Annotated in this window: 58 protein-coding genes; 11 read left to right on the top strand and 47 right to left on the bottom strand. The window is 70.3% G+C overall.

Going from position 1 to position 56,114, the window contains the following annotated elements; genetic code table 11:
• Positions 1-3: 3 nt before the first annotated feature.
• The 15 genes from argF to infC form a co-directional block, all read right to left on the bottom strand.
• On the bottom strand, positions 4-924 hold the full coding sequence (gene argF, locus IFT36_RS04400) for an ornithine carbamoyltransferase (protein WP_056048029.1): 921 nt from the start codon (positions 922-924) through the stop codon (positions 4-6).
• Positions 921-2,117: an acetylornithine transaminase gene (locus IFT36_RS04395; RefSeq protein WP_123571770.1), complete on the bottom strand. Its 1,197-nt coding sequence runs from the start codon at positions 2,115-2,117 to the stop codon at positions 921-923. Before IFT36_RS04395 ends, argF begins: the two co-directional genes overlap by 4 nt.
• A gap of 2 nt (positions 2,118-2,119) precedes the next feature.
• Entirely contained in the window at positions 2,120-3,166 is a 1,047-nt protein-coding gene (gene argB, locus IFT36_RS04390; RefSeq protein WP_200412506.1) for an acetylglutamate kinase, read from the bottom strand.
• Positions 3,166-4,323, bottom strand: coding sequence for a bifunctional glutamate N-acetyltransferase/amino-acid acetyltransferase ArgJ (gene argJ, locus IFT36_RS04385; protein WP_056048035.1), 1,158 nt, complete (start codon positions 4,321-4,323; stop codon positions 3,166-3,168). Before argJ ends, argB begins: the two co-directional genes overlap by 1 nt.
• Positions 4,320-5,369: an N-acetyl-gamma-glutamyl-phosphate reductase gene (gene argC / locus IFT36_RS04380; RefSeq protein WP_200412505.1), complete on the bottom strand. Its 1,050-nt coding sequence runs from the start codon at positions 5,367-5,369 to the stop codon at positions 4,320-4,322. Before argC ends, argJ begins: the two co-directional genes overlap by 4 nt.
• A gap of 59 nt (positions 5,370-5,428) precedes the next feature.
• Complete coding sequence (gene pheT, locus IFT36_RS04375; protein ID WP_200412504.1) at positions 5,429-7,939, bottom strand: phenylalanine--tRNA ligase subunit beta; 2,511 nt, start codon at positions 7,937-7,939, stop codon at positions 5,429-5,431.
• A complete protein-coding gene (gene pheS / locus IFT36_RS04370; protein WP_056048045.1) occupies positions 7,939-8,979 on the bottom strand; it encodes a phenylalanine--tRNA ligase subunit alpha in 1,041 nt (346 codons plus the stop codon). The genes pheT and pheS overlap by 1 nt, the downstream gene beginning before the upstream one ends.
• A gap of 94 nt (positions 8,980-9,073) precedes the next feature.
• Positions 9,074-9,991, bottom strand: a complete 918-nt coding sequence (locus IFT36_RS04365) for an amino acid ABC transporter permease (protein WP_082452458.1) — start codon at positions 9,989-9,991, stop codon at positions 9,074-9,076.
• The gene (locus IFT36_RS04360) at positions 9,988-10,656 is read right to left on the bottom strand and encodes an amino acid ABC transporter permease (RefSeq protein WP_043596711.1); all 669 of its coding nucleotides are present in this window, start codon (positions 10,654-10,656) and stop codon (positions 9,988-9,990) included. Before IFT36_RS04360 ends, IFT36_RS04365 begins: the two co-directional genes overlap by 4 nt.
• 76 nt (positions 10,657-10,732) lie before the next feature.
• Complete coding sequence (locus IFT36_RS04355) at positions 10,733-11,596, bottom strand: glutamate ABC transporter substrate-binding protein (RefSeq protein WP_056048049.1); 864 nt, start codon at positions 11,594-11,596, stop codon at positions 10,733-10,735.
• A gap of 103 nt (positions 11,597-11,699) precedes the next feature.
• Complete coding sequence (locus tag IFT36_RS04350; RefSeq protein WP_043596708.1) at positions 11,700-12,437, bottom strand: amino acid ABC transporter ATP-binding protein; 738 nt, start codon at positions 12,435-12,437, stop codon at positions 11,700-11,702.
• 129 nt (positions 12,438-12,566) lie between these two features.
• Complete coding sequence (locus tag IFT36_RS04345; protein WP_173154702.1) at positions 12,567-13,367, bottom strand: TrmH family RNA methyltransferase; 801 nt, start codon at positions 13,365-13,367, stop codon at positions 12,567-12,569.
• A gap of 125 nt (positions 13,368-13,492) precedes the next feature.
• Positions 13,493-13,879 carry a 50S ribosomal protein L20 gene (gene rplT / locus IFT36_RS04340; RefSeq protein WP_043596706.1) on the bottom strand — a complete coding sequence of 129 codons (387 nt, stop codon included), beginning with the start codon at positions 13,877-13,879 and terminating at the stop codon, positions 13,493-13,495.
• A 30-nt stretch (positions 13,880-13,909) separates the two neighbouring features.
• Entirely contained in the window at positions 13,910-14,104 is a 195-nt protein-coding gene (gene rpmI / locus IFT36_RS04335) for a 50S ribosomal protein L35 (RefSeq protein ID WP_043596704.1), read from the bottom strand.
• A gap of 3 nt (positions 14,105-14,107) precedes the next feature.
• Positions 14,108-14,758 (bottom strand): translation initiation factor IF-3, encoded by a 651-nt coding sequence (infC, locus tag IFT36_RS04330; protein WP_082060163.1) that lies wholly within the window; start codon positions 14,756-14,758, stop codon positions 14,108-14,110.
• 378 nt (positions 14,759-15,136) lie between these two features.
• Between infC and IFT36_RS04325 the strand changes: the two genes are divergently transcribed.
• Positions 15,137-15,469 carry a DUF1844 domain-containing protein gene (locus IFT36_RS04325; protein ID WP_043596743.1) on the top strand — a complete coding sequence of 111 codons (333 nt, stop codon included), beginning with the start codon at positions 15,137-15,139 and terminating at the stop codon, positions 15,467-15,469.
• Between the two features lie 57 nt (positions 15,470-15,526).
• On the opposite strand, the gene IFT36_RS04320 is transcribed toward IFT36_RS04325, so the two are convergent.
• From IFT36_RS04320 to IFT36_RS04295, 6 genes are all read right to left on the bottom strand, one after another.
• Positions 15,527-16,330, bottom strand: a complete 804-nt coding sequence (locus IFT36_RS04320; RefSeq protein ID WP_200412503.1) for an SseB family protein — start codon at positions 16,328-16,330, stop codon at positions 15,527-15,529.
• On the bottom strand, positions 16,330-17,076 hold the full coding sequence (gene priA, locus IFT36_RS04315; protein ID WP_043596701.1) for a bifunctional 1-(5-phosphoribosyl)-5-((5-phosphoribosylamino)methylideneamino)imidazole-4-carboxamide isomerase/phosphoribosylanthranilate isomerase PriA: 747 nt from the start codon (positions 17,074-17,076) through the stop codon (positions 16,330-16,332). The genes IFT36_RS04320 and priA overlap by 1 nt, the downstream gene beginning before the upstream one ends.
• A gap of 66 nt (positions 17,077-17,142) precedes the next feature.
• Positions 17,143-17,781, bottom strand: a complete 639-nt coding sequence (gene hisH / locus IFT36_RS04310) for an imidazole glycerol phosphate synthase subunit HisH (RefSeq protein WP_056048061.1) — start codon at positions 17,779-17,781, stop codon at positions 17,143-17,145.
• Positions 17,778-18,395 carry an imidazoleglycerol-phosphate dehydratase HisB gene (hisB, locus tag IFT36_RS04305; protein WP_200412502.1) on the bottom strand — a complete coding sequence of 206 codons (618 nt, stop codon included), beginning with the start codon at positions 18,393-18,395 and terminating at the stop codon, positions 17,778-17,780. The genes hisH and hisB overlap by 4 nt, the downstream gene beginning before the upstream one ends.
• Positions 18,392-19,477 (bottom strand): histidinol-phosphate transaminase, encoded by a 1,086-nt coding sequence (locus tag IFT36_RS04300; RefSeq protein WP_056048069.1) that lies wholly within the window; start codon positions 19,475-19,477, stop codon positions 18,392-18,394. The genes hisB and IFT36_RS04300 overlap by 4 nt, the downstream gene beginning before the upstream one ends.
• Before the next feature lie 101 nt (positions 19,478-19,578).
• Positions 19,579-19,947 (bottom strand): hypothetical protein, encoded by a 369-nt coding sequence (locus IFT36_RS04295; protein WP_200412501.1) that lies wholly within the window; start codon positions 19,945-19,947, stop codon positions 19,579-19,581.
• A gap of 272 nt (positions 19,948-20,219) precedes the next feature.
• On the opposite strand from IFT36_RS04295, the gene lexA reads away from it, so the two are divergent.
• Complete coding sequence (gene lexA / locus IFT36_RS04290; protein WP_192122620.1) at positions 20,220-20,933, top strand: transcriptional repressor LexA; 714 nt, start codon at positions 20,220-20,222, stop codon at positions 20,931-20,933.
• A 96-nt stretch (positions 20,934-21,029) separates the two neighbouring features.
• On the opposite strand, the gene hflX is transcribed toward lexA, so the two are convergent.
• A complete protein-coding gene (gene hflX, locus IFT36_RS04285; RefSeq protein WP_123571780.1) occupies positions 21,030-22,577 on the bottom strand; it encodes a GTPase HflX in 1,548 nt (515 codons plus the stop codon).
• Between the two features lie 76 nt (positions 22,578-22,653).
• Between hflX and IFT36_RS04280 the strand changes: the two genes are divergently transcribed.
• Positions 22,654-23,274, top strand: a complete 621-nt coding sequence (locus IFT36_RS04280; RefSeq protein ID WP_200412500.1) for a class I SAM-dependent methyltransferase — start codon at positions 22,654-22,656, stop codon at positions 23,272-23,274.
• A gap of 42 nt (positions 23,275-23,316) precedes the next feature.
• On the opposite strand, the gene dapF is transcribed toward IFT36_RS04280, so the two are convergent.
• The 16 genes from dapF to thyX all read right to left on the bottom strand — a co-directional run bounded on the left by dapF (position 23,317) and on the right by thyX (position 40,471).
• Complete coding sequence (gene dapF, locus IFT36_RS04275; RefSeq protein ID WP_056048080.1) at positions 23,317-24,195, bottom strand: diaminopimelate epimerase; 879 nt, start codon at positions 24,193-24,195, stop codon at positions 23,317-23,319.
• Entirely contained in the window at positions 24,192-25,103 is a 912-nt protein-coding gene (miaA, locus tag IFT36_RS04270) for a tRNA (adenosine(37)-N6)-dimethylallyltransferase MiaA (protein ID WP_200412499.1), read from the bottom strand. Before miaA ends, dapF begins: the two co-directional genes overlap by 4 nt.
• Position 25,104: 1 nt before the next feature.
• The gene (miaB, locus tag IFT36_RS04265) at positions 25,105-26,682 is read right to left on the bottom strand and encodes a tRNA (N6-isopentenyl adenosine(37)-C2)-methylthiotransferase MiaB (protein ID WP_200412498.1); all 1,578 of its coding nucleotides are present in this window, start codon (positions 26,680-26,682) and stop codon (positions 25,105-25,107) included.
• A gap of 37 nt (positions 26,683-26,719) precedes the next feature.
• A complete protein-coding gene (locus IFT36_RS04260; RefSeq protein WP_173152325.1) occupies positions 26,720-27,541 on the bottom strand; it encodes a regulatory protein RecX in 822 nt (273 codons plus the stop codon).
• Complete coding sequence (gene recA / locus IFT36_RS04255) at positions 27,538-28,599, bottom strand: recombinase RecA (protein ID WP_056048091.1); 1,062 nt, start codon at positions 28,597-28,599, stop codon at positions 27,538-27,540. Before recA ends, IFT36_RS04260 begins: the two co-directional genes overlap by 4 nt.
• Before the next feature lie 294 nt (positions 28,600-28,893).
• On the bottom strand, positions 28,894-29,118 hold the full coding sequence (locus IFT36_RS04250; protein ID WP_200412497.1) for a DUF3046 domain-containing protein: 225 nt from the start codon (positions 29,116-29,118) through the stop codon (positions 28,894-28,896).
• A gap of 70 nt (positions 29,119-29,188) precedes the next feature.
• The gene (locus tag IFT36_RS04245; protein WP_043596680.1) at positions 29,189-29,497 is read right to left on the bottom strand and encodes a helix-turn-helix domain-containing protein; all 309 of its coding nucleotides are present in this window, start codon (positions 29,495-29,497) and stop codon (positions 29,189-29,191) included.
• Between the two features lie 149 nt (positions 29,498-29,646).
• The gene (locus IFT36_RS04240; protein WP_056048098.1) at positions 29,647-30,138 is read right to left on the bottom strand and encodes a CinA family protein; all 492 of its coding nucleotides are present in this window, start codon (positions 30,136-30,138) and stop codon (positions 29,647-29,649) included.
• Positions 30,135-30,782 carry a CDP-diacylglycerol--glycerol-3-phosphate 3-phosphatidyltransferase gene (gene pgsA / locus IFT36_RS04235; protein WP_200412496.1) on the bottom strand — a complete coding sequence of 216 codons (648 nt, stop codon included), beginning with the start codon at positions 30,780-30,782 and terminating at the stop codon, positions 30,135-30,137. The genes IFT36_RS04240 and pgsA overlap by 4 nt, the downstream gene beginning before the upstream one ends.
• 3 nt (positions 30,783-30,785) lie before the next feature.
• On the bottom strand, positions 30,786-33,626 hold the full coding sequence (locus IFT36_RS04230) for an FtsK/SpoIIIE family DNA translocase (RefSeq protein ID WP_200412495.1): 2,841 nt from the start codon (positions 33,624-33,626) through the stop codon (positions 30,786-30,788).
• 54 nt (positions 33,627-33,680) lie between these two features.
• Positions 33,681-34,898: an ABC transporter permease gene (locus IFT36_RS04225; RefSeq protein ID WP_307785025.1), complete on the bottom strand. Its 1,218-nt coding sequence runs from the start codon at positions 34,896-34,898 to the stop codon at positions 33,681-33,683.
• Entirely contained in the window at positions 34,895-35,656 is a 762-nt protein-coding gene (locus tag IFT36_RS04220) for an ABC transporter ATP-binding protein (RefSeq protein WP_200412494.1), read from the bottom strand. Before IFT36_RS04220 ends, IFT36_RS04225 begins: the two co-directional genes overlap by 4 nt.
• Positions 35,656-36,678 carry an efflux RND transporter periplasmic adaptor subunit gene (locus IFT36_RS04215; protein WP_200412493.1) on the bottom strand — a complete coding sequence of 341 codons (1,023 nt, stop codon included), beginning with the start codon at positions 36,676-36,678 and terminating at the stop codon, positions 35,656-35,658. The genes IFT36_RS04220 and IFT36_RS04215 overlap by 1 nt, the downstream gene beginning before the upstream one ends.
• Before the next feature lie 191 nt (positions 36,679-36,869).
• Positions 36,870-38,546: a ribonuclease J gene (locus IFT36_RS04210; RefSeq protein WP_043596674.1), complete on the bottom strand. Its 1,677-nt coding sequence runs from the start codon at positions 38,544-38,546 to the stop codon at positions 36,870-36,872.
• 83 nt (positions 38,547-38,629) lie between these two features.
• Entirely contained in the window at positions 38,630-39,607 is a 978-nt protein-coding gene (gene dapA, locus IFT36_RS04205; protein ID WP_173152341.1) for a 4-hydroxy-tetrahydrodipicolinate synthase, read from the bottom strand.
• 96 nt (positions 39,608-39,703) lie between these two features.
• On the bottom strand, positions 39,704-40,471 hold the full coding sequence (gene thyX, locus IFT36_RS04200; RefSeq protein ID WP_277960301.1) for an FAD-dependent thymidylate synthase: 768 nt from the start codon (positions 40,469-40,471) through the stop codon (positions 39,704-39,706).
• Positions 40,472-40,562: 91 nt separating this feature from the next.
• On the opposite strand from thyX, the gene IFT36_RS04195 reads away from it, so the two are divergent.
• Positions 40,563-41,468: a TIGR01777 family oxidoreductase gene (locus tag IFT36_RS04195; RefSeq protein ID WP_192122629.1), complete on the top strand. Its 906-nt coding sequence runs from the start codon at positions 40,563-40,565 to the stop codon at positions 41,466-41,468.
• Between the two features lie 27 nt (positions 41,469-41,495).
• On the opposite strand, the gene IFT36_RS04190 is transcribed toward IFT36_RS04195, so the two are convergent.
• Both IFT36_RS04190 and dapB read right to left on the bottom strand, forming a co-directional pair.
• Positions 41,496-41,915 carry a tetratricopeptide repeat protein gene (locus IFT36_RS04190; RefSeq protein ID WP_192123093.1) on the bottom strand — a complete coding sequence of 140 codons (420 nt, stop codon included), beginning with the start codon at positions 41,913-41,915 and terminating at the stop codon, positions 41,496-41,498.
• 23 nt (positions 41,916-41,938) lie between these two features.
• Positions 41,939-42,673 carry a 4-hydroxy-tetrahydrodipicolinate reductase gene (gene dapB / locus IFT36_RS04185; RefSeq protein WP_056048121.1) on the bottom strand — a complete coding sequence of 245 codons (735 nt, stop codon included), beginning with the start codon at positions 42,671-42,673 and terminating at the stop codon, positions 41,939-41,941.
• A gap of 63 nt (positions 42,674-42,736) precedes the next feature.
• On the opposite strand from dapB, the gene IFT36_RS04180 reads away from it, so the two are divergent.
• Positions 42,737-43,264: a GNAT family N-acetyltransferase gene (locus tag IFT36_RS04180; RefSeq protein WP_200412492.1), complete on the top strand. Its 528-nt coding sequence runs from the start codon at positions 42,737-42,739 to the stop codon at positions 43,262-43,264.
• A gap of 27 nt (positions 43,265-43,291) precedes the next feature.
• On the opposite strand, the gene IFT36_RS04175 is transcribed toward IFT36_RS04180, so the two are convergent.
• Positions 43,292-43,894 (bottom strand): histidine phosphatase family protein, encoded by a 603-nt coding sequence (locus IFT36_RS04175; RefSeq protein ID WP_056049062.1) that lies wholly within the window; start codon positions 43,892-43,894, stop codon positions 43,292-43,294.
• A 14-nt stretch (positions 43,895-43,908) separates the two neighbouring features.
• Positions 43,909-45,267 (bottom strand): M16 family metallopeptidase, encoded by a 1,359-nt coding sequence (locus tag IFT36_RS04170; protein ID WP_200412511.1) that lies wholly within the window; start codon positions 45,265-45,267, stop codon positions 43,909-43,911.
• Between the two features lie 252 nt (positions 45,268-45,519).
• Between IFT36_RS04170 and IFT36_RS04165 the strand changes: the two genes are divergently transcribed.
• Complete coding sequence (locus IFT36_RS04165) at positions 45,520-46,137, top strand: TetR/AcrR family transcriptional regulator (RefSeq protein ID WP_056048127.1); 618 nt, start codon at positions 45,520-45,522, stop codon at positions 46,135-46,137.
• 132 nt (positions 46,138-46,269) lie between these two features.
• On the opposite strand, the gene IFT36_RS04160 is transcribed toward IFT36_RS04165, so the two are convergent.
• Both IFT36_RS04160 and IFT36_RS04155 read right to left on the bottom strand, forming a co-directional pair.
• Positions 46,270-47,319 carry an aldo/keto reductase gene (locus tag IFT36_RS04160; protein WP_173152353.1) on the bottom strand — a complete coding sequence of 350 codons (1,050 nt, stop codon included), beginning with the start codon at positions 47,317-47,319 and terminating at the stop codon, positions 46,270-46,272.
• Between the two features lie 249 nt (positions 47,320-47,568).
• Entirely contained in the window at positions 47,569-49,842 is a 2,274-nt protein-coding gene (locus tag IFT36_RS04155; RefSeq protein ID WP_056048130.1) for a polyribonucleotide nucleotidyltransferase, read from the bottom strand.
• A 338-nt stretch (positions 49,843-50,180) separates the two neighbouring features.
• On the opposite strand from IFT36_RS04155, the gene IFT36_RS04150 reads away from it, so the two are divergent.
• Positions 50,181-51,452 (top strand): coiled-coil domain-containing protein, encoded by a 1,272-nt coding sequence (locus IFT36_RS04150; protein WP_200412491.1) that lies wholly within the window; start codon positions 50,181-50,183, stop codon positions 51,450-51,452.
• Positions 51,453-51,575: 123 nt separating this feature from the next.
• Here the strand turns inward: IFT36_RS04150 and rpsO are convergent, their stop codons facing one another.
• Positions 51,576-51,845 (bottom strand): 30S ribosomal protein S15, encoded by a 270-nt coding sequence (rpsO, locus tag IFT36_RS04145; protein WP_043596660.1) that lies wholly within the window; start codon positions 51,843-51,845, stop codon positions 51,576-51,578.
• 93 nt (positions 51,846-51,938) lie between these two features.
• Positions 51,939-52,400: a VanZ family protein gene (locus IFT36_RS04140; RefSeq protein WP_056048134.1), complete on the bottom strand. Its 462-nt coding sequence runs from the start codon at positions 52,398-52,400 to the stop codon at positions 51,939-51,941.
• A gap of 147 nt (positions 52,401-52,547) precedes the next feature.
• Here IFT36_RS04140 and IFT36_RS04135 point away from each other — a divergent pair, with 147 nt between their 5' ends.
• Complete coding sequence (locus tag IFT36_RS04135) at positions 52,548-53,282, top strand: M50 family metallopeptidase (protein ID WP_200412490.1); 735 nt, start codon at positions 52,548-52,550, stop codon at positions 53,280-53,282.
• Between the two features lie 40 nt (positions 53,283-53,322).
• Here IFT36_RS04135 and IFT36_RS04130 read toward each other — a convergent pair whose 3' ends face one another.
• Positions 53,323-53,862, bottom strand: coding sequence for an adenine phosphoribosyltransferase (locus IFT36_RS04130; protein WP_054147222.1), 540 nt, complete (start codon positions 53,860-53,862; stop codon positions 53,323-53,325).
• Between the two features lie 142 nt (positions 53,863-54,004).
• Between IFT36_RS04130 and IFT36_RS04125 the strand changes: the two genes are divergently transcribed.
• The 3 genes from IFT36_RS04125 to IFT36_RS04115 are packed head-to-tail and all read left to right on the top strand — an operon-like array spanning position 54,005 to position 56,024.
• Positions 54,005-55,042: a M4 family metallopeptidase gene (locus IFT36_RS04125; RefSeq protein ID WP_200412489.1), complete on the top strand. Its 1,038-nt coding sequence runs from the start codon at positions 54,005-54,007 to the stop codon at positions 55,040-55,042.
• A gap of 56 nt (positions 55,043-55,098) precedes the next feature.
• The gene (locus IFT36_RS04120) at positions 55,099-55,398 is read left to right on the top strand and encodes a protealysin inhibitor emfourin (RefSeq protein ID WP_056048144.1); all 300 of its coding nucleotides are present in this window, start codon (positions 55,099-55,101) and stop codon (positions 55,396-55,398) included.
• Complete coding sequence (locus IFT36_RS04115; RefSeq protein ID WP_123571799.1) at positions 55,395-56,024, top strand: hypothetical protein; 630 nt, start codon at positions 55,395-55,397, stop codon at positions 56,022-56,024. The genes IFT36_RS04120 and IFT36_RS04115 overlap by 4 nt, the downstream gene beginning before the upstream one ends.
• The last annotated feature ends 90 nt before the right edge of the window (positions 56,025-56,114 follow it).

Raw genomic sequence — 56,114 nt, 5'->3', positions numbered from 1 at the left:
TGCTCAGCGGGCCAACAGCCAGGTGAGCAGCGCCTTCTGGGCGTGCAGCCGGTTCTCGGCCTCGTCCCAGATGACGCTGGTCGGGCCGTCGATGACGTCGGCCGTGACCTCGTACCCGCGGTCGGCGGGGAGACAGTGCAGGAAGATCGCGTCGGCGTCGGCCTGGGCCATCAAGGCCTGGTCGACCTTGAACGATCCGAAGACGGCGACCCGTTCGTCTTTCTCGTCCTCCTTGCCCATCGAGACCCAGGTGTCGGTCACGACGACGTCGACCCCGGCGACGGCCTCGGCCGCGTCGGTCGTGACGAGCACGGAGCCGCCCGTCCGCGCGGCGATCGCCTCGGCGTCGGCCACGACGGTCGGGTCGGGCAGGAAGCCCTCGGGGGCACCGATGCGGACGTGCATGCCCGCGGTCGCGCAGGCCAGCAGGTACGACTGGCCCATGTTGCAGCGCCCGTCACCGACGAAGGCCACCGAGAGGCCGGCGAGCGTGCCCTTCTTCTCGCGGATGGTCTGCAGGTCGGCGAGCAGCTGACACGGGTGGAAGTCGTCGCTCAACGCGTTGACGACGGGCACGGTCGTCCCCGCCGCCATCTCTTCGAGGCCGGACTGCGCGTAGGTGCGCCAGACGATGGCGGACACCATGCGCTCGAGCACGCGCGCCGTGTCGGACGGGGTCTCCTTGCCGCCGAGCTGGCTGTTCGCGGTGGCGATGATCAGCGGGCTGCCGCCGAGGTCGGCGATGCCGACCGCGAAGGAGACCCGGGTACGGGTCGACGACTTGTCGAAGATCACGGCGACGGTCTGCGGACCGGCCAGCGGGCGCTGGGACCAACGGTCGCGCTTGAGTTCGTCGGCGAGATCGAGCACCTCGAGCTGCTCGGCGGTGGTCAGGTCGTCGTCCCGGAGGAAGTGGCGGGTCATTCGAGGCCTTTCAGGACGGTGGTCATGATCTGGGTGAACTCGGCGATCTCGTCGTCACCGACGATCAGGGGAGGCGCGAGACGGATGCTCGAGTCGTTGGGGGCGTTGACGATGAGGCCGGCCTCGAGGGCGTCGGCGGCGACCTGCGCCGCGACGGGCTGCGCCAGCCCCAGGCCGATCAGGAGGCCGTTGCCGCGGATCTCGCGGACGAGCGGCGAACCGATCGACTCGACGGCCGCGCGGAGCTGGTCGCCCCGGACGATCGCGTTGAGCACGAGCTGGCTCGACTCGATCTCGCCGAGCACGGCGTTGGCCGCGGCGGTGGCGAGCGGGTTGCCGCCGAAGGTGCTGCCGTGCTGACCGGCCTCGAACAGGTCGGACGTGTCGCCGAAGGTGATGAGCGCGCCGATGGGGACTCCCCCGGCGATGCCCTTGGCGACGGTGATGGCGTCGGGGACGATGTCGTGCTGCTGGAAGGCGAACCACGAGCCGGTCCGGCCGATGCCGGTCTGGATCTCGTCGAGGATCAGCAGGGCACCGTGCTTCGTGGTGAGTTCGCGGGCACGCTCGAGGTAGCCCTCGGGCAGGTCGACGACGCCGGCCTCGCCCTTGATCGGCTCGACGAACAGGGCTGCCACCGTACCGTCGAGGGCCGCCTCGAGTGCCTCGACGGTCGTGTCGATGTGCTCGACCCCGGGCATCATCGGCTCGAACGGTTCGCGCAGCGCCGGCTTGCCGGTCAGCGCGAGCGAGCCCATGGTGCGCCCGTGGAACGAGTTCTGCAGGGCGAGGATGCGCGTGCGCGAGCCGTCACCGCGGTTGAGGCGGGCCAGTTTGACCGCGGCCTCGTTGGCCTCGGCTCCGCTGTTGCCGAAGTAGACGCGCCCACGCTCGCCGGCACCGCTGATGCGGGTCAGCCGTTCGGCGAGCTCGACCTGCGGAGCCGTCGCGAAGTAGTTGGAGACGTGGATCAGCTTGCTCGCCTGCTCGGTGAGCGCCTCGACGAGCACCGGGTGGGCGTGTCCGAGGGCGTTCACGGCGATGCCCGCCAGGAAGTCGAGGTAACGCTTGCCGTCGACGTCCCAGACCTGGCAGCCCTCGCCGCGGTCGAGCATCACCTTCGGAGTGGACAGCGAACGCATCATCGAGTCGCCGAATCGGCGCTGCCAGGTACCGCCTTGGGTCTGGATCATGGTCACGACTGTCCTTTCGTGTCGGTGCCGCTGGCGGCAGGGCCACCCGGGGCGGTGCCCCTGGTGGTGACGATCTCGCCGGCGGGGGTGCCGAACGAGGTGACGACGGGGGCGCCGGTCGACGCCGCCCGGTCGTCGGGAACCACCTCGGTGCCCGACCCGCGTTGGGTGAACACCTCGAGGAGGATCGAGTGCGGGATGCGACCGTCGATGATGGTCGCTCCTCCGACGCCACCGACGACCGAGTCGAGGCAGGCGCGCATCTTGGGGATCATGCCCGACTCGAGGGTCGGGAGCATGTCGGTGAGGGCCGACACCGTGATGGCCTCGACGAGCGAGTCGCGGTTCGGCCAGTCGGCGTAGAGCCCGGCGACGTCGGTCAGGACGACGAGCTTGGCCGCACCGAGGGCGATGGCCAGGGCACCCGCCGCCGCATCGGCGTTGACGTTGAGGGCGTGCTCGGGATCGATCGTGTTCGTCGCGATCGACGACACCACGGGGATGCGCCCCGCCTCGATCTCGGCCAGCACCGACGACGGGTCGACGTGTGTCACGTCGCCCACGTGTCCCAGGTCGAAGGTCTCGCCGTCGACCACGACACCGCGCTTGCGACCCTCGAACAAGGTCGAGCCCTCGCCGGAGACACCGCGGGCCAGGTCGCCGTGCTCGTTGATCAGGTCGACGATCTCGCGGTTGACCTCGCCGGCCAGGACGTCGCGCACGACCGAGATCGCCTCGGTCGACGTGTAGCGGTAGCCGCCCCGGAACTCGCTCTCGATGCCGGCGGCGTCGAGGGCGGCCGAGATCTGTGGCCCCCCGCCGTGGACGACCACCGGGTGCAACCCGGCGTAGCGCAGGTAGACCATGTCCTCGGCGAACGCCTGCTTGAGGGCGTCGTCGACCATGGCGTTGCCGCCGAACTTCACGACGACGACCTTGCCAGAGAAGCGCTTCAGCCAGGGCAGGGACTCGATCAGGGTCGAGGCCTTGACCGCCGCGAGCTCCTGCTCGTCGGCCGCCGTCGCACCGGTGCTCGTGTGGACGCCCATCAGCTGGAGTACGCGCTGTTCTCGTGCACGTAGTCGTGCGTGAGATCGTTCGTCAGGATGGTCGCCTCGACCGGCCCCGTCTTCAGGTCGACGAGCACGTGGACCGCCCGGGGCGTCAGGTCGACGTCGTCGCTCGGCCGATCGGGTGCCCCGGCGTGGCAGACGCGGACGCCGTTGATGGTCACGTCGACGTCGTACGGGTCGAACTCGGCCGACGTGGTGCCGATGGCGGCGAGCACGCGGCCCCAGTTGGGGTCGTTGCCGAAGACGGCTGCCTTGAAGAGGTTGTTGCGAGCGATCGAACGGCCCACCTCGACGGCGTCGTCGTCGGATGCCGCCCCCACGATCTCGATGCGGATGTCGTGCGAGGCACCCTCGGCGTCGGCCTGCAACTGCTCGGCGAGGTCGGCACAGAGCGCCGTGACCGCCGCCGCGAAGTCGCCGGCAGGAGGCGCGACACCGGACTCGGCGCTGGCCAACAACACGACGGTGTCGTTCGTCGACATGCAGCCGTCCGAGTCGAGACGGTCGAAGGTGACCCGGGTCGCCTCGCGGAGTGCGGAATCGAGACCGGACGCGTCGACGTCGGCGTCCGTCGTGAGCACCACGAGCATCGTGGCGAGTCCGGGGGCGAGCATGCCCGCACCCTTGGCCATTCCGCCGACGACCCAGCCGTCACCCGAGACGACGGCCTGCTTGGGCTTGGTGTCGGTCGTCATGATCGCCGTGGCGGCATCGAGGCCGCCGTCGACCGACAGGGCGTCGGCCGCGGCCGTGGAGCCGCTCAGCACCTTGTCGCGGAAGGTCTGGTCGCCGACGCCGATGAGGCCCGTCGAGCAGACGAGGACGTCCGTCGCCGACAGGCCGAGGGCGCCGGCCACGGTCTCGGCCGTGGAGTGCGTCGTCTGGAAGCCGAAGGCTCCCGTGAAGCAGTTCGCGCCTCCGGAATTGAGGACGACGGCGTCGACGCGACCGTCGGCGACGACCTGCTGGGACCACAGGACGGGGTTCGCCTTGGCCCTGTTGCTGGTGAAGACGGCCGCTGCGGCCGTGCTGCGACCTCGGTTGACGACCAGGGCGACGTCCGGCGCGCCCGAACTCTTGAGGCCGGCGACGACGCCGGAGGCCTCGAAACCGGCTGCTGCGGTGACGCTCACGGGGCGACTCCGTTCTGGCCGAGGCCGGTGGTCTCGGCCAGGCCGAGCGCGATGTTGGCGGACTGGACGGCGGCACCGGCCGTGCCCTTCACGAGGTTGTCGAGGGCGGTGACCACGACCACGCGGTCGGCGGCCTCGTCGACGGCGAGTCCGATCAGGGCGGTGTTGGCACCGATCGTGTCGGCCGTGCGCGGGAACTCGCCGTCCGGCAGCAGGTGCACGAAGGGCTCGTTCGCGTAGGCCTGCTGCCAGGCGGATCGCACGTCGTGGGCGGTGACGCCCGGGGCGAGACGCGCCGTCGTCGTGGCGAGGATGCCCCGCGCCATCGGCACGAGCACCGGGGTGAACGAGACGTTCACCTCCGTCGCGCCGGCCACCCGGAGGTTCTGCTGGATCTCGGGGATGTGCCGGTGGCTGCCGCCCACCCCGTAGGCCGACGCCGACCCCATCAACTCGCTGGCCAACAGGTGGGTCTTGAGCGCCTTGCCCGCCCCGGACGGACCGACGGCCAGCACGGTCACGATGTCGGCGGTCTCGACGACGCCCGCCTGGACGCCGGGGGCCAACCCCAGGGTCACCGCGGTGACGTTGCAGCCGGGCACCGCGATGCGCTTGGCCCCGACCAGGACGTCGCGCTGGCGACCCGGGGCGTCACCGAGGACGAGTTCGGGTAGACCGTACGACCAGGCTCCGTAGAACTCGCCACCGTAGAACGCCTGCCAGGCGGACTCGTCGGTCAACCGGTGGTCGGCACCACAGTCGACGACGAGCGTGTCGTCGGGCAACTGGGCGGTGATCGCCCCCGACTTGCCGTGGGGCAGGGCGAGGAACACGACGTCGTGCCCCGAGAGGGCTTCGGGCGTCGTGTCGACCAGGGTCAGGTGCGCCAACGAGCGCAGGTGCGGCTGGACCGCGAGGAGTGGCTGACCGGCGTTCTGGAACGCGGTGACGGTCTGCACCTCGAAGTCGGGATGCTCGGCCAGCAAGCGCAGGAGCTCACCACCGGCGTAACCACTCGCGCCGGCCACGGCAACGGAGAAAGGCATGCGTCCACCCTAATGTTCGAATTCGGCCTGGGATCAGGGGCGGCGGCGCCGGGCGAGTGTCAGTCGCGGAGCGCCGCCCCGAATCGCTCGCCGGCCAGACGGACGGAGCCGGACTTGGCCTCGGAGGCCTCGGCGGCGGTGAGGGTGCGGTCTCCGGCCCGGAAGCGCAGGGCGAAGGTGAGCGACTTGGTCGCGTCGGGCAACCCGGCACCTCGGTAGTCGTCGACCAGCCGGACCGTCTCGAGCAGGGGGCCCGCCCCCTCGCGCACGGTCGTGAGCACGTCGCCCGCGGGGACGTCGACGCCCACCACGAGGGAGAGGTCTTGGGTCGCCGCGGGGTAGGACGAGAGGGCCGAGGTGACCGGCTCGGCGACGGCGAGGGCGATGAGGCGGTCGAGGTCGAGCTCGGCCACGGCGACCACCCGGGGCAGGTCGAGCTCCGCTGCCACGCTGGGCAGCAGCTCGCCCGCGATGCCCACGACCTCGTCGCCGACGAGCACCTCGGCCGTGCGGCCCGGGTGCAGCGAGACGTGCCGGGCCTGTCGGAAGGTGACCTCGGCGGCCACGGCCGACGCCGCGACGCGCACGGCGTCGAGCACGTCGGCGAGGGACGCCGGGACGGCGGATTGCCCGGGGGCGCGATCGACGACCGTGCCGACCGTCAGGAGGCCGAGGTGTCGCGGCTGGAGCGGCAGGGCGTCGGCAAGGGCGCCCAGCGTGGCGTCGTCGGGGCGGGCGGCCCCGAAGGGGACCTCGTCGCTGCCGTAGACGACGCCCTCGTCCGGCAGGAAGACCGTGCCCACCTCGAACACCGAGAGGTCGACGAGACCGCGACCGAGGTTGCGACGGGCGACCTCGAGCAGCCCCGGCACCAGTGACCGACGGAGTTCGGGCGCTGCCGAGTCGAGGGGGTTGGCGAGTCGGACGGCGGGCAGCCCGGTGCCGTCGGCCGAGCCGAAGGCGAGGTTCTGGGCCGAGGAGACGAACGGGTACGCGGCGACCTCGGTCGAGCCGGCCGCGGCGAGCCCGTTCGACACCTGCCGACGCAGCTGCTGCTCGCGCGACAACCCACGACCGGCCGGGGCGACGGGCAGGACGGAGGGGATGCGGTCGTAACCCGTGATGCGAGCGACTTCTTCGACGAGCGACGCGGAGTCGACCAGGTCGCTGCGCCAGGTCGGCGGGGTCACGAGCCAGTCGTCACCAGCTCGCTCGACGCTCGCCCCGATGGCCGTGAGGGCACCGGAGACCTCGTCGTCCGTGTAGTCGACGCCCATGAGGCGGGCGGCTCGATCGACCGGCAGGGTGATCGTGTCAGGAGGGGTGGAGGCGTCCCACCGTGACCCGAGCGCGTCGGACGTGCCGCCGGCGAGCTCGACGAGCAGGTCGACCACGCGCTGGGCGGCTGCCTCGGCCACCTGCGGGTCGACACCGCGCTCGAAGCGCTTGGACGCCTCGCTCGGCAGCTTGTGGCGGCGGGCGGTACGGGCGATCGACGTGGGGTCGAAGGTCGCGGCCTCGACGAGGACGTCGGTCGTGCTGGCGCCGATCTCGGTCGAGGCGCCGCCCATGACGCCGGCCAGGCCGACGGCACCCGACTCGTCGGCGATCACGAGGTCCTCGGCGTGCAGGTCGCGCACCTGGCCGTCGAGGGTCTCGAGGCGCTCGCCCGGTGCGGCCCGGCGGACCGAGAGGCCACCACTGACCTTGTCGAGGTCGTAGCCGTGGATCGGCTGGCCGAGCTCGAACATGACGTAGTTCGTGACGTCGACCGGCAGCGAGATGCTGCGGACCCCCGCCAGTCGCAAGCGCGACGCGAGCCACGGAGGGGTCGGACGGGTCGCGTCGATGCCGCGGACCACCTTGGTGGTGAAGGTCTGCACGCCGACCCGGTCGCGCACGGGGGCCTGGTCGTCCACGACGACCGGGAAGCCGGACGACGGGGTCGGAGAGACGAGCGACGCGGGGTCGCGGAAGGTCGCCCCGGTGGCGTGCGAGTACTCGCGGGCCACCCCCCGGATGCTGAAGGCGTAGCCCCGGTCGGGCGTCACGTTGATCTCGACCGCGGCCTCGTCGAGGCCGAGCAGCTCGATCGCGTCCGTGCCGACCTCGGGATCGAGGCCGAGCGACGAGAGGACGAGGATGCCGTCGTGCTCGTCGCCGAGGCCGAGCTCGCGGGACGAGGCGATCATGCCGTCGGAGACGTGCCCGTAGGTCTTGCGGGCGGCGATCGGGAACGGCCCGGGCAGCACCGCACCGGGCAACGACACGACGACCTTGTCGCCGACGACGAAGTTGTGGGCACCGCAGACGATGCCGCGGACGTCATCGGGCTCGGTCGAGGCGTTCGGGCCCACGGCGACCTGGCACCAGTTGATCGTCTTGCCGTTCTTCTGCGGCTCGGGCGTGAACTCGAGCACCTGACCGACCACGAGGGGCCCGGTCACGTCGCCGACGTGGACGTCTTCTTCTTCGAACCCGACCGACACGAGGGCGGCGTGGACGCTCTCGAGCGACACGTCGCCCGGCAGCTCGACGAACTCACCGAGCCAACTCAGCGGAACCCGCATCAGACCACCATCCCGAACTGCTCGCTGAACCTGACGTCACCCTCGACCATGTCGCGCATGTCGTTGAGGTCGTTGCGGAACTGGAGGGTGCGCTCGATGCCCATGCCGAAGGCGAAACCCTGGTAGCGCTCGGGGTCGATGCCGGCCGCCCGCAGCACGTTCGGGTTGACCATCCCGCAACCGCCCCACTCGACCCACCGTGCGCCGCCCTTGGCGTTCGGCTGCCAGACGTCCATCTCGGCGCTGGGCTCGGTGAAGGGGAAGTAGTTGGGGCGCAGCCGGATCTGCGCCTCGGCGCCGAACATCGAGCGGGCGAGGTGCTCGAGGGTTCCGCGCAGGTGCGCCATGGTGAGGCCCTCGTCGACGGCGATGCCCTCGAGCTGGGTGAAGACGGGCGTGTGCGTCGCATCGAGCTCGTCGGTGCGGAACACCCGGCCCAGCGCGACGTTGTAGACCGGCAGCTCTTTCGAGAGGAGCGTGCGGATCTGCACCGGCGACGTATGCGTGCGCAACACCAGGTGACGGTCGACGGGGTCGACGAAGAACGTGTCCTGCATGGCCCGGGCCGGGTGGTCGGCGTCGAAGTTCAGGGCGTCGAAGTTGAACCACTCGTGCTCGAGTTCGGGGCCCTCGTTGACCTCCCACCCCATGCCGACGAACAGGTCGGCCATGCGCTCTTGCAGCAAGGTCAGGGGATGGCGGGCCCCGGCGCGACGGCGCGACGGCAGAGCCGTGACGTCGACGGCCTCGGCCTCGAGCCGCGCGGACTCCTCGATCACGGCCAGTTCGGCCTCGCGCGTGGCGACGGCCTGACCGACCCGGCCCCGGGCCTGACCGACGAGCTTGCCCGCCGCCGCCTTCTGGTCGTTCGGCAGATCGCGCAGACCGGCGTTCAGGCGGGCCAGCACCGAGGCCTCGCCGACGTGCTGGGCACGGGCGGTCTTGAGCTCGGCGACGGTGGCCGCCGTGGCGATCGCCGCGAGGGCGGCGTCGACCGCCGACGCGACGGCGTCTTCGGAGAGGGGGACGGAGTCTGACACGAGAACCAAGCTTAGCGATCGTTGGGAGGCGACCCGCGCCTCCTGGTCGTGACGGACGAGGAGGCGCGGGCTGGGATCGGGTGGACGGACCGGGTCAGGTCGCGCGGCCCGACACGTGGTCGGACTCGTAGCGGCCCCCGCGTCCGAACATGCCCGGGTCCTTCGGCGTGCCCGGCCGCTTGGCGACGACCGCGCGCCGCCCCGTCCGTCGGTCGACGACGCGGACGACCCACGAGAGCAGGAGGTTCGTGGCGAGGTAGACGACGAGGACGACCGCGAAGAGGGTGAACGTGTACGTGCTGCCGTAATAGGTGCCCAGACGCGTGAGACCGCTCCGGGTCAGTTCGACGTAGCCGACGATGTAGCCGAGCGAGGTGTCCTTCAACAGGACGACGAGCTGGGCCAGGATGATCGGCAGCATCTGACGGAAGGCCTGCGGGAACTCGATGGCGAAGCGCGTACGGATCGGGGTGAGCCCGATCGCGAGGCCGGCCTCGCGTTGTCCCCTCGGCAGCGAGGCGATGCCCGCGCGCAGCGCCTCGCCGATGAGCGCCCCGTTGTAGACCGCCAGCGCCGCGACCACGGCCCAGAAGGCGCCGGTCGAGAAGACCAACAGGATGAACAGCATCATCAGCAGGACGGGCATGCCGCGGAAGAACTCGAGCAGCACCGTCGTGGGAACGCGCACCCAGGCGGACCGCGCCGTCCGGAGGAACGAGAAGAGGACGCCGATGACCACCGCGAGGACCGACGCGACGGCCGCGGCCTGGATGGTCGCCAACCAGCCCCGACCGATCGCCCGCCAGAGCGCGAGGTCACCGAGGATGTCCCACCGCGACGCGTCGAGCACGCCGGGACTCTCGGCACCGTTCGCGCTGATGCGGGGGCGGCCGAGGAGGTAGACGAGGTAGGCGACCAGGGCCAGGACGAGCACGACGCCGACCACCGAGATGATCCGCGAGGTGCGGCGGGCCCTCGGCCCCGGGGCGTCGTAGAGGACGGAGGTGCTCATCGGAGGACTGCGACCTTCTTCTCGACCACGGCGGCGAGACGGCCGAGCGTGATGGTGACGAGCAGGTAGAAGAACGCCACGGCGAGCAGCGTCGTGATGACGGCGTCACCACGATCGTTCGCGATGTAGCGCCCCGCGGCGAAGAGTTCGGCCACGAAGAAACCGCCGGCCACCGAGGTGTTCTTGGTGAGGGCGATGAAGACGTTGATCAGCGGGGGCACGACCATGCGCATGGCCTGCGGGAGGATCACGTGGCCGAGCGTCTGGCCGAAGCCGAGGCCGATGCTGCGGGCCGCCTCGGCCTGCCCGACGGGGACGCCGTTGATGCCCGACCGGATGGCCTCCGCGACGAACGGCGAGGTGTACGCGGTCAAGCCGATGACGGCCAACGGGAAGTACGTGCCGAAGTCGACTCCGAGGTACGGCAGGACGAAGGCGCAGAAGAAGAGCACGAGCGTGAGCGGGATGTTGCGCAGCGCCTCGGTGTAGACCGTCGCGAACGTGCGGAAGGACGCCACGGGCGAGATGCGCAGAGCCGCGACGAAGAAACCGATCACGAGGGCCCCGAGGCCCGACAGAACGAGCAGCTGGAGCGTCGTGACGAAGCCGTCCCAGAAGCGGGGCCAGTTGTCGGTCACGGCGTCGAAGCCGGGGATGACGTCCAAGGGGTTCAACAGGGTCCTTCGGTCGGGGCAGGACGCGGGCACCCGGGGGCTGGTCGCCCCGGGTGCCCGCGCGGTGTCAGTAGCGGTCGATCGTGGGGGGCGTCGGGGTGTCGAGCACCTTGCCCGCGGTCTTCTCCCACAGCTCGTCCCAGGTGCCGTCGTCCTCGGCGTCCTGGAGCGTGTCGTTGACGAACATGCGGAAGTCGGTGTCGTCGAGGGCCAGACCGATGCCGTAGGGCTCCTCGGTGAAGGTCTCCCCCACGACCTCGAACTCGCCCTCGTTCTGGTCGGCGAGGCCGGCCAGGATGACGTTGTCGGTCGTCACGGCCGACACCGCACCGGTGCGGAGGGGCTCGAGGCAGTTCGAGTACGTGTCGGTGGCGAGGATGTCGGTGGTGTACTCGGCCACGTTCTTCTCGCTGGTCGAGCCGCTGACGGTGCAGACCTTCTTGCCGGCCAGGTCGTCGGCGGACTCGATCCCCTCGGGGTTGCCGTCGAGCACCAGCAGGTCTTGACCGGCCGTGTAGTACGGGCCGGCGAACGAGACGACCTTCTTGCGATCGTCGTTGATCGTGTAGGTCGCGATGACGAGGTCGACCTGGCCGTTCTGGATGAACGGCTCGCGGTTGGCCGAGACGGTCTCGACCCACGTGATCTTGTCGGCTTCGATGCCGAGCTTCGCGGCGACGAGCTTGCCGATCTCGGCGTCGAAGCCCTCGGGCACGCCGTCGGGGTTGGCCAGGCCGAACAGCGGCTGGTCGAACTTGGTGCCGATGGTGATCTCACCGGCGTCGGCGAGGCGGGCCATGGTGCTGCCTTCGGCGAAGTCGGCCGGCGTCTCGACGTCGACGGCCGGGGCCGACGAGTCGGTGCAGGCCGAGAGGCCGAGGACCACGGCGGCTGCTGCGGCTACGGCGACGAATCCCTTGCTGAGTCGCATTCTGATCTCCTTGCTGGGTGACCCGGACGCCGGGCGGCGATCGGGTGTCGTGGGCCGGCTGTTCGGGTGCCGGGGAACGGGTCGCGGACTCGGCCGCGCCCGCTCAGTGCGTGAGGATCTTCGCGAGGAAGTCCTGGGCGCGGGTCGACTGGGGGTCGGTGAAGAACTTCTCGGGCGTCGCCTCTTCGACGATCTGACCGTCGGCCATGAAGACGACGCGATCGGCGGCCTTGCGCGCGAACCCCATCTCGTGGGTGACGACGATCATCGTCATGCCGTCCTTCGCGAGCTGCACCATGACGTCGAGCACCTCGGTGATCATCTCGGGGTCGAGTGCGCTGGTGGGCTCGTCCAGGAGCATCACCTTGGGGTCCATCGCCAGTGCCCGGGCGATCGCGACACGCTGCTGCTGCCCGCCCGAGAGCTGGGACGGCATCTTGTCGGCCTGGTTCGCGACGCCGACCCGCTCGAGCAACTGCATCGCCCGCTCACGCGCTTCGGCCTTGGTGCGCTTCCGCACCTTGAGCTGGCCCAGCATGACGTTCTCGAGGATGGTCTTGTGCGAGAAGAGGTTGAAGCTCTGGAACACCATGCCGACGTCGGCGCGCAGGCGGGCGAGAGCCGCACCTTCTTCGGGCAGACGCGTGCCGTCGATCGTGATGACGCCGTCGTCGATGGTCTCGAGGCGGTTGATCGCCCGGCAGAGGGTCGACTTGCCCGAACCGCTCGGGCCGATCACGACGACCACCTCACCCTTGCCCACCGTCGTGGTGATGTCCTTCAGGACGTGGAGGTCACCGAAGTGCTTGTTGACGTGGTCGACCACGACGAGGGGTTCCATGCGCCCACACAAACAGACCCCCAGGTCGGGGTCAAATTCACAGTGGATTCTTAATGAAAACGAAACGACGCGTCCCACCGCGACGAGAGCGCACGGCCCGACCCGCGCCTCCTGCGGGACGAGGAGGCGCTAGCTGCGGTGGGCGAAGGCGCTCTCGTAGAGGCACACCGAGGCCGCCGTCGCGAGGTTCATCGATTCGGCGTGACCGTAGATGGGCACGACCAGGGCGCGGTCGGCACGCGCGAGGTCGGCGTCGGTGAGACCTCGGGCCTCGTTGCCGAAGAGCCAGGCGGTCGGCTCGGCGAGCACGCCCTCGGTGCGGGCGGCGAGCAGGTCGTCCCCCTTGACGTCGGCGGCGAGCACCTGGAGGCCGACCTCACGACACCGGTCGACGATCGCCGGCAACTCGACGCCCACGGCGACCGGCACGTGGAACAGCGAACCCGTCGTGGACCGGACGACCTTGGGGTTGTAGAGGTCGACGCTGCGACCGGTCATGATGACGGCGTCGGCACCCGCGGCGTCCGCGGCCCGGATGATGGTGCCCGCGTTGCCGGGGTCGCGGACTTCCTCGAGGATCACGACGAGCTTCGGCTCGGCGGCGAAGACGTCCTTGACCGATGTGGGGAACTGCCGACAGACGGCGACGATGCCCTGTGGCGTGACCGTGTCGGCCATGGCCTCGAGCACCGGCTCGGTGACGAACTGGACGTCGATGCCCTCCGCCCCGGCGGCGACCGCCACCTCGGGGTAACGCTCGAGAGCCGTCGGGGTGCCGAAGAGTTCGACGATCAGCTCGGGCCGGAAGGCCAGGGCCTCACCGACCGACTGCGGCCCTTCGAGCAGGAACGTGCGGGTCTCGGTGCGAGCGTCGCGCTTCGAGAGCTTGGCCACCGCCCGGACTCGGGGTGAACGGGGATTGTCGAGCAGGGAGTCGTGGGGCACCCGTCCATGATGCCGCACGAGGACCACCGCCTGCCGCGGACGCACGAGACCCGACGGCGACACCGGGGTGGGTGTCGGGCCGTCGGGCCTCGAGGGTGGTGCGGGTGCGACTACGCGGCGACCTTGGGGGCCGAGGTGTCGGCGGGCAGCGCGGCCTTCGCGGTGGCGACGAGCGACGCGAACGTGGCGGGCTCGTTGACGGCCAGCTCGGCCAGGATGCGACGGTCGACCTCGACGCCGGCCAGGGACAGACCCTGGATGAGGCGGTTGTAGGTCAGGCCGTTCGCACGCGACGCGGCGTTGATGCGCTGGATCCACAGACGACGGAACTCGCCCTTGCGCGCACGACGGTCACGGTACGAGTAGACGAGCGAGTGCGTGACCTGCTCTTTGGCCTTGCGGTACAGGCGCGAACGCTGACCGCGGTAACCCTCGGCACGCTCGAGGATGACGCGACGCTTCTTGGCGGCGTTGACCGCTCTCTTGACTCTTGCCATTTTCTTGTTCCTCTACGTTCGTGTCAGCGGTCAGTGACCGAGAAGCTTCTTGGCGACCTTGGCGTCGGCGGGAGCGAGCACCTGGTCCTGGTTCAGGCGAGCCTTGCGCTTGGCGCTCTTCACCTCGAGGTTGTGGCGCATGCCAGCCTGCTGCTTCATGATCTTGCCGGAACCGGTGACCTTGAAGCGCTTCTTGGCGCCGGAGTGGGTCTTCTGCTTGGGCATGTCTTACTTACTTTCTTCTGTCGGTCGCTCGGCCGGTGCATCGGCCGGGACCTCGTCGGACGTCGGGTGCTTCGGCGGCTTGTTGGCTGCCTTGCGAGCTTCTGCCTCGGCCTTGGCCTCGGACTTGTTCTTGTGCGGGCCGATGACCATCACCATGTTGCGGCCGTCGATGGTGGGCGTCGACTCGACGCTGCCCCACTCGGAGACGTCTTCGGCGAAGCGCTGGAGCAGGCGGACACCCTGGTCGGGACGCGACTGCTCGCGACCACGGAACAGGATCATGGCCTTGACCTTGTCGCCGCCCTGGAGGAAGCCCTCGGCGCGCTTGCGCTTCGTCTCGTAGTCGTGCTTGTCGATCTTCAGGCGGAAACGGACCTCTTTGAGGATCGTGTTCGCCTGGTTGCGACGGGCTTCTTTCGCCTTCTGCGCAGCCTCGTACTTGAACTTTCCGTGATCCATGATCTTGGCCACGGGAGGCTTCGAGTTGGGGGCCACCTCGACCAGGTCGAGCTCGGCCTCTGCGGCGAGACGCAGGGCCATGGCGATGGGAACGACGCCGATCTGCTCACCTGCGGGCCCGACGAGGCGGACCTCGGGGACGCGGATACGGTCGTTCGTACGGGGATCGCTGATGCGGAACTCCTCTGTCGTCATTTCTGCATCTGGCGGGGCCGGACGGCCTCACCAGAGAAAGAGGAGTTTTGTGCGCGCACCGTCTGACGACACATCACACCGCACCCTGGCTGCTCGGTCGCCGTCTGCCCGAGACCTCTGACGAGGACCGAGGTGGAACGGTGGTGCTGATCGAACGGGGTGCCAACAACCCGGTAACCTTGTCTAACGGTCAAGCGCGGGTGGGAGAATCTCCACTTTCGCACGGAGCAGACGCTCCGAGCCTGGACGAGTTTAGCAGAGGATCAGTTCGTGAGCCACTCCCCCGACGACGCACCCATTCCCGACGCCCGCTTCGGCGATCCGGCACCGGCCACGTCGCCCGACACCTCCCCCGCGACGGCGCGGTTCGAGGACGATCTGCACTTCGGTGACGACGCCGCACGTGACATCGCCGACGTCAACGCGGTCGAGGTCATCAACACCGTCTGCGTCCACCTGATGAGCGCTGCCGCGGTGAAGGTCGGCCTGGCCGACGATCCGCAGCGACAGACCGACCTCGACGAGGCCCGCAAGCTCATCACCTCCCTCGCCGGACTCGTGACCGCCAGCGCACCCGAGATCGGCGACCAGCACGCCCGGGCGCTCCGCGACGGCCTGCGATCGCTGCAACTCGCCTTCCGGGAAGCGTCGGCCATCCCCGACGCGATCGGCCAGGGCCCCGGCGAGAAGTACACCGGCCCCGTCAACTGAACCGCGCGTCCCCCGAACCGCGCGTCCGGCTCCCGCACCCTGACGGACGGCTCGTCCTCAGCCCGGGACGACCTTCACCGACATGCTGTCGACCCGGTCGGCGATCACCGGATCGGCGGCCCAGGCCGCCTGCAGTCGCTGTAGCAGCGCGTGAAGGGCGTCGCGGTCCAGACCCGGCGCCACGCCCAGCTGGACGACGATCTCGGGGGCACCGAGCCGGGCGTCTCGATAGCCGGGCGCGACGACCAGGCTGACCAGCGCCTCCTCGTCACGTGACGCGTCGAGGAACGCGCGCAGGACGTCTTGGTCGTGGTGGCTCGGCACCCACGGGAGGTCTTGCGCGACGGCCCAGACGGCCGGACGACGCAGACCGAACTCGGTGATCGAACCGGGGTCGACCACGATGCGGTCGGTCGACTCCGAGGCGGCCGCGAGGGCCACGCGCCGAGCCTCCACCGGCACCGGTCGGGCAGCGGGGCGCCACCGCGTCAAGGTCTCGACCGAGGTGAAGGCCGGCAACACGTCCCGGCCGTCGGGACCCGAGACCGTGACGATGGAGAGCTCCTGCGTCTTGTCGACGCGGCGACCGTGGTCGTCGAGACCTTCGTCCCCCGCCACGGCGACCAGCGGCACGAGCAGGCGCGCCGGACGGAGGGCGTCGACGACGTCGCTCTCTCCGAGCCGCCCCTCGCGGAACCCGAGGAGGGCGTCGAGCAGGACCGGGTCGGCGGACCCGTCGTCTCCGGCGTGCGCCGTGTCGTGATGGTCGAAGGTGCGCCCGGCCCACGGCCGCCCGGCACTGTCTCCGCCGGGACCGGGAACGTCGTGTGCGTGCCCCGGTCCGCCCGGCGCGGTCGTCATCAGTTCGACGCGACGTCGAGGGCTGCACCGAGGGTGAAGGCTCCCGAGTAGAGCGCCTTGCCGACGATGGCGCCCTCGAGCCCCTGCGGCACGAGCTCACGCAGAGCCACGAGGTCGTCGAGGCTCGAGATCCCCCCCGAGGCGATCACCGGACGATCGGTGTGCTCCATCACCTGACGCAACAGGTCGACGTTGGGGCCCTGGAGCGTGCCGTCCTTCGTCACGTCGGTCACGACGTAGCGCGCACAGCCGGCCTCTTCGAGCCGGGCGAGGACGGTCCAGAGATCGCCGCCCTCTTCCGTCCAACCCCGCGCCGCCAGCGTGGTGCCCCGGACGTCGAGCCCGACGGCCACCGCCTCGCCGTACTCGGCGATGACGTGGGCGGCCCACTCGGGGTTCTCGAGGGCCGCGGTGCCGAGGTTGATGCGCTTCACGCCGGTGCTCAACGCGTCCTCGAGGGACTTGTCGTCGCGGATGCCACCGCTGAGCTCGACGTTGACGCCCTTGACCTGCTTGATGACCCTCTTGATGACGGCGCGGTTGTCACCGCGCCCGAAGGCGGCGTCGAGGTCGACCAGGTGCAGCCATTCGGCGCCCTGGCTCGCCCAGTCGTCGGCTGCCGAGACCGGGTCGCCGTAGTTCGTCTCGCTGCCGGCCTCACCCTGGGTCAGGCGCACGGCCTGACCGCCCGCCACGTCGACGGCGGGGAACAGGGTCAGGGCGGGGGTGGTGCAGAACTCGCTCATGTCGTCTCTCTCACGGCGCCGGGCACCGCAGGGTCAGGAGGCGCGATCGGGTCGGTCGCGCCGGGGTCAGAGGGTGCCGAGCCAGTTCGAGAGCAGCCGGATGCCCGGCCGGCCCGACTTCTCGGGGTGGAACTGCGTCGCCCAGAGCGGGCCGTTCTCGACGGCGGCGACGAAGCGGCCGCCGTGGTCGGCCCACGTGACGTGCGGTTCGGTGAAGGGTCGGATCACGTCGAGGGACCACTCTTGTGCGGCGAACGAGTGGACGAAGTAGAACCGCTCGTCGGCCACCCCGTCGAAGAGCACGCTGCCCTCGGGAACGTCGACGGTGTTCCAGCCCATGTGCGGCAGGACGTCGGCCTTCAGTTCGTCGACCACCCCGGGCCACGCCCCGAGGCCACCGGTGCTGTTGCCGCGTTCGACGCCGCCCTCGAAGAAGACCTGCATGCCGACGCAGATGCCCATGACCGGACGCCCGCCGGCCAACCGTCGGTCGATCAGCTCGCCACCGCGGACGGACTCGAGCTGGCTCATGACGGCTGCGAACGCGCCGACACCGGGGACGAAGAGGCCGTCGGCCGCCTGCACCCGGGCGCGATCGGACGTCAGCTCGACGTCGGCACCCGCCAACTCGAGCGCCTTGACGGCCGAGTGGACGTTGCCGCTGCCGTAGTCGAGGACGACGACGGAGGGACGCGCGCCGCTCACAGGGCGCCCTTCGTCGACGGGATGCCACTGACGCGCGGGTCGGGCTGGACCGCCTGGCGGAGCGCCCGGGCGAACGCCTTGAACTCGGCCTCGGCGATGTGGTGCGGATCACGCCCGCCCAGCACGCGGACGTGCACGGTGATGCCGGCGTGGAAGGCGATCGCCTCGAAGACGTGGCGGACCATCGAGCCGGTGAAGTGCCCGCCGATGAGGTGGTACTCGAACCCCTCCGGCTCGCCCGTGTGGACGAGGTACGGACGCCCCGACACGTCGACGACCGCCTGCACGAGGGCCTCGTCGAGCGGGACGAGCGCGTCACCGTAGCGCGAGATGCCCGACTTGTCGCCGAGCGCCTGCTTCAGCGCGGTGCCGAACGTGATGCCGATGTCTTCGACGGTGTGGTGGACGTCGATGTGCGTGTCGCCCTTCGCGGTGACCTCGAGGTCGATCAGGGAGTGCTTCGACAACGCCGTCAGGAGGTGGTCGAAGAACGGCACCGACGAGTCGATCGTCGATCGGCCCGAACCGTCGAGGTCGAGGGCGAGGGCGATGCTGGACTCGCTCGTCTCGCGCGAGAGGGAAGCGGTACGGGCGGCGCGGGTCGTCTCGGTCACGAAGAGAGCCTAATGTCGCGGAGCGCCTCGAGGAACGCGGTGGTCTCGGCCTCGGTGCCCGCACTGACCCTCAGATGGTTCGGGATGCCCAGGTTGCGGACGATGACGCCCCGCTCGAGCAGGCGCTCGAAGACGTCGGTCGGATCGTCGACCCCGCCGAAGAGGACGAAGTTCGACCAGGTGGGCCACGGCTCGTACCCGAGCTCGGTCAACTCGTGCACGATGCGATCACGCTGGGCCTTGATGTCGTCGACCATGGCGAGCATCTCGCTGGCGTGCGAGAGCGCTGCGACGGCCGCCGCCTGCGTCAGGGACGAGAGGTGGTACGGGAGGCGCACCAGACGCAGCGCGTCGGCCACGGCCGGGTGCGCGGCCAGGTAGCCGACCCGGGCACCGGCGAAGGCGAACGCCTTGCTCATCGTGCGGGACACGACCAGACGTTCGCGGCCGGCCAGGAGGGTCAGTGCCGTCGGCTGGTCGGCCGGCATGAACTCGGCGTAGGCCTCGTCGACGAAGACGATGCCGTCCGTCGCGTCGTAGGCAGCCTCGATCGTGGCGAGATCGAGAGGGGTGCCCGTGGGGTTGTTCGGACCGCAGAAGAAGACGATGTCGGGACGGGTGCGCTCGATCTCGGAGACCGCGGTCTCGGGCGAGATGCGGAACCCCTCGTCACGACGACCCTCGATCCACCGGCTGCCGGTGCCCGTGGCGATGATCGAGTGCATCGAATACGTGGGGGGGAACCCCAGGACGGAGCGGCCCGGGCCTCCGAAGGCCTGGAGGAGCTGCTGGATGACCTCGTTGGAGCCGTTCGCCGCCCAGATGTTGTCGCGGGTCAGATCGTGCCCGAGGTAGGCCGCCAGCGAGTCGCGCAGCGTCGTGAACTCACGATCGGGGTACCTGTTGACGTCGAGGACCGCCCGGGCCACCGACTCGACGATGTCGCGTGCGACGTCCTCGGGGATGGGATGCGTGTTCTCGTTGACGTTGAGAGCGACCGGGACCTTTTTCTGGGGAGCACCGTAGGGCGTCAGCCCCCGGAGGTCGTCACGGATGGGCAGGTCGTCGAGACTGAAGGACACTCCACCATCGTACGGGCGGGCCGACGGTGTGTCGGGTCGGTCGCCACCGAACGAACACGATGACCGTGGACCGGACCACCCGCCTCGTCGGCGACGGCAGTTCAGCGAGCGTACTGAGCGGGGACGGCGAGGCTCTGCCCGGCGGAGACCTCGGCGCTCGGCAGGTTGTTGAGCGAGACGAGGTCGGCGATGACGTCGCGAGGATCGGCGTCGGGGTCGATCTCGGACGCGACCTGCCAGAGCGTCTCGCCGCCGTCGACGGTCACGTGCTGGAAGTCCGCGCGACCCGTCGTGTCGGACGCGACGGCGCCGCCACCGTTGAGGACGAGCGCACCCGCCACGACGACGAGCGGGACCGCGACGAGCGCGGCGACGACCGCGCGGCCCCGCCGGGTGATGCGCAGACGCGTGCGCACGACTCGGGTCGAGTCGACGGGGGACGCAACTGCTGATGCTGAGGTGACGCTCATGAGGTGGTCCTTTCACCGTGGAAGACAGGGGACGAGTTCGTGCCCGGCACTCGGCCGGGAATGCCGGGCACGAAGACGTGTTCCGAACATACATTCGATTGCCGAGGCTTTCAACCCCCGCGACGAGTATCACGGGACGGAATCGCTGTGGATCGGGAAGCGACAACGCGACACACTCGAACATGTGTTTTGTCGACACCGCCCGATCGGATACGGTTTCGATCGGTGGTAGGAGTCAAACAGGGACCACCGACATCGACGGCAGGAGACCCATGAGCGACCCGAAGCGCACCCCGCAGGCGGCCACCGACGCCCCCCGTCAGCTCGATCCGGGCGTCCTCCCCCGCAAGGAGTTGACGGCGAAGCAGGCGTCGATCCTCGCCGCGATCACCGAGAGCATCGGACACCGCGGGTATCCCCCGAGCATGCGCGAGATCGGCGACGCCGTCGGCCTCAAGTCCCTGTCGAGCGTCACGCACCAGCTGAACCAGCTCGAACTCGCCGGCAAGATCCGCCGTGACCCGAACCGACCCCGAGCCCTCGAGGTCCTCGTGGACGCGACGGCGCCGGCGGTCGCCCCGGCCACCGTCTTCACGACGAGTGACGACGGCGACACTGCTCACGTCCCCATGGTCGGACGGATCGCCGCCGGCATCCCCATCACGGCCGAGCAGCAAATCGAGGACGTGATGCCCCTGCCGCGTCAACTCGTCGGCAAGGGCGAACTGTTCATGTTGCGGGTGGTCGGCGACTCGATGATCGACGCGGCCATCTGCGACGGGGACTGGGTCGTCGTGCGGCAGCAGCAGGACGCCGAGAACGGCGACATCGTCGCGGCCATGCTCGACGACGAAGCGACCGTCAAGGTGTTCCGCCAGCGAGACGGCCACACCTGGCTGCTTCCCCGGAACAGCGCGTTCGAACCAATCGTCGGCGACCATGCGCAGATCGTCGGCAAGGTCGTCGCCGTGTTGCGCTCCGTCTGATCTCTTCTCGACGGTGGCGACCCGCCCCGCGAACGACGAAGCGCCGACCACCACAGGTGGTCGGCGCTTCGTCGTTCGAGGACGTGCGGCTCGGCGTCAGCGCCCCACGCCCACGGGAGCCACGTAGGGCGTGAGCCCGGCGACGTCACTCGGGTAGACACGCGCGTGGACGCGGGTGCCCTCTTCTTCGTAGTCCGTGCTGACGATGCGGCCCGAGTCGTGGAGGTGGGAGACGACGTCGCCGCGGTCGTACGGCACCAACAGGTCGAGCTCGATCTCGGGTTCGGGCAGGACGGCTGCGATGCGGGCCAGCAGCTCGTCGATGCCCTCACCCGTCCGTGCCGAGACGAAGACCGCCGTCGGCTCGAGCCCGAGCAGGACGAGACGCTGGTCGTCGTCGACGAGGTCGCTCTTGTTGTAGACGACGATCTCGGCGATGTCGCGACCGTCGACCTCGGCGATGACGTCTCGGACGGTGGCGAGCTGGGCGGCGGGGTCGGGGTGCGACCCGTCGACGACGTGCACGATGACGTCGGACGCCTCGACCTCCTCGAGCGTCGATCGGAATGCCTCGACCAGCTGGTGAGGGAGGTTCCGGACGAATCCGACGGTGTCGGCGTACGTGAAGGGACGACCGTCGGCCGTCACGCTCTTGCGGACCGTCGCGTCCAGGGTCGCGAACAGCGCGTTCTCGACGAGGACGCCCGCGCTCGTCAACCGGTTCAGGAGGCTGGACTTCCCGGCGTTCGTGTATCCGGCGATGGCGACGGTGGGCACCTCGTTGCGGTCACGGTTGGCCCGCTTGGCGTCGCGGGCAGGCTTCATCTCTTTGATCTGCTTGCGGAGCCGGGCCATGCGGGTGTGGATGCGGCGCCGGTCGAGCTCGATCTTGGTCTCACCGGGCCCGCGGCTGCCCATTCCGGCACCCGCGCCTCCGACTTGTCCACCGGCCTGGCGGGACATCGACTCGCCCCAACCGCGGAGACGGGGCAGGAGGTACTCGAGCTGGGCCAGTTCGACCTGCGCCTTGCCCTCCCGGCTCTTGGCGTGCTGGCTGAAGATGTCGAGGATGACCGCCGTGCGGTCGATCACCTTGACCTTGACCACGTCCTCGAGGGCGCGTCGCTGGCTGGGGGCCAGTTCGGTGTCGGCGATGACGGTGTCGGCGCCGAGGGCCGCGACCGTTCCCCGCAGTTCTTCGGCCTTGCCCTTGCCCAGGTAGGTGCTCGGGTCCGGGTTCGGCCGTCGCTGCAGCAGTCCGTCGAGCACGACCGCCCCCGCCGTCTCGGCCAGGGCAGCGAGTTCACGGAGGGAGTTCTCGGCGTCCGCCATCGACCCCTGCGAGTAGACGCCGATCAGGACGACGTTCTCGAGGCGCAACTGCCGGTACTCGACCTCGGTGACGTCCTGCAGTTCGGTCGACAGGCCCGCTACGCGGCGGAGGGCCTGGCGGTCGTCGCGCTCGGACTGATCGCCGTCGGAGTCGCCGTCGTGGTGCAACGAGCGGGTCTGGATGGCCTGAGCCGGCGAGAACACGGTGTAGCCGGATGCCCTCTGGGCCGCACGATCGAGCACGCGCGCGACGACGTCGTCGGGCTGGTCGTTCCGCTCCGGATCGAGCGGGGTCGTGGTGTGGTCTGTCATCGGGGTGATACTAACCCTTTCGGTGTGCGGAGAGCAGGGAGCGAGGCCCTGCCGGATGTTCGGTAGGTTGGCGACCATGGCCAGCGAGCACTACTTCTCCCCCCAGCCCGGCAGCGAGGCCAAGCCCCGGACGATCGAGGTCGTCCTCGCAGGACGGGAGCTGACCCTGACCACGGCTGCCGGCGTCTTCAGCCCCGGCCGCGTCGACCCGGGCACCTCGGTCCTGCTGGCGGGCACGCCGACGCCGCCGAGGGCGGGCCATCTGTTGGACGTCGGGTGCGGGTGGGGCCCCATCACACTGAGCCTCGCGTTGTCGTCACCCGACGCGACGGTCTGGGCCGTCGACGTGAACGAGAGAGTGCTCGACCTCGTGCGCGAAAACGCGCGGTCGGTCGGCCTCGAGAACGTCAACGCCGTGACCCCCGACGGTGTTCCCGACGATCTCCGCTTCGCGACGATCTGGTCGAATCCGCCGATCCGGGTCGGCAAGGCCGAACTGCACTCCCTGCTCGAACAGTGGCTCCCCCGCCTCGACGCGGGGTCGGACGCGTGGCTCGTCGTGCAGAAGAACCTGGGGGCCGACTCCCTGCAGCGCTGGATGAACGAGACCATGACCGGCGTCGTGGACGTGACCCGCGCCTCCACCAGCAAGGGATACCGGATCTTGCGTGCCGAGCGACTCACCGACGCCGACTGATCGGACATCTCGCCGAGATCTGGACGCCGCCCCCGGCGCGGCTCAGAGCTCGAGCGCGCCGGTGAAGACCAGTTCGGCCGGCCCGCTGAGCGAGACGTGCTCACCATCGGCGTGATGACTCACCGACACGCCCACGACGCCGCCGGGGACCTCGACCAGCCAGGCCTCGGGTGCCGAGGCTCCTGCCCAGTACCGCGTCGCCAGGGCGGCCGCTGCCGCACCGGTGCCGCACGACAGGGTCTCGCCGCTGCCCCGCTCGTGGACACGCATGCGGATGCGACCCAGCCCGTCGACCACGAGCGGGTCGGCCGGGACCACGAACTCGACGTTCGCCCCGTCGGCCGGGGCCGGGTCGACGATCGGCACGTAGGTCAGGTCGAGACCGTCCAGTTCGTCGTCGCCGGCGAGTGCCACCACCACGTGGGGGTTGCCCACCGAGATCGGCAGGCCGGGACGCGCCGCGTGCAGCTCGCGCGCCCGCACGACCGGATCGTCGTCGCCGAGCCTCCACGGCCCCAGGTCGACGCGGAAGCCCGTGCCGTCACGACGCACCTCACGCGCGCCGGCCCGCGTGCCGACGACGAGCACGTCGTCCTCGCCCAGCTGGACCAGCCCCCGCTCGAGGAGGTAGCGCGCGAAGACACGGATGCCGTTGCCGCACATCTCGGCCGGGCTGCCGTCGGCGTTGTGGTAGTCCATGAACCACTCGGCGCGGGGCTCGGTCTCGAGCAGGCCCGCCTCGGTGGACAACGCCGCCGTGCGGACCGCACGGATGACCCCGTCCCCGCCCACCCCGAACCTCCGGTCCGCCAGGGCCCGGATCATGGCGGGGCTCAGGTCGGTGCCCGCATCGGGATCGGTGAACAAGACGAAGTCGTTGCCCGTGCCGTGCCCCTTGGTGAACTGCAGCGTGGTGGTCACCCCAGGATTCTAGCCACGGCCCGGTCGACCGCCTGGGCGTCGCCCGAGCGGGACCACTCGACGTCGTCGTACCGGCGGAACCAGCTCGCCTGGCGGCGGGCGTAGCGACGGGTGAGGGCCGCCGTGGCATCGATGGCGTCCCCCTCGCCGAGCTCACCCCGGATCTGGGCGACGGCCTGCGCGTAACCGATCGCCCGGCTCGCCGTGACCCCTCGCTCGAGCCCGAGGGGAAGCAGACCCCGTACCTCGTCGACGAGACCGTCTCGCCACATCTGGTCGACGCGTCGGTCGAGACGTTCGACGAGCACGGGGCGCTCCTCGGCCACGCCGAAGACGTTCGACGGCCGCCACGGTGACGACTTCTCGGGCAGCGTTCCCGAGAGGGGACGTCCGGTGAGGTCCCCGACCTCGAGCGCCCGGACGAGACGCCTGGCGTTGGATGGCCCGATCGACGTGGCGGACGCCGGATCGCGCTCTCTCAACAAGTCGTACAGCGCCCCTGCTCCCCGCTCGTCGGCGATGGCTTCGTAGCGACTCCGGATCGCAGGATCGGTGCCGGGGAACCGGAAGTCGAACAACACGCTCGAGACGTAGAGCCCGGACCCGCCGACGAGGACCGGCACCGCCCCTCGCGCGACGATGCCGTCGATGAGGTCCCTGGCTTCGCGTTGATACCACTCGACGCTCGCCTCGTCGGTGACGTCGAGGACGTCGAGGAGATGATGCGCGAAGCCTCGCCGTTCGGCGACCGGCAGTTTGGCCGTGCCGACGTCCATGCCCCGGTAGAGCTGCATGGCGTCCGCGTTGACGATCTCGACCGTCTCGCCCCGGGCGGACAGTGCCTCGGCGAGGTCCAGCGAGAAGGCGGACTTCCCCGTGCCGGTCGCCCCGACGATCGCGACCAGCACGTCAGCGGAGGTCGTCGGTCGTGCTGTAGATCGGCGTCGTCGCCACCCGCAGCGTGGGCAGACCGAGGCTCACCCTCGCCGGCCGAGCCGAGGAGGGGCGGGTCGCGTCACCCCCGGACGGCACCCCGCACGAGGCGGCCTGCGCGGCGTCCCAGGCATCGCCCGCCCGCGTGCGACGGACCTCGTAGAGGGATTCGGGACCCTCGACCGCATCGGCGAGCAGGTAGAACGGCGCGGCGTCGGTGATCCTCACGCTGACGACGTCGCCGGGTCGCGGAACGGCAGCACCCGTCGGCACCTCGAAGTGGACGAGACGGCTGTCTTCGGCGCGACCCGAGAGACGGTGGGTGGAGGCGTCCTTCCGCCCCTCGCCGGTGGCCACGAGGACCTCGACGGGACGCCCGACCCGGCGACGGTTCTCTTCGGCCGAGATGCGGTCCTGAACCGCCGTCAACCGCTCGAACCGTTCTTGGACGACGGCCTTCGGGATCTGGTCGGCCATCTCGCCCGCGGGCGTCCCGGGGCGCACCGAGTACTGGAACGTGAACGCCGAGGCGAACCGAGATCGCTCGACGACCCGGAGGGTCTCGGCGAAGTCGTCCTCGGTCTCGCCGGGGAACCCGACGATGATGTCGGTGCTGATCGCGGCGTCGGGCATGGCCGCGCGCACACGATCGATGATGCCGAGGAACTTCTCGCTGCGGTAGCTGCGTCGCATGGCCCGCAACACCCGGTCGGACCCCGATTGCAGGGGCATGTGCAACTGGGGCATCACAGCGGGCGTCTCGGCCATGGCGGCGATGACGTCGTCGGTGAAGGACGCCGGGTGCGGGCTGGTGAAGCGCACCCGCTCGAGCCCGGGGATCGCGCCGACGGCCCGCAGCAACTTGCCGAAGGCGAGTCGATCGCCGAACTCGACACCGTACGAGTTCACGTTCTGCCCGAGCAGCGTCACCTCGACGGCCCCGTCGTCGACGAGCGCCCCGACCTCGGCGAGGATGTCGCCGGGGCGGCGGTCCTTCTCCTTGCCTCGGAGCGAGGGGACGATGCAGAAGGTGCAGGTGTTGTTGCAGCCGACCGAGATCGAGACCCAGCCGCTGTGCGTGGACTCGCGCTTGGTCGGCAAGGTCGAAGGGAAGACGTCGAGCGCTTCGAGGATCTCGAGCTGGGCCTCGTCGTTGTGCCGCGCGCGTTCGAGCAGCGTGGGCAGGGCACCCATGTTGTGCGTACCGAAGACGACGTCGACCCACGGCGCCCTGTCGAGGATGACGTCCTTGTCTTTCTGGGCCAGGCACCCGCCGACGGCGATCTGCATGCCTTCGTGCTTCTTCTTCAGGCCGGCGAGGGTCCCCAGGGTCCCGTAGAGCTTCTTGTCGGCGTTCTCGCGTACTGCGCAGGTGTTGATGACGACGATGTCGGCCTCGGCTCCGTCGGCGGCCACGTAGCCGGCCGCCTCGAGTGAACCACTCAACCGCTCCGAATCGTGCACGTTCATCTGGCACCCGAAGGTACGGACCTCGTACGTGCGGGCCGGGCCGTCGACGGGCGAGGGGATGCTGGTGGTGGCGACCGTCGTCATGGTGACTCAGTGTAGATCGCCGCCACCCCCGAGCGGATCACTCGAAGCGGACGCCGCCCCGACCGCTGCCACCCCGAGGCAGGGCCTTCTCGATGGCACGACGCACGACCTCGGAGCGGTACCCGCGGCGCATCAGGTACCCGTTGAGACGACGCTCCGCCGTCTCGCGGTCGAGCCCGCGCAACGAACCGGCCCGTTTGCGAGCCCATTCGTCGGCACGTTCTTGCTCTTCGTCGTCGTCCGTGTCGGACAGCGCCTCGTCGATGATCGACGGATCGATTCCACGGGCGCGGAGTTCGGACGTGACGGCCCCGCGGCCCAGCCCCTTGCGCTCTTGCTTCGACCGGACCAGGGTCGCGGCCAGTTCGCTGTCGTCGAGCAGGCCCACCCGCTCGAGCCGAGCGATCTCGTCGGCGACGACCGATTCGTCGAGGTCACGCGAGAGAAGCAGCTTCTCCATCTCGTGAGAAGACACACCACGGCGCGAGAGGGCGTGCAGGCTGACGTTCTCCGCCCGTCGCTTCTGCGCTTCGAGGTCCTCCGGCCCGTCGTCGGGCTGATCGTCGAACCCGGTGGCCTTGGGCCGACCGGCCGCGCCCGCTCGAGAACCTCGCGCGGACGGGTGGTCGGCCTCCGAGGCCAGCGGGGACGCGTCGCCGACCCAGTGGGCGCTGATGGCCGTCAGGACGGCTTCGGAATCGTGGGACGGAGCGTCCGAAGCCGCTGGAGCGACCCTCTCGCCGGACGTCGACGATCCGGTCGCAACACCGAAGAGGGGCGTGACCGGCGCGAGCCGCCCGCTGTCGACGCCGTCGACAGCGGGACCCGCCCCCGTGGCGTCGTCGTCGCGCGTGGTCATGCGCCCTTGCGAGCGGCGATCTTGGCCTCGATCGACTCGACGGGCGCTTCGACGGGCTTGGCACCACCGACTCCGAGCTTGGCGAGGATCTTCTGCTCGATCTCTTGAGCGATGGCGGCGTTCTTGATGAGGAAGTTGCGCGAGTTCTCTTTGCCCTGACCGAGCTGGTCGCCTTCGTACGTGTACCAGGCACCCGACTTGCGGACGATGCCGTGCTCGACACCGAAGTCGATGAGGCTGCCCTCGCGCGAGATGCCCACACCGTAGAGGATGTCGAACTCGGCCTGCTTGAAGGGCGGAGCCATCTTGTTCTTGACGACCTTGACGCGGGTGCGGTTGCCGACCGCGTCGGTACCGTCCTTCAACGTCTCGATGCGGCGGATGTCGAGACGTACGGACGCGTAGAACTTGAGCGCCTTTCCGCCGGCCGTCGTCTCGGGGCTGCCGAAGAAGACACCGATCTTCTCGCGCAGCTGGTTGATGAAGATCATCGTGGTGCCGGTCTGGCTGAGCCCACCGGTCAACTTGCGCAATGCCTGCGACATGAGTCGAGCCTGCAGACCGACGTGCGAGTCGCCCATCTCACCCTCGATCTCGGCACGCGGCACGAGCGCGGCGACCGAGTCGATGACGACGAGGTCGATCGACCCCGAACGGACGAGCATGTCGGCGATCTCGAGAGCCTGCTCACCCGTGTCGGGCTGCGAGACCAGCAGCGCGTCGATGTCGACGCCGAGCTTCTTGGCGTACTCGGGGTCGAGAGCGTGCTCGGCGTCGATGAACGCAGCGATGCCGCCGTTGCGTTGGGCATTCGCGATGGCGTGCAGGGTCAGGGTCGTCTTACCGGACGACTCGGGACCGTAGATCTCGACGATGCGGCCACGAGGGATGCCACCGATGCCGAGAGCGACGTCGAGGGCGATCGAGCCGGTGGGGATCACCGCCACGGGAGCACGCTCGTCGCTGCCGAGGCGCATGACGGCGCCCTTGCCGAACTGGCGGTCGATCTGGGCGAGAGCCGTCTCGAGTGCTTTCTCGCGGTTTTCAACTGAGGGCATGTCGTTCTCCTTCGTGGTGGTCGTCCGTGCGCCTGTAGGCTGTCGCGTCGACGCCGACCGGTGGTGCAAGGTCGTCGTCGCTACGACAAGGCTGGTGTCGCCGGCATGTGCCGGTGACGCGGGACGTCGATGCGAGAAACGCTACGGGCCACCTCCGACATCGCAGTGGCGGTGGGGGCCCGACGTACAGAACTCGCTCGTCCACGTCCTTGTGGAGGACGCTACCACCCGTCCGAACAGGTGTTCGACCCATCGGCCTCGGCGTGTCGAACACACGCCCGACCGGACTGCGCCTCAGTCCGTCGGTTCGGGCAACCCCACACCGTGGCGACGGCCCATGGGGACGCCCTCGACGTCGCAGAGGGCGAGCCACACGTCGCGGGGTGACTCGCCCTGCGCGATCGCCTGGTCGGCGGTCCTGTCACCGAGCGACTGGATCACGAGATCCCGGGTGACCACCCGACCGTAGGCTTCTCCGAACTCGTCCTCGACGGCCCGGGCGAACTCGCTCTTGCGCATCAGACGAGGGTACCCCGGACGACGAACGCCCCCGGCGGGAGCCGGGGGCGTTCGTGGCGACGAAGGACGGTCAGCGGACCGCGAGGTCGGAGTCGAACTCGGCGACGAGGTCGTCCGGAAGCGTGTCGGGGATCGGGTTCAGCCCCTCGATGACGGCCATGCGGTCACCGACCTCGCGCATGATGACCGAGATGGGCGTCTCGAGGGCGTCCGCGACGGACGCGAGGATCTCGGAACTCGCTTCTTTCTGACCCCGCTCGACCTCGCTGAGGTAACCGAGGGCGACGCTGGCCTTGCTCGCGACCTGACGGAGCGTGCGACCCTTCTGCAGACGGAAGTCGCGAAGGACGTCGCCGATTTCTTGACGTACCAGGACCATGGGACCCTCCTTCGGGGACGACCCATCTGCCGGGATGGTTGCAGATGGGGGACGGCGGGTGGTGCTCGGACCGACTGACCACGACTGTAGCCATCGGGGACTGTGCACCTGTTGTGAACTCGAGAGATGTAACGAGACCGAAACGCCGGCTATTCCCTCGTCTCGACCAGCCATCGATCGAGTGCTGCGAGGGATTCGGAGACGGTGGCGTTTCGGATGGCCTGCCGGTCGCCCGCGAGCGAGAGCTCGGCGACGCGGACGTCACCGGGCACCGCCAGACCGACGAAGACCGTTCCGGGTGCGTGACCGCCCTGGGGGTCGGGACCGGCGACGCCGGTGGTCGCGAGACCGATGTCGGCCGGGTGACCGCCTGCGGCCAACCGATCCCGAACCCCGACGGCCATGGACGCGGCGACGTCGGGATGCACGGGTCCGTGTCGCGCGAGCAGTCCTGGATCGACCCCGAGGAGCGTGTGCTTGAGCTCTGTCTGGTAAGCGACCACCCCGCCCAGGACGACGGCCGAGGCTCCGGGCACGGACACGAGTTCGGCGACCAGGGCACCGCCGGTGAGGGACTCGGCGACGGCGACCGTCAGCCCCCTGCTCGTCAACTCGGCCACGAGGTCGGCAGCCACGGTCATGCGGAGGTTCGTCCGTGCTTCATCGCCACGCGCAGGTAGTCCGCCCCGGAGACGAGGGTGGCGACCGTGGCCGCCGTCATGAGCACGCCGTTGACCCAGTGCATGCCTTCTCCGACGACGTTCCAGAGGGGGAAGAGCGCCAGCGTCACCGCGACGGCTTGCAGTACGGTCTTGACCTTGCCGCCGCGGGAGGCCGGGATCACCCGGTCACGCAAGACGGCGAAGCGGTAGACGGTGATGCCGACCTCGCGGACGAGGATGAGGGCGGTGACCCACCACGGCAGCTCACCGAGGATGGTGAGCGAGACGAGTGCGCCACCGATCAACACCTTGTCGGCGATCGGATCGACGATCTTGCCGAAGTCGGTCACGAGGTCGAGGCCACGGGCCAGCATGCCGTCGAGGCTGTCGGTGAGGATCGCGACGACGAACAGGGCAGCGGCCCAGACGCGGAGTGAGCCGTCGGCCCCGTCGTCGATCAGCAACCAGGCGATGAACAGCGGCGCCATGAGTATGCGCACGACGGTGATCACGTTCGCGATGTTGCCGGTGCTGGCGGGGCCGGGCCCTCTCGAGGCCACCCGCCCTCGGAACGAGAAGGCCGAGCGTGGTGCCGTCGGGCGGGAGGCGTCGTCGTGGCTCATGGTCTACTCCCTGCCGGTCAGGTGCCAGGCGTCTTCGCTGCCGGCGTCGTCGTCCTCGGCGTACCCACGGGTCATGGCCTCGACCGGATCGCCGTCGTAGTCACCGGCGTCGGCGCGCGCGGGGGAAGAGGACCCCGAGGAGGCGCGGCCGGCGCCGGCGTCGGAGGCCGCGTCGCCCCCGCGCAGCTTCGCGAGCACACCGGGGAGCTGCTCGGTGGTGACGAGCACGTCGCGAGCCTTCGACCCTTCGGACGGACCGACGATGTCTCGCGACTCCATGAGATCCATCAAGCGGCCGGCCTTGGCGAACCCGACGCGCAGCTTGCGCTGGAGCATCGACGTCGAACCGAACTGCGTGCTGACCACGAGCTCGGCAGCCGCGAGGAGCAACTCGAGGTCGTCGCCGATGTCACCGTCGATCTCGCGCTTCTCGACCACCGCGGCGACGTCGGGGCGGTAGTCGGGTCGCGCCTGGCGGGTGACGTGGGCCACGACCTGGGCGATCTCGTTCTCTTGGACCCAGGCGCCCTGGACGCGCATGGCCTTGGAGGCACCCATGGGGAGGAACAGCCCGTCGCCCTGACCGATGAGCTTGTCGGCCCCGGGCTGGTCGAGGATCACCCGCGAGTCGGTGACGCTCGAGACGGCGAACGCGAAGCGCGATGGCACGTTCGCCTTGATGAGTCCGGTCACGACGTCGACCGAGGGGCGTTGCGTCGCGAGAACGAGGTGGATTCCGGACGCACGGGCCAGCTGGGTGATGCGGACGATGCTGTCCTCGACGTCGCGCGGAGCCACCATCATGAGGTCGGCCAACTCGTCGACGACCACGAGGAGGTAGGGGTACGGCTTGAGCTTGCGCTGACTGCCGACGGGGAGGACGATCTCGCCACCGACGACGGCGCGGTTGAAGTCGTCGATGTGCCGGAAGCCGAAGCTGGCGAGGTCGTCGTACCTCATGTCCATCTCTTTGACGACCCATTGCAAGGCCTCGGCGGCCTTCTTGGGGTTCGTGATGATGGGCGTGATCAGGTGCGGCACGCCAGCGTAGATCGAGAGCTCGACCCGCTTGGGGTCGATCAGCACCATTCGGACGTCGGTCGGCTTGGCGCGCATCAACAACGAGGTGATCATCGAGTTGATGAAGCTGGACTTGCCCGACCCGGTGGCGCCGGCCACGAGGAGGTGCGGCATCTTGGCCAGGTTGGCCACGACGTAGCCGCCCTCGACGTCCTTGCCGACGCCGATCGTGAGCGGGTGGACGCTCTTGCTCGCCGTTGAGGACCGCAGGACGTCGCCGAGCGCGACGATCTCTTTGTCGGTGTTGGGGATCTCGACGCCGATCGCACTCTTGCCGGGGATCGGCGACAGGATGCGGACCTCGTTGGAGGCCACCGCGTAGGCGAGGTTCTTGGTCAGGGCGGTGACCCGCTCGACCTTGACGCCGGGACCGAGTTCGATCTCGTACCGCGTGACGGTCGGACCGCGCTTGAGGCCGGTCACCTTGGCGTCGACGTTGAACTGGTCGAGCACCTGGCTGATGGCGGCCACGATCGCGTCGTTCGCCTCGCTGCGGGCCTTCGCGGGCTCGCCGACCGACAGGCTCGAGGCGGCGGGGAGGCGATACGGGGCGCTCTCGGCACCGTCGTCGATCTCGTCGAGAGAGGGCGGTGCCGCCTCGTCGGGGTCGACCGCCAGGAAGTCGGCCGCTGCGTCGCTCTCGCCGACGGGCTCGGCCGAGACGACCGGGAGCACCGTGGTCGACGCGGTGGGCTGAGCGGACGGGACGTCGAACCCCTGGGCACGGACGGCGTCCTCTGCCCGATCGAGGTCGCCGAGGAGGTCGGCGGAGAAGACGTCGGTCGGAGACGTCGTCGGCGCGGCGGAGCCTGCCGCACCCGCCGCGGCGGCGCTGCCCGCGTCGTCCACGCTCGGCTCGAAGACGGGCTTCTTCCGTCGACGTCGTCCGGACGGCTCGGTGGCGGACGACTCGTCCGCCTTCACGAGTGGGGTGTCGTATGCGGGGTCCTCCTCGCGCTGGTCCTTGTTCCGCCGCCACCAGGGCAACGACTCGGACTCTGCCAGGTCGACGAGGTCGGGGTCGGCGTCGGCCCCGTCCGCAGCCGAGGTCGTCTCGCCGAAGAGGTAGGAGTAGAGCTCGCCCAGACGGCGGTGGATGCGGTTCGGCGGCGTCTTGGTGATGATGAGCAGCGAGAACGCCAGGAGGATCACGACGAGAGGGACCGCGACCCACTCGGTGGCGAGAGCGACGAGCCAGGACGCCACGACCCAACCCAGCACGCCGCCACCGGTGGCGAGGGCCCGGAGCCCGGCAGCGGCCTCGGGTTGCCCTCCGAAGATGTGGCACAGAGCGCTGATCGAGACGATGGACAGGCCCAGTCCGATGCCGATGCGGGTGTTGTCGTGGACGGACGCCGGGTGCCGGAAGAGCCAGCCCGCGAAGAGGATCATGATGACCGGCAGGGCGTAGGCCACGCGCCCCACGAGCCCGCCGAACGTGTAGGCGTCGAAGCCGACCGCGAGGGGGCTGGTCGGGTTGAGCCACTCGACGACGGCCCCGGCGATCGCCAGCAGCACGAGCAGGAACGGCACGCCGTCTCGCCGCTCGTCCTTCGCCAGGGACTCTTTGCCCAGGAGCCGGAACGCGCCCCCGGTCAGGTGCGCGAGCCCCATCCACGCCGCCACGAACGGCCCTGGGCCGTCGGGGACCGGGTCGGGCTGACGGGACGCGGGCAGCTTCTTGGTCGCCTTGGTGACGCCGGAGGTCTGCGACGCTCGCGACGACGAGCGAGCGCGCGCGGTCGACTTGGTGGGCGTGGCCATGGGCTCCAAGGTACCTCTCGGCACCGACAGCGGCCGGAGGTGCTCCGGTGTGTGTCAGTAGCGGATGGCGTCGATCACCTTGACGCGGATCGCCACGAGAGCAGGCAGGAGACCGGCCACCGCTCCGATCGCCGTGGCCGACGCCAGACCGATCAGGGCCGCCTCGACCGGGAACGGCGGGAGATCGCTGACGGCGCCCTGCGCGATGAAGCCCTGGACCGTCGGGTTCTCGACGACCAGGACGGCCACCATCACGCCGACGGCTCCCGCGACGACCGTGCCGACGACGCTCTCGAGCATGACCGAGAAGAAGACCCGAGGAGCCGTGGCCCCGAAGGACCGGCGCACGCCGATCTCGCGGATGCGCTGACGGACGGTCACGAGCGCGATGTTGACGAGGCCGAGACCGCCCAGCAACAACACCAGCACACCGACCCCGGTGATGATCAGCTTGATGGGACCGAAGGGGTCGGCGTCGCCGCCTGCGGCGTAGTCCTGTCGCGACACGTCGACCTGCACGTCGTCGCCGAGGCTGGCCCCCATGTCGGACGCCACCTGAGCGCTCAGGGCATCGCTGGTCTCGGGCGGCAGCCACATCTCGTACTGCGGGGTCTCGGCGCCGTAGCTCGCCAGGGCGAGGTCGTGGTCGGTGATCGGCAGAAGGTACATCTGCGGACCGTCGTACTCGGTCGCGGCCGAGACTCCGGTGACGACGAGCGTCGCCGAATCCGCCCCTCGGACCAGCAGGGTCGGATGCGACGACAACGGTGGGGAACCGAGCTGCCGCCAGAGCACCTCGTTGACGATGACGGGCGGCGCGAGACGTGACGCGTCCCCGTCGGTGAACCACGACCCCTCCGTCATGACGACCCGGTGCATCTCGCCGTAGGGGACGTCGACCGTGACGGCCCCGACCTCGGTCACTCCGTCCGGCAGCTGGACGGCTCGATTGCCGTACACGACGCGGCTGGTCTGCTCGATTCCGTAGCGTGCCGTCGTCGTGGCGAAGGCGTCCGCGATCGCCTCGGTGCTCGGCGACGTGGCACCGTTGGAGTAGGCGTTGACGTAGTAGTTCGCGGGACGGCCACCGAACCGCTCCGCGTTCTCGCGGGAGGACTGCTCGGCGAGCCCGCCGAGGGCGACCACGCCGGTCAGGGCCGCGACGGCGACTGCGACCCCGATCAGGCTGAGCAGCACGCGGAGCTTGTTGACGCGCAGTTCGGCCCAGGCCTCGGCGAAAGCCCCCACCACGTCGGCCACCACACGCCTCACGCGTCGACCTCGTCCCGCAGGGACGACGTCGACGCGGGAGACGACGACGTCGGCGTCGGTGTTCCGAGAGCTCCGTCGACCGACGCCGAGAGGGCACCGGTGTCGAGCTGGTAGTGCCTCGAGGCCCGAGCGGCGACGGCGAGGTCGTGGGTGATGGTGACCAGGGCGGCCTCGTTCTCGGTCGCGATGCCGTCGAGCAGCGTCATCACCCCGGCACCCGTCTCGACGTCGAGGGCACCAGTGGGTTCGTCGGCGAGGATGACGCGCGGCCGCCGCACGAGCGAGCGGGCGATCGCGACGCGCTGTTGTTCGCCACCCGACAGGCGATGGGGCATGGAGTCGGCCCGGTGACCGAGACCCACGCGCTCGAGCATCTCACCCGCGATGGACCGGCGACGCCAGAACTCGGAACCCGACGAGTAGAGCAGGGGGGTCATGACGTTCTCGAGGGCCGAGCGCCCCTGGAGCAGGTTGAACTGCTGGAAGATGAACCCGACCTGGGCACCCCTCAGCCGGTCGCGCCGGCCGCGCCGGATCGAGCGCACGTCGACGTCGTCGAACCAGTGCGTCCCCGTGGTGGGCTCGTCGATGAGCCCGAGGATGTTGAGCAGGGTGGACTTGCCCGACCCCGAACGACCCACGATGCTCACGTGCTCGCCGGCGTCGATCTCGAGGTCGACGCCCGTCAGGATGTCCAGCGTCCGGTCGTCGGAGAGGGGCACCGTCTTGGTGACCGCCTCGAGCCTGATCAGAGCCATCAGCCGCAGAGGTCCGCGCCCGTGGCCGGGTCGACGCAGTCGCCCTGTGGTGCGGCGGCGGCACCCGGGACGAACTCGAGCACCTGGTCACCCTCGGCGAGGCCACCCGTGACCTCGACGATCGTGCCGTCGTTGATGCCGAGCGTGATGTCGCGCTCCTCGGTGGAACCGTCCGCTCCGACGACCGAGACGACGCCCTTGCCCGCCGCGCCCTCCACGGCCGTGAGGGGCACGGTCAGGACGTCGGTGGCGACACCGGCAGGGATGGTCAGCCTGGCGGCGAGTCCGCTGAACACGGTGACGTCGCCCGGCACGACGCAGGACACGCTCTGGCCCGACGAGTCCCCCGTCGGCGCGCCGGCGTCCCCGCCGTCGTCCGGCCCGGCGGACGACGGGGTGCTCCCCCCGACGGTGAGCGCCGTGCACGGGAACGGCGCCGGTCCCCCGGTGATCGCGACGGAACCCTCGGTCGGGCGGCTGACGAGACGGTACAGCTGGTCGGCAGCGAGCGACCCCGTCACGTGGAAGGTGGGAGGCGCGACCTGCGCGACCGCGTCACCCACGACGACCGTCTGGTCCTTGATCACCGCGACGGCCGAGATCGTCCCGGCCACGGGTGCCGTGATGACGGCGGTCTTGACGATCGGCTTGCGCTCGGTCACGGTGCCGTCGGCGGCCACCAGGGGCTCCTGCGGCGTCTCGGACCGGAGCGTCGCGAGTCGGTCCCCCGCCGCGACCGCCTGTCCCTTGACGACGTCGACGCCGGTGACCGTGCCCGCCAGCGTCGCGGGCACGGGAGTCGCGGGGTCGGCGACGACGCTCGCGTCCACCACCACGTCGTTCGTGATGGTGCCGACGGCCACGGCGACCTGGGGTTCGACGAGCTCGCCGGTCGGCACGGCGACGGTGTCGTCGCCGACGGCCGGCGCCGCGAAGAACGCGAGCTTGACGAGTGCCGCCGCGATGGCGACGAAGATCAGGATGCGCAGGATCGGGAAGACCCAGACTTTGGCGATGCGCACGGCTACCCCCGGTCGATGTACTGACGTGTCAGACGTCACCGTATCGACGCGCGGGGTGTCGCCGCCTCACCCCCGAGGATGACTGCGGGCCCGCGATGCCCTCCTCGAGGACCATCAGAGTGCCGACCTCGCGCCCGGGTACGACGACGGCCCACGGGGTCTCCCGTGGGCCGTCGTCGTGTGCCTGCGCGTCAGGCGCTGATGACCACCGGCACGATCATCGGACGACGACGGTGCTGCGTGTTCACCCAGCGACCGACCGTGCGCCGCACGACCTGGCTGAAGGCATGCGTGTCGCGCGTGCCGTTCTCCGCCGCCTCGGTGAGGGCCGCGATGATCTTGGGCTTGACGTCGTCGAAGACCCGCTCGTCTTCTGCGAAGCCACGCGACTGGATCTCGGGTCCGACCACGACACGGCCCGTGGACGCGTCCATCGCGATGAAGACCGAGATGAAGCCCTCTTCGCTCAGGATGCGGCGGTCCTTCAGATCGGCGTCGGTGATCTCGCCGACGGTCGAGCCGTCGACGTAGACGTAACCGATGTCGAGCTGGCCGACGACCTCGGCGACTCCGTCGCGCAGGTCGACGACGATGCCGTCCTCGCCGAGGATGGTGTTCTTCTGCGGCACGCCGGTCCGGACCGCCAACGCCGCGTTCGCGTACAGGTGCCGGTGCTCGCCGTGGACGGGCATGACGTTCTTCGGCCGCAGGATGTTGTAGCAGTACAACAGCTCACCGGCGGAGGCGTGCCCCGAGACGTGGACCTTGGCGTTGCCCTTGTGGACGACCTTGGCCCCGAGTTTGGTGAGGCCGTCGATGACGCGGTAGACCGCGTTCTCGTTGCCGGGGATCAGGCTCGACGCGAGGATGATCGTGTCGTCCGCGCCGATCTCGATCTGGTGCTCGAGGTTCGCCATGCGGGCGAGGACGGCCATCGGCTCGCCCTGTGACCCGGTGCTCATGTAGACGATGCGGTCGTCGGGAAGGTCTTTGGCCTTCTTGGCGTCGATCAGGACGCCGTCCGGCACCTTGAGGTACCCCAGGTCGGCCGCGATGCCCATGTTGCGGACCATCGAGCGGCCCATGAAGGCCACGCGGCGACCGTTGGCGTGAGCCGCGTCGAGCACCTGCTGGACGCGGTGCACGTGGCTGGAGAAGCTCGCGACGACCACGCGACGCGGAGCCCGGCGGATCACGTCGTCGAGCACGGGCCCGATGTCCCGCTCGAGCGCGGTGAACCCGGGCACGTCGGCGTTCGTCGAGTCGGGCAGGAAGAGGTCCACGCCCTCTTCACCGAGGCGGGCGAACGCCCGGAGGTCGGTGATGCGGTCGTCGAGCGGCAGTTGGTCCATCTTGAAGTCGCCGGTGTGCAGCACGGTGCCGGCCGACGTGCGGATGGCGACGGCGAGAGCGTCCGGGATCGAGTGGTTGACCGCGATGAACTCGAGGTCGTACGGCCCGAGCGACTCGCGCCCACCCTCTTTGACGGCCAGGGTGTAAGGCGTGATGCGGTGCTCTTTGAGCTTCGCCTCGATCAGCGCGAGCGTCAGCTGCGAACCGATCAGCGGGATGTCCTTGCGGAGACGCAGGAGGTAGGGCACGGCGCCGATGTGGTCCTCGTGGCCGTGCGTCAGCACGACGGCGAGGATGTCGTCGAGGCGATCACGGATGGGCGAGAAGTCGGGCAGGATCAGGTCGACGCCGGGCTGGTGCTCTTCGGGGAAGAGCACTCCGCAGTCGACGATGAGCAGCTTGCCGTCGATCTCGTAGACCGTCATGTTGCGGCCGATCTCGCCGAGCCCGCCGACCGGGATCACGCGGAGCGTGCCCTTGGCGAGTTCTCGGGGGGCGTGGATTGTCGTGGGCATCTGTTCCTTCGGTTGGCGTGGGGCTCGTGCCCCTCTGTGCGGGAGGTCTGCGGCCGACGTCGTCGTCGGCGGGGATCAGGAGGTCAGCGCGTGGTGCCGTGCACCTTGGGCAGCGCACCGCCGGCCGCCGCGTTGCGGTCGGGCCGGAAGCGGCTGAGGTCGAGGCCGGGGATCGAGCCCACGTGCGACAGCTCGTCCTCGATCAGGGCGGCCTCGCTGTCTTCCGGGCCGACCAGGGGGAGGCGCACGCGGGGGCTCGAGATGCGCCCGAGGCCGTGCAGGATGTACTTCGCCGCGACGGTGCCCGGCACGTGCGTCATGACGGCGCGGACGAGCGGCTCGAGCATCTGGTGCGCCTCGGTCGCGGTGTGCAGGTCGCCGGCGTTCACGGCGTCGACGATGGTGCGGTACGGCGCCGCGGCGATGTTCGCGGTGACGCCGATGAGGCCCGAGGCGCCGATGGCGAGGTGCGGCAGCACGTTGGCGTCGTCGCCCGAGAAGTAGAGGAGGTCGGTCTGGTTCAGGACCCGACTGACTTCGGCGAAGTCGCCCTTGGCGTCCTTCACGGCGACGATGTTCGGGTGCTTGGCGGCCCGGAGCAGGGTCTCGTACTTGATCGGGATGCCGGTGCGGCCCGGGATGTCGTACAGGATGACCGGCAGGTCGGTCGCGTCGGCGATCATGCGGAAGTGCGTCAGCACACCGGCCTGCGTGGGTTTGTTGTAGTAAGGCGTGACGATCATGACGCCGTCGGCGCCGGCCTTCTCGCTGGCCTTGTAGAGCTGGATGGCGTGCGCCGTCTCGTTCGACCCGCCACCCGTGATGATCTTGGCCCGGCCTGCGGCGACCGACTTGCCCACCTCGACGAGTCGGAGCTTCTCGGGGTCGGTCAGCGTGCTGGTCTCGCCCGTCGTGCCCGTGACGACGATGCCGTCGGCCCCGGCGCTGATGCAGTCGTCGATGTGCTTCTCGACAGCAGGCCAATCGACCTCGCCGTCAGCGGTGAACGGCGTCACGAGGGCGACGAGGACCTGACCGAAGGGGTTGCTGATGTTCGACACGCCCTCCAGCGTACTGGCTCGCGTCGGGCCCGACCTCCTCGTGAGGCGTCCGACGCCCCGGTCAGGAGGCGCCGGTCGCGTCGGCGACGACGGCCGTCAGGGGGCGACGCGCCCGTTCGCCCCGAACGCCGCGTAGGTGAGCGGCATGAGCTCGGCCCAGAGGTCTTCCATCTTCTCGGCGCACATCTCGATCTCGCGCTGCGGGAACGACGGGAAGTGGGTGCCCTCGCGCTTCGTCCGGAGGCTCAGGAAGTTCATCAGGGACCGTGCGTTCACGGTCACGTACATCGACGAGTAGATGTTCAACGGCAACACGATCCGCGCGACCTCGCGGGCGATGCCGGCGTCCAGCATGCGCTGGTAGGCCTCGAACGCCTGCACCGACGCGGCGCGGGTGGCCTCGTCGACCAGCGCGGACTGCTCGGGTGTGCCGGGCAGGAAGTCGTAGGCGCCGGGCTTGCCGACCTGCTGCAGGTTGCGCGTGGGAGCGGGGACGTAGAAGACCGGGTTCAGCTCGCGGTAACGACCGCTCTCTTCGTTGTAGCTGGCCATGCGGTGACGCATGAACTCGCGGAAGACGAAGATCGGCGCCTGCACGTAGAAGGTCATCGAGTTGTGCTCGAACGGCGAGCCGTGACGGTCGCGCATCAGGTAGTTGATCAGGCCGGCACCCTTGGTCGCCTGGGCCCCGTCGGCCGACGCCTGCGCGCCGTCGAGTGTGAGCTCGCCCATGGTGGAGACCCGGGCCGCGAACAGCACGTCGGAGTCGTGGGCACTCGAGCGGACCAGCTCGACGGTGACGTCGGAACGGAACTCGGGGGTCTTGTCGGAGGGCACGGCGGGGGTGGCTTCGGTCTCGGGCACGGCGTCGACTCTACCTCGCAGGGCGCTCCCGACGGGAAGCGCCCGCGCCACCGGCGGACGCTCCCCCAGCGGGCCGGAATACGGTGTCCCCATGACCGACGCACTCACCGTCCTGATCTCCGGCGCCAGCGGCATGATCGGCACCGAACTCACCCGCCAGCTGCGCGAGGCAGGCCACCGTCCGCTCTCGCTGGTGCGTCGCGAACCCCGGGCCGACGACGAGTACACCTGGGTGCCCAGCGCCGGCATCGTCGACCACGACCTGATCGCCCGCGCGGACGCCGTCGTGAACCTGGCCGGCGCCTCCTTGGGTCGTCTGCCCTGGACGGCCGGGTACAAGCGCGAGATCCTCGAGTCACGTCTGGCCGCGACGTCGACGCTCGTCGACGGCATGGCGGCGGCGTCCACGGCGCCCTCGACGTTCCTCAGCGGCTCGGCCGTCGGCGTCTACGGCGATCGGCCCGGCGAACGACTCATCGAGTCGAGCGGCCGGGGTGAGGGGTTCCTGAGCGACGTCGTCGTCGCCTGGGAGGCCGCCGCCCGGAAGGCCCCCGAGGCCACGCGCGTCGTGATGCTGCGGACCGGCATCGTCATCGGCCCCGGAGGAGGCGCGCTCAAGCCCCTGCTGCCGCTCACCAAGCTGGGGCTCGGCTCGCGACTCGGCACCGGCGACCAGTTCTGGCCCTGGATCAGCCTGCACGACGAGGCCGCCGCGATCGTGCACCTCCTCACGTCGTCCGTCTCGGGACCCGTGAACCTGGTCGGCCCCACGCCGGCGACGAGCGATCTCGTGACGCGCACCCTGGCGGCCGACCTGCACCGTCCCTACCTGCTGGGCGTTCCCGAGGCCGTCATCTCGACCGCCATGCAGGAGGCCGGGCGGGAGATGCTGCTGCCGAGCCAGCAGGTCGTGCCCGAGGTGCTCGAGCGCGACGGCTTCACCTTCAGGCACCGCACGGTCGAGGACGCGCTGACCGCGTTCGTCGACGCGCTCTGAGCACGGGCACGACTCGGGCGGGCGGGTTCAGCCGGCCGTCTCGCGCCGGAGCTTGATGGCCCAGCGCAGGGCCTGACGAGCTCGTCGGCGGTCACCGCAGGCGTCGTAGGCCAGGCCCAGGCGGAACCACGCGCGCCAGTCGTCGGGTGCCGCCTCGACGGCCGTCTTGTAGGCGGGGAACGCCGCGTCGGCCGCCTCGCGCTCGTACCGACCGGAGGTACGCCGTGGCACGTCGTCGACCGGCAATCCGCCCTCGGCCGCGAGTTGCCCGACGATCTGCTGTGTGCGCAGACCGAAGCGCAGTTCGACCACCAAGGCGAACAATCCCAGGAGGGGGAGGACGAGCAGGGCGACGCCGAGCGCGATGGCGACCGGTTCGCCCGTCGACAGGAAGAGGACGGCCCGCTGACCGACCAGCACGACGTAGAGGAGCAGGAGCAGCGCCATCAGGAGCGCGGCCGCACGCCCCTTCACGATTCGAGGGGCAGGACGGCGTCGAGCCCCACGACGACCCCGGTCACGCCCGGGGTGGCCTCGATGGCGACGAGGAGCCCCTTCTCGTACGCGCGCTGCGAGAGCGTGTCGTGCGTGAGAGTGAGGGTCTCGCCGTCACCGCCGAAGACGACCTCCTGCCTCGCGACGACGCCGCGCAGGCGCATGCTGTGCACCGGCACACTCGCCACCTGCTGACCCCTGGCCCGTTGGTCCGCGTGCGGCGCCGACACCGGGCCGAGGTCCCGACGAGCCTCGGCGATGAGTTCCGCCGTGCGCACGGCCGTGCCCGACGGCGAGTCGACCTTGCCCTGATGGTGCGCCTCGACGATCTCGACGGATTCGTAGAAGCGCGCCGCGAGGGTGGCGAACCGCGTCGCGAGCACCGAACCGATCGAGAAGTTCGGCACCACCAGGACGCCGGGGCCGTCCGCGTCGGAGACGACCGTCGAGAGACGGGCCAGGCGTTCGGCGTTGTAGCCCGAGGTTCCGACGAGCACCGGGATGCCCGCGCGGACGACGTGCTCGACGATCCCCGGACTGACGGCAGGGTGCGTGACGTCGACGACGAGGTCGGCCCCGAGGACGTCGTCGAGATCGTCGCGGGACGAGAGACCGGCGTGGAGCTCGAGCCCCGGGGTGCGCTCGACGAGGTCGACGATGAACGAACCGAGGGTGCCGGTGGCTCCCACCACGGCGATGCGCGAAGTCATGCCGTCCAACTTACCGGGGGCACCACGACGGACCGGGCCGCGCCGCGACCTAGCATGGACGGCATGCCCAGGTTCCGCGAGACGAGCGTCTCCTCCCCCGATGCCGCCGCCCTCCTGACCGAGTACTTCACCGAGCGCGAGAGCACCTTCCCCTCGGCACAGGGCACGTACACGACGACCCTGCCCGACGCCACGGCCTTCGTGCCGCCGGGCGGCGTGTTCGTCGTCGTCGAGGGAGAAGCGGCCGACCCGGACGCGGGTCGGGCCTCCGAGCCGATCGCGTGCGGCGGCATCCGACTCATCGCCCCCTCGGCCTCGGGGGCCGTGCGGTACGAGGTCAAGCACCTCTACGTGCGTCCCGCGGGCCGGGGACTGGGTCTCGGTCGGGCCTTGCTGGACGAACTCGAACGTCGGGCGGCCGCATTCGGGGCCGACGAGATCGTGCTCGACACGAACGACAGCCTGGCGGCTGCCGGAGGGCTCTACCGCAGCGCGGGATACGCGACGATCGAGCCCTACAACGCGAACCCGAACGCCACGACGTGGTACGGCAAGGCCGTCCGGGCAGAGGACCCGCGCGGGACCGCCTGAGGGGGGTGGCACCGGCGGACGAAGAGGTCAGAAGGGCTGTTCGACCGGAAGGCCGGTGCGCAGCTCGACGGGCAGGTGCCCGAGGTCGTTGTGCGTCACGAGCTCCGGCGGCTTCGCCGATCGCACCCGGATGATCGTCAACCCGGCGTTGGCCTGGTTGACGCCCATCCACCGCCAGTCGGGTGCTCCGAACACCTCGCGGACGAACCACCCGATCACGAAGTTGTGCGTGATGAGGAGATCGTGGCGGTCCTCTCGGGCCGGGGTGAGCCACTCGGCGACCGCGTCGGACATCTGGGCCTGCCCGGCCTCGATCTGCTCGTCCGTGACCCCGCCGAAGAACGGCTTGTAGGACGACGGCATGTCGGCCGTCGGACCGGACGGCACGCAGTCGAAGAGGAGGGTCGACGGCTGTGACTCGAGTGCCGGCATGCGCTCGGTCATGATCGCGGCCGTCTCTTCGGCACGCTCGAGCGGGGAGTGCCACGCTGCGTCGAAGGGGACTCCCCCGAGGCGCTCGGCGAGGAGGCGCACCTGGCGTTTGCCCCGTTCGCTCAGTGGACCGTCGGGCAGTCCGTGCTCGGCGTCCTGCTGTTCGCCGTGCCGGACGAGGTAGAGGTAATGGGACACCGTCGTCTCCTGGTTCATCGAGGGGTCGCTCCCGACGTCGTCATCGGGATCGGGAAGGACGTCTCGTCGACCTCGCCCACCAGCACGGTCGACAAGGGGCCGGAGAGGAGGCGGTCCGCCAACGTCCGGACGTCGTCGGACGTCACGGCCTCGACCCGGGCGAGGGACGTGTCGAGGTCGACGAACTCACCGGTCGAGATCTCGGCTCGACCAAGGCGGTTCATCCGGGTGTCGCTGTCCTCGAGGGCGAGGGCCGCCGCCCCTCCGAGTTGGCCGAGGGCTCGTCGGCGCTCGTCGTCGGTGATGCCGTCGGTGGCGAGGCCTTCGAGCTCGCCGAGCATGAGCCGGGCGACCTCACCGGCGTTGGCGGGCGTGCACCCGGCATAGAGCCCGAAGAGACCGGCGTCGGAGTAGCTCGGGGCGAACGAGTAGACCGAGTAGGCGAGTCCACGGCGCTCACGGATCTCTTGGAACAGTCGAGACGACATGCCCCCGCCGAGCACCGAGTTCAGCACGGCCAGGGCGGGTCGACGGTCGTCCCCGACGGAGATGCCCGGCAGCCCCAGCAGGACGGTGGCCTGCTCGAGGGGACGCCGGATCACCTGGAGCGGTTCGCCCGCGACGAGCCCGACGGGCGCGTCGTCGCGACGGGGCACGGGCGACGCCGCCTCGGTGGGCCACCCGGCCCGGTCGAGCGCCGCCGTCAACCGTTCGAGTGCTCGGTCGTGGTCGACCGCCCCGGCGATGGACACGACGAGATCCTGCGGACGGTAGTTCGCGCGGTAGTGCCGATCCACGTCGTCGCGGGCCGCAGCACGGATGCTCTCGGGCGAACCCCCGATGGGACGACCGAGCGGGTGGTCGCCGAAGACCGACTCGAAGAGCCGCTCACCGGCCATGTCGGCGGGATCGTCCTCCGCCATGGCGAGTTCTTCGAGGATCACCCCACGTTCGGTCTCGAATTCGGCCGGGTCGAGGGTCGACGAGGTCACCATGTCGGTGAGCACGTCGATCGCGTCGTCGAGGTCGACGTCGCGCACCCGGGCGTAGTAGCAGGTGTACTCCTTGGCCGTCGCGGCGTTGTGCTCGCCACCCACCGACTCGAACGACACCGCGATGTCGAGGGCGGAACGGGTCGGGGTGCCCTTGAAGAGGAGGTGCTCGAGGAAGTGGGTCGACCCCCGTTCGGCGTCCGACTCGTCACGGGACCCGACCGCGACCCAGAGGCCGATGGTCGTGCTGCGCGCCCCGGGCATGCGCTCGCTGAGCACCCGGACGCCCGAGGGCAACACGGTGCGCCTCACCAGCGCGTCGCCCGTGGCGCGGAAGGAGATCTCGACCTCGTCGAGCGGGAAGGAGACAGGGCCGTTCATCATGTCGAGCCTAGGCGACCTCCCCTGCGGTAGTCCGTGAGCCCCACGGGACGGCTGGCACCCGAACTGGGGGACGATTCTGAGGACAAACAGACAACTCTGTTTGTCCTCATCGGTGTTAGAGTCAGACCACCGACGACGACCCCATCCCCCCTGATGGTCGTCGTCGGCGGCTGGTCGGACGTCGTCAGAAGGTCCGGAGCGCGCGTCCCCCACGCGGCTTCTAGCCGAGACGTCCCAAGGAGCCACGCTGTGACGGTCGATTCCCCCCAACCGGCCGTCCAGCGTCTCCCTGGTCGCCCTCGCGCCGACTCCCCCGTCCCCGGTGCCCGATCCCGCGTCCTGACGACCGCCGATCGCCTGTTCTACGACGAGGGCGTCCGCGTCGTCGGCGTCGACCGCCTCATCGCCGAGTCGTCGGTGACCAAGGCGACGTTCTACAAGCACTTCGGCGCGAAGGACACCCTCGTGCTCGAGTACCTCGCCGGTCGTCACGACCTCGAGGCGGCCGAGCTGTCCGCCCTGGTCGAGGCCCACGACGGGGGCCGCGCGACCCTCGAGGCGTACCTCGAGGCGGTCGGCGCCCGACTCCAGACCGTGTCGTTCCGAGGCTCGGCCTTCGCCAACGCGGCGTCCGAGTTCAGCGATCCGACCCACCCCGTCCGTCTCGCCATCGCCGAGCACCGCGAGTGGCTGACGGCCGAGATGGTCTCCCTCTTCAAGGTCGCGGGCCACCCCCTGCCGGGCGACGCAGCGGACGATCTCGTCCTCGCCCTCGACGGCGCCCAGGTGGGCGCCTACGCCGGCGACGCCATCGCCGCGGCGGCCTCCCTGCGCCGCACGGCGGAGCGGCTCCTCGTCGCCGCCTAGGTCACCGGCGGACGACGCAGCACATCGACGTCACCATGGGCGCTGTCCCCCGCAACGCGTCACCGTGGCGCCGTCCCCGCGGACATCGTCGTCGGGTACCCCCAGGTACGGGCCGACCACGTCGCCTGGCGATCAGGCCGAGGCGCGGTCGAGGTCGAGGACCTGGTTGCGTGTGAGCTGCACCCGCGCGGCCTGGGCGAGTTCGTAGACCTGCTTGGCGTTCGTCGCGCTGGCCACCGGTGCCACGACGTTCGGCTTGGCGAGCAACCAGGCCAGCGCGATCGCAGCACTCGAGACCTCGTGGACGGACGCGATGCGGTCCAGCTCGTGCACGACCTTGAGGCCCCTCTTGGACAAGTACTTCGCGAGCGCCCGGCGACGGGGGCTGTGGGCGAAGTCGGAGCGCGAACGGTACTTGCCCGTGAGGAACCCACTGGCGAGGGCGAAGCGCGGCATGACGGCGAGTCGCTGCTGCGCGGCGACGTGCGCCAGGCCCTTCTCGTACTCGGACCGGTCGAGGAGGTTGTACTGGTTCTGCAGGGCCACCATCGGGGCGATTCCGAGCATCCCCGCCGCGATGCGGGCCTCGTAGAGGCGGTTGCCCGAGTGGTGGGAACCGCCGAACCATCGGACCTTGCCCACCCGGATGAGGTGGTCGACGGCCAGCAGGGTGCGCTCGAACGCCACCTCGGTGTCGTCCACGTGCAAGTAGAGCAGGTCGATGCGGTCGGTTCCGAGCCGCTCGAGGGACGCGTCGACGGCCCGCTCGATCGCGCGGGGGGTCAGACCGGGGTTGTCGGCGCTCTTGCCCACCTTGGTGGACACGACCATGTCGTCGCGTGATCGACGGGAGCGCATCCACGATCCGATCATGATCTCGCTGCGACCCCCGGCGTAGGAGTCGGCCGTGTCGACGAAGTTGCCGCCGAGATCGAAGTAGGCGTCGAGCACGGAGGTCGTCTCGGCCTGGTCGGCCGTCCACCCGAACACGTTGCCGCCGAGGGCCAGGGGGAAGACCTTGAGGTCGGAGAGGCCCAGACGGCGGCGCGGCTGGATGATGCCGAGATCGACGGGAACGGTGGGCTGGGCGGCGGAGGCCCGGGCGGCGGCGGCCGCGATGGCGGCCGCGGCGGCGAAGTCGGACGTGGCAGAACGGGCGAGCTCGGCCGTCGTCTCGGTCACGCCGTTCCTTCCTCGTCGCGAACTCCCGATGCGACTCTGTGCAATCGCATGGGGTATGGTTCGCCCTCCACGATCAAGAATACGGCCACGCGCCCGGTTTCCGCCGCCGCCGCACCCAATCGTTACGCCGTGTCGCCGCCCCGATCCGGGGGACGCGCCTCCTGCTCCGGCAGCGACCAGGGAGCCCCGCCGGGACGGCGAAGGGCCCGCCCCGACCGAGGTCGGGGCGGGCCCTTCGTGGGGCGGTGACTACGCGTCGACGGACTCGTCGGTCGACTGCTCGGTCGCTCCGCTCGAGTCGGTGTCGGCTTCTTCCGCCACGACCGGGGCGAGCGAGAGCTTGCCGCGGTCGTCGATCTTCGTGATCTCGACGAGGATCTTCTGGCCGACGCCGAGGACGTCCTCGACGTTCTCGACGCGCTTGCCGCCGGCGAGCTTGCGGACCTCGCTGATGTGCAGCAGGCCGTCCTTGCCGGGGAGGAGCGAGACGAACGCACCGAAGGACGCGATCTTGACGACCGTGCCGAGGAACTGCTCGCCGATCTCGGGGTTGGTCGGGTTGGCGATCGCGTTGACCTGGGCGCGGGCGGCCTCGGCCGAGGGGCCGTCGACGGCACCGATGTAGACGGTTCCGTCTTCTTCGATGCTGATGTCGGCGCCGGTCTCGTCCTGGATGGCGTTGATCGTCTTGCCCTTGGGGCCGATCAGCTCGCCGATCTTGTCCTGCGGGATCTGGACCGAGATCACGCGGGGCGCGGTCGGGGCCATCTCGTCGGGGGCGTCGATCGCCGAGTTGAGCACGCCGAGGATGGCGGTGCGCGCCTCCTTCGCCTGCTTGAGGGCGGCGTCGAGCACGGCGGTCGGCAGACCGTCGAGCTTGGTGTCGAGCTGGATCGCCGTGACGAACTCGCTCGTGCCGGCGACCTTGAAGTCCATGTCGCCCAGAGCGTCTTCGGCACCGAGGATGTCGGTCAGGGCCGCGTAGCGGGTCTGACCGTCGACGGTGTCGGAGACGAGTCCCATGGCGATGCCGGCGACCGGGGCCTTGAGGGGCACACCGGCGTTGAGCAGCGACAGGGTCGACGCGCAGACCGAACCCATCGACGTCGAACCGTTGGAGCCGAGGGCCTCGGACACCTGACGGATCGCGTAGGGGAACTCTTCGCGGCTGGGCAGCACCGGCACGAGGGCGCGCTCGGCGAGGAAGCCGTGCCCGATCTCGCGACGCTTCGGCGACCCGACGCGGCCGGTCTCACCGGTCGAGTAGGGCGGGAAGTTGTAGTGGTGCAGGTAGCGCTTCTTGGTGACCGGGCTCAGCGAGTCGATCTGCTGCTCCATCTTGAGCATGTTCAGCGTGGTGACGCCCATGATCTGGGTCTCGCCGCGCTGGAAGATGGCGGAGCCGTGGACGCGCGGGATGACCTGCACCTCGGCGTCGAGCGGACGGATGTCGGCGAGGCCGCGGCCGTCCATGCGGATCTGCTCGGTGAGGATGCGGTCGCGGACGACCTTCTTCGTGGCCGACTTGTAGGCGGCACCGACCTGGCCGAGGGCCGTGTCGGGCAGCTCGCCCGCGTCGACCTTGGCGGCGATCGCGTCCTTGACACGCGACTTGAGGGCGTCGTCGGCGTCCTGGCGCTCGATCTTGCCGGCGATCTTGTAGACCTCGGCGAGCTCGGTGCCGGCGGCGGCCGTGACGGCCTCGAGCACCTCGTCGGTGTAGGGGAGGAACACCGGGTAGTCGGCGATCTCCTTCGCGGCCTGGGCGGCCATCGTCGCCTGGGCGTCGACGAGCTGCTTGAGGAAGGGCTTGGCGGCCTCGAGGCCCTGGGCCACGATCGCCTCGTCGGGCTTCGTGGCGCCGCCCTGGATGAGACCCCAGGCGTGCTCGGTGGCCTCGGCCTCGACCATCATGATCGCGACGTCCTCGTTGCCGGCGGCGTCGGTGACGACACGGCCCGCGACGGTCAGGTCGAAGACGGCGTCCGCGAGCTGGCTGGCCTTGGGGAAGGCGACCCACTGGTCACCGATCAGGGCGAGACGCACACCGGCGATGGGGCCGGAGAACGGCAGACCCGAGATCTGGGTGGAGGCGCTGGCCGCGTTGATCGCGAGGGCGTCGTAGAACTCGTCGGGAGCGATGCTCAGCACCGTGATGACGACCTGGACCTCGTTGCGCAGACCCTCGACGAACGAGGGACGCAGCGGCCGGTCGATGAGGCGGCAGACCAGGATGGCCTCGGTCGAGGGGCGACCCTCGCGGCGGAAGAACGAGCCGGGGATCTTGCCCGCGGCGTACGAACGCTCTTCGACGTCGATGGTGAGCGGGAAGAAGTCGAAGTTGTCCTTCGGCTTCTTGCTGGCGCTCGTGGCCGACAGAAGCATGGTGTCTTCGTCGAGGTAGGCAGCGACGGCTCCCTGAGCCTGCTGGGCGAGACGACCGGTCTCGAATCGGATGGTGCGCTTGCCGAACTTGCCGTTGTCGAGGACGGCTTCGCCGAACTTGATCTCTGGACCCTCCATGTGGGGGCTACTCCTCTTTGTTTTGCATCGAGGCCCCGTGTGGGCATCGATGTGTACCGGAGCGGGCGGCGTGGACGGCATGGCGACATGCACGTGCAACAACGCGACGGAGGCGGTGGCACGTCTGGCCAACAGTAGAAACGGTCGGACCCCGCACCCGACCCGGACGCTCGGCGTCGGTCGGGGCATTCCGCCTGTCACCACCGGTGACCAGCAGCCGTACCGGCCTGCTCCGAGCGCGATCCTAGCACTCGGACCCGTCCGGCCGGGGTCCGCGACGCGGGTGTCGCCCGGACGGGGAGGCGCGGTTCCGGGGGGACGGCGTTAGGGTCGTCTCCATGCGTGCTCACGACAGGTCCGGCCGGGATCGTCGCGCGAGCCGCCTCGCGGTGGCGACCGGCGCCTCCTTGGCTCTCGTGTTGACGACGCTCGTGGCGCCGTCCGCCGCGTCCGCCGCGGGGTACCCGACCTGGGCCCAGGTCGAGGCCGCGAAGGGGAACGCCGCGGCGACCCAGGCGCAGGTCGACCTGATCGACGCGTCGCTCGACAGCCTCGAGAAGGCCGCGTCCGACCGCAGCGACGAGGCGGTCCTCGCCGACCAGGCCGACGCGGCGGCGCAGTCCGACCTCGCGGCGGCGTCGCAGCGAGCGGACGAGCTCTCGGCCGACGCCGAGCGTGCGCGGGCCACCGCCGACACGGCGGAGCGGGAGGCCGGCCAGCTCGCCGGCAGCCTGTTCCGCACCGGCGGCACGCAGACCCTGGGCACCGACCTCTTCACGTCGCCCGACCCCGGGGCCGCGCTGTACCAGTTGGGCTCGCTCACGCAGCTCGGCGACCGGTGGCAGACGGTGCTCGCCGACGCCACGACCGCGAGCAACACGGTGTCGTCCCTCAGCGAGCAGGCGACGACCGCGGCCGACCGGCGCGACTCGCTCGCGCGCGACGCCCAGGCCGCGGCCGACCAGGCCGCCGCGGCGCAGGCGACCGCGGACGCCGAGGTGGCCAGCGCCACCCAGAGGTCGACCGACCTCTACGCCCAGCTCGCCGCCCTGAAGGACTCGACGGCGGAGCTCGAACAGCAGTACCGGGCCGGGATCGCTGCGCAGCAAGCGTACGCGGCGCAGGAGGCCGCGGCGAAGGCCCAGGCCGCCGCCGCCGCCGCGAAGGCGCCGTCGCGTGGCGGATCGTCCGGAGGTGGCGGATCGTCCGGAGGTGGCGGATCGTCCGGGGGTGGTGGATCGTCCGGGGGCGGGGCGACCGTCCCCGGCACGGAACGTCCCGGCGGAGCGACGCCTCCCCCGACCGGAGCGGTGAACGACCCGGCGGGCGCCAAGGCCTACGCGGCCACGAAGGTCGGGTCCGGGGCCGAGTACACCTGCCTCGTCCAGCTCTGGAACAAAGAATCGGGCTGGCGCACCAACGCGACCAACCCGTCGGGCGGTGCCTACGGCATCCCCCAGGCCCTGCCCGGCAACAAGATGGCCTCGAGTGGACTGGACTGGCAGACGAACTACCGCACCCAGGTGGATTGGGGCATCGGGTACATCCAGGGCCGCTACGGCACGATGTGCGCCGCGTGGGCGCACTCGGTCGCGAACAACTGGTACTGAGCGCCGCCCCAGCCCTCGGGCACGGGCACCGCCCCTCCCCCGGAACGAGAGAACGGCCCCCTCGGCGTGCAGCCGGAGCTGGGTGCCGAGGGGGCCGTCGTCGAGACGTCCGGAGCGCGAGAACTAGCGGCGCAGGCCGAGACGACCGATGAGCGTGCGGTAGCGCTCGATGTCGACCTTGGACAGGTAGCCCAGGAGGCGACGGCGCTGGCCGACGAGCAGCAACAGGCCACGACGCGAGTGGTGGTCGTGCTTGTGCTCTTTGAGGTGCTCGGTCAGGTCGAGGATGCGCTGCGTCATCACGGCGACCTGGACCTCGGGGGATCCGGTGTCGCCGGGGTGGGTCGCGTATTCTTCGATGATCCGGGTCTTGACGTCAGGTGCGAGTGCCATGGAGGGATCCCCTTTCAGTTCGTTGCGCGGTGCTCGTCACCGGATGTGCGAGCTCTCTTTCTCCGCGGCCGTTCAGACGGCAACCTGAGGAGCCTACCAGACGGGCGCCGCCGACCCCTGTCGCGATCGGCCCCGTCCCCGACCCCGACGCCGCCGGGGCAGGACGAGTCCGACGAACGCCGCGCCGATCGCGGCCCCGAGGGTGTTCATGACGAGGTCCTGAGGGTCGGAGAAGCGCGTGGCCGACAGGTACGTCGCCTGGACGGTCTCGATGCCCACCGTCGCGGCGAACCCGACCACGATGCCGACCCACCAGAAGCGCTTCGGCAGCAGGAGCGCCGGGAACATGCCCATCGGGACGAACATCGCCACGTTCGCCGCGGCCTCGACCCGGGCGAAGGTGATCCACGAGGTCTCGTCGTGCCGGGCGAAGACGTCGAGCGCCCGCCAGAGCAACGCCCCGGTGTCCGCGTCGTAGACGCTCGGTCGCAGGGTCATCCAGGCGACCCCGGCGAGGTAGACGAGGGTGAGCAGGAGGAGGACGGCGCGACGCATCCGTCCATGGTGCGGCACCGGTCGGTGGGAGGACGCCCGGAACGGCCGAAGATCAGCCTGGAGGACGACCCGCCCCGGGGGCGACCGCGGCAGGGCCGAGGAGGCGCGGTGCGCGACCCCGCGCACCGCGCCTCCTAGGCTCGTCGGGTGGACGCACTCACCGACCTCTGGGCTCGGATCAGCCAGCTCGCCGCCCCCCTGCCCGGCTCGTGGCTGCTCGGCAGCGTCGCCGCCGGCCTGCTGCTCGTGCTGCTGCCGGGCACCTGGCACACGGTGCGGCACGCCGTCACCGTCGTGCACGAGGGCGGGCACGGCCTCGCCGCGGTGCTGACCGGTCGTCGGCTGACGGGCATCCGACTGCACTCGGACACCTCGGGCCTGACCGTGTCGAAGGGGCCGCGGACCGGGGCGGGCATGGTCGTCACGTTGCTCGCCGGCTACACCGCACCCGCGATCGCCGCCCTGGGCGCCGCGTGGCTGCTGTCGGCCGGCTACGCCGCCGGGCTGCTCTGGGCCCTGCTGCTGCTGCTCGCGCTGATGCTCGTGCAGATCCGCAACTGGTTCGGGCTCTGGGTGGTGCTGCTGGGCGCCGCCCTCGTCGTCGCCGTGACGTTCTTCGCGTCCCCGACCTGGCAGGCGGTGTTCGGACTCGTCGTGACGTCGGTCCTCGGCTTCGGCGCGCTGCGGGCGTCGCTCGAGCTGCAGCGCAGCCGGCGGCGCTCACGCTCGACCGCCTCGGACGCCGACCAGCTCGCCGGGCTGACCCGGGTGCCGGGCGTCGTCTGGGTCGGGTTCTTCGTGCTCGTCGCCCTGGGCTGCCTGCTGGGCGGGGCGGGGTTGCTCTTCCCCGGGGCGCTCGAGGCCGCTCGGTCGTTCGCCTGAGGTCGGACGGCCACCGGCGCCCGGCGGCCGACGCGAGAGGTCAGGCGGGGGCGGACGACAGGGCGTGCACGGGGACGTGGCCCTCGAGGCGGGCCCGGCCACCGAGACCGTCGAGCTCGAGCAGCACGGCGACGCCGGCCACGACGTAACCCGCTCGTTCGAGCAGGGTGACGGTCGCCTCGACCGTGCCGCCGGTCGCCAGCACGTCGTCGACGATCAGGACGCTCGACCCCGCCGGGATCTGGTTCGGACGCAGTTCGAGCGTGGCCTCGCCGTACTCGAGGGCGTAGCTCTCGCTGAGGACCTCGCCGGGCAGCTTGCCCGCCTTGCGCACCGTGAGGACGCCGACGCCCTGCTCGATCGCGATGGCCCCGGCGAGCGCGAAGCCGCGCGCCTCGATGCCGGCGACGGCGACGAACCCGCCGTCGAACGGCTCGGAGAGCGCCGTGGTCACGGTGGCGAAGGCGTCGGCGTCGGAGAAGAGCGGGGTGACGTCGCGGAAGAGGATGCCGGGCTTCGGGAAGTCGGGGACGACGGCGATCTTGCTGTCGACGAACGAGGAGGCATCGGTGACGGTCATGCCCTCAACGGTAGTCGGGCGGACGGCGCTCCCCGCCCCTCGAGGCCTGCTGCGTCCGTCCCCGCGACGCGCGACCGACCGGTACGTCACGATCGTGTGAACAGTCGGGCCCGATGTCGGAGGCGCGTGCGAGAGTGCACGCATGTCGCGGTTCATCGTCCCCCCGTACCTGCTCGCCCACCTCGCCGAAGCCGATTCGCCCCGCCTGCACCGGGCACCTCGGGCGGCGCGCAACGGCCTGCTCGCGATGGAGGCCGTCGACCGCAACGCGACTCCCCCGGTCGTCCGGGGGGCGCTCGGCGCAGAGTCCGTGCTCGAGCGCACGGTGTTCGACGCGCAGGGCACCGAAGAGCTGCCGGGCGTCCGCGTCCGCGGCGAGGGTGAACCCGCCACCGACGACGTCGCCGCCACCGAGGCGTACGACGCTCTCGGCGCGACCTACGCGCTGTTCCACGAGGTCTACGGGCGCTCGTCGATCGACGGCGCCGGGCTGCCGCTCGACGCGACCGTCCACTACGGCCAGGACTACGACAACGCCTTCTGGAACGGCGAGCGGATGGTGTTCGGCGACGGCGACGGCGAAGTCTTCGGGCGCTTCACGGCCTCGGTCAGCGTCATCGGGCACGAGCTCACCCACGGCGTCACGCAGTACACCGCGAACCTCACCTACCAGGGGCAGTCGGGTGCGCTCAACGAGTCGGTCAGCGACGTGTTCGGGGCGCTCGTCGAGCAGCACCTGTTCGGGCAGACCGCCGACGACGCGACGTGGCTCATCGGCGAAGGGCTCTTCACCGCCGAGGTGCAGGGGCGGGCGCTGCGGTCGATGAAGGCCCCGGGCACCGCGTACGACGACGACGTCCTCGGGAAGGACCCCCAACCCGCCCACCTGGACGACTACGTCGAGACCACCGACGACAACGGCGGGGTGCACCTCAACTCGGGCATCCCCAACCGGGCCTTCTACCTCGTCGCCGAGGCGCTCGGCGGCGAGGCCTGGTTGCGGGCCGGGCAGATCTGGTACGACACGCTCACCGGCGGCACGCTGTCGACCGAGGCGACCTTCGCGGAGTTCGCGGCGGCCACCGTCGAGGCGGCGACCACACGGTACGGAGCGGACTCCGACGAGACCCGCGCGACGTCGGCCGGGTGGGCGGGCGTCGGGGTCACCCCGGCCAGCTGACGCCGACCGGCACGAGACCCTGCTGCCCCGGACACGGCCGGGGTAGCATCGCGCCCATGAAGGTCACCGTGTCGCGCTCCGGTGGCTTCGCCGGTCTCACCCGCAGTTGGACGGTCGACGTCGACTCCGAGCCCGACACCGAGTCGTGGCTCGTCCTCATCGACCAGGTGCCCTGGTCGCAGGCCCCGGCCGCCGCGCAGGCCGTGCAGCCCGATCGCTTCGTCTGGGTCATCACGGCCGAGACCCGGCCCACCCGCAAGGCCAAACTGCCCGAGCAGCAGGTCACGGGGCCGTGGCGCGAGCTCGTGGACCGCGTCCGCAGCACCTCCGAGGCCGAGGCCGGTCCGACCCGATGAGCGACCGTACGCGCCGACCTCGTCGGCGTCTGTCGGGCGAGGTGCTCGCGGGGCTGCTCGCCCTCGTCGTCCTCGTGGCGGGCGGGGTCGGGGTGGCCGTGGTGCAGAGCGGCAACCCGCTGAACGTCCGAGGGGCCGTCACCGCGCCTCCGTGGGGTCGACCCGCCACCGACCGGCTCGAGACCCGGGCCGCCGCCGCCGGTCTCGAGAACGTCTGGGGCCAGGACCTCGCCATGCACGTGCACACGCACCTCTCGATCACCGTCGACGGGCAGGCGGTGACCGTCCCCGGCGACATCGGGCACGACTCGGACGCGAAGTTCGCCGCCGAGATCCACACGCACGACACGAGCGGCATCGTGCACGTCGAGTCCCCCACCCGCGAGACGTTCGTGCTGGGCCAACTGTTCAGCGAGTGGGACGTCGCCCTCGACGGACGCGGGGTCGGGTCGCTCGGGCACGACGACGGGCTCGAACTGCACACCTTCGTCGGCGGCAGCCCCTACACGTCCGACCCGGCCGGCATCCCGCTGCGGGACTTCGAACGCATCGACCTCGTGCTCGCGCCGATCGGCGACACCGTCACCGCGCCTCCGGCCTTCGCCTGGCCCGCCGACTACCGCTGAGGCGCCTCCCGCTGAGGCGCCCGACGCCCGACGCCTGACGCCCGACGCCCGGCGCCCACCGCCGAGCCTCCTCCGGCCCGGCCGCCTCCC

Origin of the sequence: Frigoribacterium sp. CFBP 13605 (genome assembly GCF_014839405.1) — a bacterium.
Lineage (GTDB): Bacteria > Actinomycetota > Actinomycetes > Actinomycetales > Microbacteriaceae > Frigoribacterium.
This window is presented reverse-complemented; position numbering and strand designations above follow the sequence as displayed.

Bases quoted from the DNA above. Each gene is read 5' to 3' on its own strand.
- argF (WP_056048029.1), bottom strand. From the start codon at position 924: ATGACCCGCCACTTCCTCCGGGACGACGACCTGACCACCGCCGAGCAG.
- IFT36_RS04395 (WP_123571770.1), bottom strand. From the start codon at position 2,117: ATGATCCAGACCCAAGGCGGTACCTGGCAGCGCCGATTCGGCGACTCG.
- argB (WP_200412506.1), bottom strand. From the start codon at position 3,166: ATGGGCGTCCACACGAGCACCGGTGCGACGGCGGCCGACGAGCAGGAG.
- argC (WP_200412505.1), bottom strand. From the start codon at position 5,369: ATGCCTTTCTCCGTTGCCGTGGCCGGCGCGAGTGGTTACGCCGGTGGT.
- pheT (WP_200412504.1), bottom strand. From the start codon at position 7,939: ATGCGGGTTCCGCTGAGTTGGCTCGGTGAGTTCGTCGAGCTGCCGGGC.
- IFT36_RS04365 (WP_082452458.1), bottom strand. From the start codon at position 9,991: ATGAGCACCTCCGTCCTCTACGACGCCCCGGGGCCGAGGGCCCGCCGC.
- IFT36_RS04355 (WP_056048049.1), bottom strand. From the start codon at position 11,596: ATGCGACTCAGCAAGGGATTCGTCGCCGTAGCCGCAGCAGCCGCCGTG.
- IFT36_RS04350 (WP_043596708.1), bottom strand. From the start codon at position 12,437: ATGGAACCCCTCGTCGTGGTCGACCACGTCAACAAGCACTTCGGTGAC.
- rplT (WP_043596706.1), bottom strand. From the start codon at position 13,879: ATGGCAAGAGTCAAGAGAGCGGTCAACGCCGCCAAGAAGCGTCGCGTC.
- rpmI (WP_043596704.1), bottom strand. From the start codon at position 14,104: ATGCCCAAGCAGAAGACCCACTCCGGCGCCAAGAAGCGCTTCAAGGTC.
- infC (WP_082060163.1), bottom strand. From the start codon at position 14,758: ATGACGACAGAGGAGTTCCGCATCAGCGATCCCCGTACGAACGACCGT.
- IFT36_RS04320 (WP_200412503.1), bottom strand. From the start codon at position 16,330: ATGACGACCGCGCCGGGCGGACCGGGGCACGCACACGACGTTCCCGGT.
- priA (WP_043596701.1), bottom strand. From the start codon at position 17,076: ATGAGCGAGTTCTGCACCACCCCCGCCCTGACCCTGTTCCCCGCCGTC.
- IFT36_RS04295 (WP_200412501.1), bottom strand. From the start codon at position 19,947: ATGAGCGTCACCTCAGCATCAGCAGTTGCGTCCCCCGTCGACTCGACC.
- lexA (WP_192122620.1), top strand. From the start codon at position 20,220: ATGAGCGACCCGAAGCGCACCCCGCAGGCGGCCACCGACGCCCCCCGT.
- hflX (WP_123571780.1), bottom strand. From the start codon at position 22,577: ATGACAGACCACACCACGACCCCGCTCGATCCGGAGCGGAACGACCAG.
- IFT36_RS04280 (WP_200412500.1), top strand. From the start codon at position 22,654: ATGGCCAGCGAGCACTACTTCTCCCCCCAGCCCGGCAGCGAGGCCAAG.
- miaB (WP_200412498.1), bottom strand. From the start codon at position 26,682: ATGACGACGGTCGCCACCACCAGCATCCCCTCGCCCGTCGACGGCCCG.
- IFT36_RS04260 (WP_173152325.1), bottom strand. From the start codon at position 27,541: ATGACCACGCGCGACGACGACGCCACGGGGGCGGGTCCCGCTGTCGAC.
- recA (WP_056048091.1), bottom strand. From the start codon at position 28,599: ATGCCCTCAGTTGAAAACCGCGAGAAAGCACTCGAGACGGCTCTCGCC.
- IFT36_RS04250 (WP_200412497.1), bottom strand. From the start codon at position 29,118: ATGCGCAAGAGCGAGTTCGCCCGGGCCGTCGAGGACGAGTTCGGAGAA.
- IFT36_RS04245 (WP_043596680.1), bottom strand. From the start codon at position 29,497: ATGGTCCTGGTACGTCAAGAAATCGGCGACGTCCTTCGCGACTTCCGT.
- IFT36_RS04240 (WP_056048098.1), bottom strand. From the start codon at position 30,138: ATGACCGTGGCTGCCGACCTCGTGGCCGAGTTGACGAGCAGGGGGCTG.
- pgsA (WP_200412496.1), bottom strand. From the start codon at position 30,782: ATGAGCCACGACGACGCCTCCCGCCCGACGGCACCACGCTCGGCCTTC.
- IFT36_RS04230 (WP_200412495.1), bottom strand. From the start codon at position 33,626: ATGGCCACGCCCACCAAGTCGACCGCGCGCGCTCGCTCGTCGTCGCGA.
- IFT36_RS04220 (WP_200412494.1), bottom strand. From the start codon at position 35,656: ATGGCTCTGATCAGGCTCGAGGCGGTCACCAAGACGGTGCCCCTCTCC.
- IFT36_RS04210 (WP_043596674.1), bottom strand. From the start codon at position 38,546: ATGCCCACGACAATCCACGCCCCCCGAGAACTCGCCAAGGGCACGCTC.
- IFT36_RS04195 (WP_192122629.1), top strand. From the start codon at position 40,563: ATGACCGACGCACTCACCGTCCTGATCTCCGGCGCCAGCGGCATGATC.
- IFT36_RS04190 (WP_192123093.1), bottom strand. From the start codon at position 41,915: ATGGCGCTGCTCCTGCTCCTCTACGTCGTGCTGGTCGGTCAGCGGGCC.
- dapB (WP_056048121.1), bottom strand. From the start codon at position 42,673: ATGACTTCGCGCATCGCCGTGGTGGGAGCCACCGGCACCCTCGGTTCG.
- IFT36_RS04180 (WP_200412492.1), top strand. From the start codon at position 42,737: ATGCCCAGGTTCCGCGAGACGAGCGTCTCCTCCCCCGATGCCGCCGCC.
- IFT36_RS04170 (WP_200412511.1), bottom strand. From the start codon at position 45,267: ATGAACGGCCCTGTCTCCTTCCCGCTCGACGAGGTCGAGATCTCCTTC.
- IFT36_RS04155 (WP_056048130.1), bottom strand. From the start codon at position 49,842: ATGGAGGGTCCAGAGATCAAGTTCGGCGAAGCCGTCCTCGACAACGGC.
- IFT36_RS04150 (WP_200412491.1), top strand. From the start codon at position 50,181: ATGCGTGCTCACGACAGGTCCGGCCGGGATCGTCGCGCGAGCCGCCTC.
- rpsO (WP_043596660.1), bottom strand. From the start codon at position 51,845: ATGGCACTCGCACCTGACGTCAAGACCCGGATCATCGAAGAATACGCG.
- IFT36_RS04140 (WP_056048134.1), bottom strand. From the start codon at position 52,400: ATGCGTCGCGCCGTCCTCCTCCTGCTCACCCTCGTCTACCTCGCCGGG.
- IFT36_RS04130 (WP_054147222.1), bottom strand. From the start codon at position 53,862: ATGACCGTCACCGATGCCTCCTCGTTCGTCGACAGCAAGATCGCCGTC.
- IFT36_RS04125 (WP_200412489.1), top strand. From the start codon at position 54,005: ATGTCGCGGTTCATCGTCCCCCCGTACCTGCTCGCCCACCTCGCCGAA.
- IFT36_RS04120 (WP_056048144.1), top strand. From the start codon at position 55,099: ATGAAGGTCACCGTGTCGCGCTCCGGTGGCTTCGCCGGTCTCACCCGC.
- IFT36_RS04115 (WP_123571799.1), top strand. From the start codon at position 55,395: ATGAGCGACCGTACGCGCCGACCTCGTCGGCGTCTGTCGGGCGAGGTG.